Annotated in this window: 49 protein-coding genes and 1 tRNA gene (1 of these 50 only partly in view); 33 read left to right on the top strand and 17 right to left on the bottom strand. The window is 58.0% G+C overall.

The features are described 5' to 3' along the window. On the top strand, positions 1–351 hold a 351-nt coding region (gene tnpB, locus IEN85_RS17905), incomplete at its 5' end, for an IS66 family insertion sequence element accessory protein TnpB (RefSeq protein ID WP_191616993.1). 45 nt (positions 352–396) lie between these two features. Continuing rightward, positions 397–1866: an IS66 family transposase gene (gene tnpC / locus IEN85_RS17900; RefSeq protein WP_191616992.1), complete on the top strand. Its 1470-nt coding sequence runs from the start codon at positions 397–399 to the stop codon at positions 1864–1866. Between the two features lie 64 nt (positions 1867–1930). Here tnpC and IEN85_RS17895 read toward each other — a convergent pair whose 3' ends face one another. The 3 genes from IEN85_RS17895 to IEN85_RS17885 form a co-directional block, all read right to left on the bottom strand. Beyond that, entirely contained in the window at positions 1931–2809 is an 879-nt protein-coding gene (locus IEN85_RS17895) for a class I SAM-dependent methyltransferase (RefSeq protein ID WP_191618475.1), read from the bottom strand. Positions 2810–2833: 24 nt separating this feature from the next. Then, on the bottom strand, positions 2834–4111 hold the full coding sequence (locus IEN85_RS17890) for a serine hydrolase domain-containing protein (protein ID WP_191618474.1): 1278 nt from the start codon (positions 4109–4111) through the stop codon (positions 2834–2836). Positions 4112–4276: 165 nt separating this feature from the next. After that, positions 4277–4353, bottom strand: a tRNA-Pro gene (locus IEN85_RS17885). Between the two features lie 187 nt (positions 4354–4540). On the opposite strand from IEN85_RS17885, the gene IEN85_RS24495 reads away from it, so the two are divergent. Both IEN85_RS24495 and IEN85_RS17875 read left to right on the top strand, forming a co-directional pair. Next, on the top strand, positions 4541–5158 hold the full coding sequence (locus IEN85_RS24495) for a LysM peptidoglycan-binding domain-containing protein (RefSeq protein WP_224772706.1): 618 nt from the start codon (positions 4541–4543) through the stop codon (positions 5156–5158). Positions 5159–5205: 47 nt separating this feature from the next. Further along, entirely contained in the window at positions 5206–5808 is a 603-nt protein-coding gene (locus tag IEN85_RS17875) for an NUDIX hydrolase (RefSeq protein ID WP_224772705.1), read from the top strand. Positions 5809–5960: 152 nt separating this feature from the next. On the opposite strand, the gene IEN85_RS17870 is transcribed toward IEN85_RS17875, so the two are convergent. The 3 genes from IEN85_RS17870 to IEN85_RS17860 are packed head-to-tail and all read right to left on the bottom strand — an operon-like array spanning position 5961 to position 9209. Further along, on the bottom strand, positions 5961–7121 hold the full coding sequence (locus tag IEN85_RS17870; protein WP_191618473.1) for a hybrid sensor histidine kinase/response regulator: 1161 nt from the start codon (positions 7119–7121) through the stop codon (positions 5961–5963). Beyond that, a complete protein-coding gene (locus IEN85_RS17865) occupies positions 7114–7509 on the bottom strand; it encodes a response regulator (RefSeq protein WP_191618472.1) in 396 nt (131 codons plus the stop codon). The genes IEN85_RS17870 and IEN85_RS17865 overlap by 8 nt, the downstream gene beginning before the upstream one ends. After that, positions 7506–9209, bottom strand: coding sequence for a PAS domain-containing sensor histidine kinase (locus IEN85_RS17860; protein WP_191618471.1), 1704 nt, complete (start codon positions 9207–9209; stop codon positions 7506–7508). The genes IEN85_RS17865 and IEN85_RS17860 overlap by 4 nt, the downstream gene beginning before the upstream one ends. A gap of 325 nt (positions 9210–9534) precedes the next feature. Here IEN85_RS17860 and IEN85_RS17855 point away from each other — a divergent pair, with 325 nt between their 5' ends. The 4 genes from IEN85_RS17855 to IEN85_RS17840 all read left to right on the top strand — a co-directional run bounded on the left by IEN85_RS17855 (position 9535) and on the right by IEN85_RS17840 (position 13873). After that, entirely contained in the window at positions 9535–10314 is a 780-nt protein-coding gene (locus IEN85_RS17855) for a succinate dehydrogenase cytochrome b subunit (RefSeq protein WP_191618470.1), read from the top strand. 12 nt (positions 10315–10326) lie between these two features. After that, positions 10327–12243, top strand: coding sequence for a fumarate reductase/succinate dehydrogenase flavoprotein subunit (locus tag IEN85_RS17850; RefSeq protein WP_191618469.1), 1917 nt, complete (start codon positions 10327–10329; stop codon positions 12241–12243). Between the two features lie 31 nt (positions 12244–12274). After that, a complete protein-coding gene (locus IEN85_RS17845) occupies positions 12275–13039 on the top strand; it encodes a succinate dehydrogenase/fumarate reductase iron-sulfur subunit (RefSeq protein WP_191618468.1) in 765 nt (254 codons plus the stop codon). A gap of 399 nt (positions 13040–13438) precedes the next feature. Next, positions 13439–13873, top strand: coding sequence for a hypothetical protein (locus IEN85_RS17840; RefSeq protein WP_191618467.1), 435 nt, complete (start codon positions 13439–13441; stop codon positions 13871–13873). Positions 13874–13893: 20 nt separating this feature from the next. Here the strand turns inward: IEN85_RS17840 and IEN85_RS17835 are convergent, their stop codons facing one another. Continuing rightward, entirely contained in the window at positions 13894–14172 is a 279-nt protein-coding gene (locus tag IEN85_RS17835; protein ID WP_191618466.1) for a hypothetical protein, read from the bottom strand. A 169-nt stretch (positions 14173–14341) separates the two neighbouring features. Here IEN85_RS17835 and IEN85_RS17830 point away from each other — a divergent pair, with 169 nt between their 5' ends. The 4 genes from IEN85_RS17830 to IEN85_RS17815 all read left to right on the top strand — a co-directional run bounded on the left by IEN85_RS17830 (position 14342) and on the right by IEN85_RS17815 (position 17947). Further along, the gene (locus IEN85_RS17830) at positions 14342–15358 is read left to right on the top strand and encodes an NAD(P)H-dependent glycerol-3-phosphate dehydrogenase (RefSeq protein WP_191618465.1); all 1017 of its coding nucleotides are present in this window, start codon (positions 14342–14344) and stop codon (positions 15356–15358) included. Positions 15359–15467: 109 nt separating this feature from the next. Then, the gene (locus tag IEN85_RS17825; RefSeq protein ID WP_191618464.1) at positions 15468–15935 is read left to right on the top strand and encodes a hypothetical protein; all 468 of its coding nucleotides are present in this window, start codon (positions 15468–15470) and stop codon (positions 15933–15935) included. A gap of 51 nt (positions 15936–15986) precedes the next feature. Beyond that, positions 15987–17273, top strand: a complete 1287-nt coding sequence (locus IEN85_RS17820) for an MFS transporter (protein WP_191618463.1) — start codon at positions 15987–15989, stop codon at positions 17271–17273. An 8-nt stretch (positions 17274–17281) separates the two neighbouring features. Then, positions 17282–17947, top strand: coding sequence for a DUF998 domain-containing protein (locus IEN85_RS17815; protein WP_191618462.1), 666 nt, complete (start codon positions 17282–17284; stop codon positions 17945–17947). 9 nt (positions 17948–17956) lie between these two features. Here IEN85_RS17815 and IEN85_RS17810 read toward each other — a convergent pair whose 3' ends face one another. Beyond that, the gene (locus IEN85_RS17810; RefSeq protein ID WP_343222552.1) at positions 17957–19000 is read right to left on the bottom strand and encodes a CNNM domain-containing protein; all 1044 of its coding nucleotides are present in this window, start codon (positions 18998–19000) and stop codon (positions 17957–17959) included. Positions 19001–19139: 139 nt separating this feature from the next. Here IEN85_RS17810 and creB point away from each other — a divergent pair, with 139 nt between their 5' ends. Then, complete coding sequence (gene creB / locus IEN85_RS17805; RefSeq protein WP_318186632.1) at positions 19140–19850, top strand: two-component system response regulator CreB; 711 nt, start codon at positions 19140–19142, stop codon at positions 19848–19850. A gap of 132 nt (positions 19851–19982) precedes the next feature. Further along, positions 19983–21473: a two-component system sensor histidine kinase CreC gene (gene creC, locus IEN85_RS17800; protein ID WP_191618459.1), complete on the top strand. Its 1491-nt coding sequence runs from the start codon at positions 19983–19985 to the stop codon at positions 21471–21473. A 12-nt stretch (positions 21474–21485) separates the two neighbouring features. On the opposite strand, the gene IEN85_RS17795 is transcribed toward creC, so the two are convergent. After that, entirely contained in the window at positions 21486–21863 is a 378-nt protein-coding gene (locus IEN85_RS17795) for a type II toxin-antitoxin system death-on-curing family toxin (RefSeq protein WP_191618458.1), read from the bottom strand. After that, entirely contained in the window at positions 21860–22090 is a 231-nt protein-coding gene (locus IEN85_RS17790) for an AbrB/MazE/SpoVT family DNA-binding domain-containing protein (RefSeq protein WP_191618457.1), read from the bottom strand. The genes IEN85_RS17795 and IEN85_RS17790 overlap by 4 nt, the downstream gene beginning before the upstream one ends. 152 nt (positions 22091–22242) lie before the next feature. On the opposite strand from IEN85_RS17790, the gene IEN85_RS17785 reads away from it, so the two are divergent. Both IEN85_RS17785 and IEN85_RS17780 read left to right on the top strand, forming a co-directional pair. Further along, entirely contained in the window at positions 22243–24237 is a 1995-nt protein-coding gene (locus IEN85_RS17785; protein WP_224772704.1) for a VIT domain-containing protein, read from the top strand. Beyond that, positions 24227–25651, top strand: a complete 1425-nt coding sequence (locus IEN85_RS17780; protein ID WP_318186631.1) for an archaeosortase/exosortase family protein — start codon at positions 24227–24229, stop codon at positions 25649–25651. Before IEN85_RS17785 ends, IEN85_RS17780 begins: the two co-directional genes overlap by 11 nt. Positions 25652–25673: 22 nt before the next feature. Here the strand turns inward: IEN85_RS17780 and IEN85_RS17775 are convergent, their stop codons facing one another. Continuing rightward, the gene (locus tag IEN85_RS17775) at positions 25674–26366 is read right to left on the bottom strand and encodes a hypothetical protein (RefSeq protein ID WP_191618454.1); all 693 of its coding nucleotides are present in this window, start codon (positions 26364–26366) and stop codon (positions 25674–25676) included. 176 nt (positions 26367–26542) lie between these two features. On the opposite strand from IEN85_RS17775, the gene IEN85_RS17770 reads away from it, so the two are divergent. The 4 genes from IEN85_RS17770 (at position 26543) to IEN85_RS17755 (ending at position 29987) form a co-directional block, all read left to right on the top strand. Further along, positions 26543–27160, top strand: a complete 618-nt coding sequence (locus IEN85_RS17770; protein WP_191618453.1) for a paraquat-inducible protein A — start codon at positions 26543–26545, stop codon at positions 27158–27160. 139 nt (positions 27161–27299) lie between these two features. Beyond that, positions 27300–27806, top strand: a complete 507-nt coding sequence (locus tag IEN85_RS17765) for a paraquat-inducible protein A (RefSeq protein ID WP_224772702.1) — start codon at positions 27300–27302, stop codon at positions 27804–27806. Beyond that, positions 27799–29436 carry an intermembrane transport protein PqiB gene (pqiB, locus tag IEN85_RS17760; protein WP_191618451.1) on the top strand — a complete coding sequence of 546 codons (1638 nt, stop codon included), beginning with the start codon at positions 27799–27801 and terminating at the stop codon, positions 29434–29436. Before IEN85_RS17765 ends, pqiB begins: the two co-directional genes overlap by 8 nt. Next, positions 29433–29987, top strand: coding sequence for a PqiC family protein (locus tag IEN85_RS17755; RefSeq protein WP_191618450.1), 555 nt, complete (start codon positions 29433–29435; stop codon positions 29985–29987). The genes pqiB and IEN85_RS17755 overlap by 4 nt, the downstream gene beginning before the upstream one ends. A 28-nt stretch (positions 29988–30015) precedes the next feature. Here IEN85_RS17755 and IEN85_RS17750 read toward each other — a convergent pair whose 3' ends face one another. From IEN85_RS17750 to cmoB, 3 genes are all read right to left on the bottom strand, one after another. Further along, complete coding sequence (locus tag IEN85_RS17750; protein WP_191618449.1) at positions 30016–32331, bottom strand: cation:proton antiporter domain-containing protein; 2316 nt, start codon at positions 32329–32331, stop codon at positions 30016–30018. Positions 32332–32406: 75 nt separating this feature from the next. Then, positions 32407–32697 (bottom strand): hypothetical protein, encoded by a 291-nt coding sequence (locus IEN85_RS17745; protein WP_191618448.1) that lies wholly within the window; start codon positions 32695–32697, stop codon positions 32407–32409. A gap of 2 nt (positions 32698–32699) precedes the next feature. After that, positions 32700–33692, bottom strand: coding sequence for a tRNA 5-methoxyuridine(34)/uridine 5-oxyacetic acid(34) synthase CmoB (gene cmoB / locus IEN85_RS17740; RefSeq protein WP_191618447.1), 993 nt, complete (start codon positions 33690–33692; stop codon positions 32700–32702). Between the two features lie 170 nt (positions 33693–33862). Here cmoB and IEN85_RS17735 point away from each other — a divergent pair, with 170 nt between their 5' ends. From IEN85_RS17735 to IEN85_RS17720, 4 genes are read left to right on the top strand one after another with little or no spacing between them, the layout of a single operon-like run. Next, positions 33863–35509: an acetolactate synthase large subunit gene (locus tag IEN85_RS17735; protein ID WP_191618446.1), complete on the top strand. Its 1647-nt coding sequence runs from the start codon at positions 33863–33865 to the stop codon at positions 35507–35509. 34 nt (positions 35510–35543) lie between these two features. Next, on the top strand, positions 35544–36986 hold the full coding sequence (locus IEN85_RS17730) for an aldehyde dehydrogenase family protein (RefSeq protein WP_191618445.1): 1443 nt from the start codon (positions 35544–35546) through the stop codon (positions 36984–36986). A gap of 24 nt (positions 36987–37010) precedes the next feature. After that, positions 37011–38579: an FMN-binding glutamate synthase family protein gene (locus IEN85_RS17725; RefSeq protein WP_191618444.1), complete on the top strand. Its 1569-nt coding sequence runs from the start codon at positions 37011–37013 to the stop codon at positions 38577–38579. Positions 38580–38590: 11 nt separating this feature from the next. Next, on the top strand, positions 38591–39007 hold the full coding sequence (locus IEN85_RS17720; RefSeq protein WP_191618443.1) for a DoxX family protein: 417 nt from the start codon (positions 38591–38593) through the stop codon (positions 39005–39007). Positions 39008–39043: 36 nt separating this feature from the next. Here IEN85_RS17720 and cmoA read toward each other — a convergent pair whose 3' ends face one another. Then, complete coding sequence (gene cmoA, locus IEN85_RS17715) at positions 39044–39784, bottom strand: carboxy-S-adenosyl-L-methionine synthase CmoA (protein WP_191618442.1); 741 nt, start codon at positions 39782–39784, stop codon at positions 39044–39046. Between the two features lie 100 nt (positions 39785–39884). Continuing rightward, positions 39885–41624: an ABC transporter ATP-binding protein gene (locus tag IEN85_RS17710; RefSeq protein ID WP_191618441.1), complete on the bottom strand. Its 1740-nt coding sequence runs from the start codon at positions 41622–41624 to the stop codon at positions 39885–39887. Between the two features lie 333 nt (positions 41625–41957). Between IEN85_RS17710 and IEN85_RS17705 the strand changes: the two genes are divergently transcribed. From IEN85_RS17705 to IEN85_RS17665, 9 genes are all read left to right on the top strand, one after another. After that, a complete protein-coding gene (locus tag IEN85_RS17705; protein WP_191618440.1) occupies positions 41958–43031 on the top strand; it encodes a hybrid sensor histidine kinase/response regulator in 1074 nt (357 codons plus the stop codon). Further along, complete coding sequence (locus tag IEN85_RS17700; RefSeq protein ID WP_191618439.1) at positions 43031–44461, top strand: methyltransferase; 1431 nt, start codon at positions 43031–43033, stop codon at positions 44459–44461. Before IEN85_RS17705 ends, IEN85_RS17700 begins: the two co-directional genes overlap by 1 nt. Beyond that, positions 44454–47141, top strand: a complete 2688-nt coding sequence (locus IEN85_RS17695; protein ID WP_191618438.1) for an ATP-binding response regulator — start codon at positions 44454–44456, stop codon at positions 47139–47141. The genes IEN85_RS17700 and IEN85_RS17695 overlap by 8 nt, the downstream gene beginning before the upstream one ends. Next, positions 47138–48397 (top strand): hybrid sensor histidine kinase/response regulator, encoded by a 1260-nt coding sequence (locus IEN85_RS17690; RefSeq protein WP_191618437.1) that lies wholly within the window; start codon positions 47138–47140, stop codon positions 48395–48397. The genes IEN85_RS17695 and IEN85_RS17690 overlap by 4 nt, the downstream gene beginning before the upstream one ends. Positions 48398–48434: 37 nt before the next feature. Next, positions 48435–48773: a response regulator gene (locus tag IEN85_RS17685; protein ID WP_191618436.1), complete on the top strand. Its 339-nt coding sequence runs from the start codon at positions 48435–48437 to the stop codon at positions 48771–48773. Positions 48774–49006: 233 nt separating this feature from the next. Beyond that, positions 49007–49390 (top strand): hypothetical protein, encoded by a 384-nt coding sequence (locus IEN85_RS17680; RefSeq protein WP_191618435.1) that lies wholly within the window; start codon positions 49007–49009, stop codon positions 49388–49390. A gap of 54 nt (positions 49391–49444) precedes the next feature. After that, entirely contained in the window at positions 49445–50536 is a 1092-nt protein-coding gene (locus tag IEN85_RS17675) for a hypothetical protein (RefSeq protein ID WP_191618434.1), read from the top strand. Between the two features lie 14 nt (positions 50537–50550). After that, positions 50551–52053, top strand: coding sequence for an outer membrane protein assembly factor BamB family protein (locus IEN85_RS17670; RefSeq protein WP_191618433.1), 1503 nt, complete (start codon positions 50551–50553; stop codon positions 52051–52053). 345 nt (positions 52054–52398) lie between these two features. Next, positions 52399–52569: a hypothetical protein gene (locus tag IEN85_RS17665; protein ID WP_191618432.1), complete on the top strand. Its 171-nt coding sequence runs from the start codon at positions 52399–52401 to the stop codon at positions 52567–52569. Between the two features lie 51 nt (positions 52570–52620). On the opposite strand, the gene IEN85_RS17660 is transcribed toward IEN85_RS17665, so the two are convergent. Beyond that, on the bottom strand, positions 52621–53558 hold the 3' portion of the coding sequence (locus tag IEN85_RS17660) for an acetylxylan esterase (RefSeq protein WP_191618431.1). The gene runs 358 nt beyond the window's last position; the window shows 938 of its 1296 coding nt (coding positions 359–1296); its start codon lies beyond the right edge, outside the window — the gene reads right to left on this strand; the stop codon is at positions 52621–52623.

Raw genomic sequence — 53558 nt, 5'->3', positions numbered from 1 at the left:
ATGCTGAGCTTTTCCTCCGCGGTTCGCATCTTCCTGGCGGTCGAGCCGGTGGACATGCGAAAGAGCTTCGACGGGCTCTACGCCGTCGCCGCCAACCAGCTCAAGGAAAACCCGCTGCAGGGCGGGATGTTCGTCTTCTCCAACAGGAGGCGCAACCGCCTGAAGATACTCTTCTTCGACGGCACCGGGCTTTGGGTGCTGGCCAAGCGTCTGGAGAAGGGCGGCTTCACCTGGCCCAGGCCCAGCGACGCCGCCAGCGGAAAGCTGCGGCTCAAGAGCGAGGCCTTGTCGATGCTGCTCGGCGGCATAGACCTCAAGGACGGGATGGCCAAGGCCTGGTACGAACGCTGAAGAAAATCGTTGATCCGGACCGCGTATCCTCTATCCAGATACGCGATGCCGCCGATAGAGGAAGTCCTAGCCGAGAACGCGACGCTTAAAGGCCGCGTAGCCGAGCTGGAGGCCCAGATCGCGTGGTTCCGCCGCCAGGTCTTCGCCGGAGGCAAGTCCGAGAAGGTCGACCTCAACCAACTCGACCTCCTGCTGGGCAAGCTCGAGGAAGCCAAGGCGGCCGAGCCGCCGCAGAAGGTGTCCTACGAGCGCAAGGCAAAGCCCTCGCGCAAGACTCGCGACGAGCTCTACGGCCACCTTCCGGTCCTCGAGGAGACGGTAGTCGAGCCCGATGAGGTGAAGGCGGAGCCTTCCAGCTACGAACGCATCGGCGAGGAGGAGACCTACGAGGTGAAGGTCGATCCGCCGAAGTTCTACCGCCGCCGCATCGTCCGCCCCAAGTATCGGAAAGTTGGAGACAAGTCCAAGGCGCCAGTCGTGGCCCCGGCCCCGCTTCGCGTTGTGGAAGGCCTGGCCTCGGCGGAGCTGCTCGCCTACGTCGTCGTCTCGAAGTTCCTCGACCACTTGCCGCTGTTCCGCCAATGCTCCATCTACAAGCGCCACGGCTTCGCCGTCAGCCGCCAGAACCTGGTCCGCTGGGTCGAGAAGGTCGCCGAATGGCTCAAGCCGATCTACAACCATATGCGCCTCGACCTTCTCGAGGGCGGATACGTCCAGGTGGACGAGACGCCGATAAAGTATCAGGATCCCGACTACGGGGAGAAGAGCACGAAAACCGGCTACCTTTGCGGCATGACCCGGCCGCTTGGCGACGTTTGGTACAAGTGGAGCGGCGGGCGCTGCCACGCCTCGGTCACCTCGCACCTGGAAGGCTTCGAGGGCGTGGTCCAGGCCGACATGTACGAGGCGTACCCGAAGCTGCAGAAGTCCAGCGAGGCGATCGAGCTGGCCGCTTGCTGGGCGCACGCCCGGCGCAAGTTCTTCGATGCCAAGGAGAGCTTCCCGCGCGAGTGCGGCGTCTACCTCAAGCTCGTCGCCAAGCTCTACGAGGTCGAAAGCGAGATCCGCGAGAACGGCCTCGACGCGGAAGCAGCCTTGGCCCTTCGCCTCAAGAGGTCCGCCAACGCTCACGCCCGCATCCGCCGCGTATTGGGAATCCTCAGACGTGGAGGCCTTCCGTCAAGCGGCTTGTCCAAGGCCTGCGACTACTCGCTCTCGCACTGGGGCTACCTCTCGACCTACCTGCGTCACGGCCACGTCGCGATCGACAACAACTGGATGGAGAACGCCATCCGGCCGACCGCGGTCGGCAAGAAGAACTGGCTCTTCGTAGGTCATCCCCAAGCCGGCGATCGCGCGGCGATCCTTTACTCGATCCTGATCTCCTGCCAACGCCTGGACATCCAGCCGCTTGAATATCTGCAAGACGTCCTGAGCCGGAACACCGGCATCATGCAGGAGCAAGAGCTCAGGGCTCTGACCCCGGCAAACTGGAAGAAGTCAAGACCAGCCTAAGGGGCAGATTTTGTACCGCTTACCTTCCTACGGATGGGTGACGAGTTTCATTTACACCACGCTACTAGCGTTTGCGGACGATGAAGGTTCTGCTTTCGAAATCGCTGCCGGCCGCTCCGTCTTCGACCGAGAGCAGGAGAGTCCCGCCATGGGCATTGATCGTTTTGGAAAGCGAGCGGAGCGAGATGGGGTTCATCTGCATGATTGGCGCGCCGGATCGTTTTTTCAGATAACAAGCGAGCCGGTGGCTGACGATTTTCCGTGGGATCCAACGGGCGAATCGACAGGTAGCCCGGTAAATGAGCTTGGGAAGGGAGGGCGAATCCCAGTTGAGCGGCTTGCCTTCCCAGAAGCTTTGCTGGGTCGACTTTTTCAAGCCGGTTACTTTCGTAATCGCTTGGAAGACGATGATTCCTCCCGGCTTGGTTACCCTGAGGAATTCTCCAATGTAGGCCTTGGCGATGCGCGTTGGTATGTGTTGCAGGACGATGAGGCTCAGGACGAAGTCCTGGGAATTCTCCTCGATAAATCGAAGGTCATTCCTCTCGGATTGGATGAGCTTGAGGTTCTCGGGGTTGAGGGGGCTCGAAGTCGCTCGCTTGATCATCTCCTTGGAGATGTCGATGCCGGTTACGGATTCGAAACGTTTACACAAGGCGAAGGACAAGCGACCGAGGCCGCAACCGAAGTCGAGAGCCGCGTTCGTGGCCAAGCTGATGCCTTGGGACTCGAGCAGCTTGAGAATCACTTCGACTTGCCGTTCTCCGGATGCGTAGAACTCGGATTCGTTCCACTCTTTGCCGGTGAGCACGGCTCCCATGGCGTCGCTTTGGGCGAGGCTGTCCCAGGAGGAGGAGACGTTTCTCAAGTCTTTCATATCAGGCGTCAGTGGATGCAAGCTCAGCGACTCGGAGTCACGCTTCAGCGGAATCTTGGCATCCATGAATTGAGGTTCTAGGCAAACGCGTCACTCGACAATAGCTTGGTAGACGAGGGCGCGGAGCTTGTCGTGGTCGTCGAGGCCGGTGGCGGGTCGCACTTGTGTGAAGTAAACCACTACAAGCTCTTCCTCCGGGTCGACCCAATAGGTTGAGTGGTAAGCGCCGCCCCAGCTGAACTCTCCGACGGATGCGGGAGCTCCGAAGCGGCCGACGTCTTCCATTATGCGGAAGCCGAGCCCGAATCCGACGCCTTTGGCCCAGGGAAATTCCACGCCTTCGGCGAGGTGGTTGACGGTCATCAGCTCGACGGACTTGGGAGAAAGGATGCGGGCGCCTTCGTATTCGCCGCCGTTGAGCAGCATTTGCAGGAAGATGGCGTAGTCGTTGGCGGTGGAGAGCAGGCCGGCTCCGCCGGAGAAGCTGACGCGAGGGCCGTTGAGGTAATGCCCTTGCGCGTTCATGGTGCCTTCTTCGGGTGAGCGTTGCACGCCGTTGTCAGGAGAATATGAATACACAGTGGAGAGGCGTTGAGCCTTATTGCGTGGCAAGTAGAAATGGGTGTCGTGCATCTCCAGCGGGTCGAGGATCTTTTGCTTAAGCAAGGCGTCCAGCGGCATGCCGGAGGCGACTTCGATGACGGCCCCGAGGATGTCGGTGTTGTAGCCGTAGACGTATTTTTCGCCCGGGTGGGAGTTGAAGGGGAGGGAGGCGAGTCGGCGCACGGTCTCGCGGATGGGCTCGTCGCGGTCGGCGAAGTACCAGCCGTCGATACCCGCTTCCTGCCAGAGCGGGTCGCTCTTTCGCCCGTATCCGATTCCTGAGGTGTGGGTGAGCAGGTCGCGAATGGTGATTTGGCGTTTGGCGGGAACGTTCACTTGCTCGCCGGCTTCGTTGGTTTCGGCCACGAGGGTGTTGGCGAATTCGGGCAAGTAGTCCGAAACGGGGTCGCCGATGAGCAGCTTGCCTTCCTCCTGCAGCATTAGGGTGGCGACGCTCACAATGGCCTTGGTTTGGGAGGCGATGCGGAAGATTGAGTTTTCGCTCATGGCTAGCTCGCTTGCCATATCCTGCTCGCCGTAGACGCCGAGGTGAGCCCGTTTGCCGTGTCGCGCCACGAGCACGACGGCTCCGGGCAGCTCTCCGTCGGCGACCATTTGCTCGAAGGCCGTATCCAATCTTTCAAGTCGCTCGCTCGACATGCCGAGGCGTTCCGGCTTGGCCGGGGCCAGGCGCTCGGCAGAGGCGAGGGAGAGGCTCAGGAAAAGGCCGAGGACGGCTAGGAGGGGCAAGGATCTCTGGGTCATGGCCATCCTTTTTGTGGCCTGGGAAACTGGCGGCAAGAGGATTGTTCGCTCTGTGAGCTGTCTCGCTGCCCTTCCGTCGAACTCTTCTTCGAAGGTTTAATTCCTTGGCGTTTGAGTACAAAAAAACCGCAGTTGCGATACTGCGGTTCTTTTCCCATTTATAAATGGTCGGGGTGAAAGGATTCGAACCTTCGACCTCCTGGTCCCAAACCAGGCGCTCTACCAGGCTAAGCTACACCCCGTAAAAAGGACGGCCAAAAGATTGCGAATCGAGGGTCCTGTCAAGAACAAGTTCTCTTTCTTTCGCCAAGTTTGTCGTTTCTGGGGGGAATGTCCCGAAATAGGCGTTGCGCCGCTCTGAGAATGCGCTTCTTGTTTGGGGGAAACCTGCCTTTCTTTGGGCCCTTTGATCCGGAAATAATGGAAAACATGTCTTCTTCTGAACTAGATTCGCCCTCTAAAACGCCGCTTTTCATCGGCATCGCTGCCGTGATCGTGGCTCTCGTAGGCCTCGGCGTTGGCTGGATGGGATTGTCCCGGGCTGCCGAACTGGAAAAGCAGATCACTCGTCTCGAGGAAGCGGCCAGCCAGGGTACGGGGCTCGAGGAGTCGTTGCAGGAAACCGCGGATCGCGTGGAAAGCCTCTCCACCGGCATGAACAATTTTTCCAAGAGCGTGAACGACGCGATTTCGGGGATTCGCTCGGACATGACCAAAGTACGCAGCGACATCCGCAAAAACTCGATGGATGCGTTGACGGCCCTTAAGATGGTCAAGGACCTTGAGGAGAAGGGCGTGCAAGTCGCGGTGGTTCCTACTGCTTCTAGCAGCAGTTCGAGCAGCTCGACCGATGCTGCGGCGAAGAAGACTCCGGACACGGCTCCGGGGACCTCGGGCGTCTACACGATCAAGAGCGGCGACACGCTGGGCAAGATCGCGGCGGCCTATAAGATTTCCTTGAGCCAATTGCAGGCGGCGAATCCGGGCATCGACCCGCGCCGCTTGCGCATCGGCCAGCAGGTTGCGATTCCCGCTCCGTCGAACTAGGGACGGCGTGGACCGTTGGGTTCGTCATTAGCGGTTTCAGCTTAGCGATGGCTACATCAGATGGGAAGGGTTCGTCGGAAGGCGAATCGCGGGTGCACGCTTGGGAGGTCCTAGGCGAAAAGGACTTGGTGAACTGTCCGATCTTCGACTTGGTTTCGCGTCGCTTGCGTCATCCGGCGCGAGGCTCGGAGGGCGAATTCTACGTTCTCAAAACGCGTGACTGGGTGAACGTGATTCCGGTGACGCCAGACTGCCAGATGGTTTTGGTGCGCCAGTACCGCTTCGGCATCGAGGAGCCTTCCTGGGAGATTCCGGGCGGGATCATGGATGATGGGGAAGATCCGGTGGTGGCGGCTGAGCGCGAGTTGCAGGAGGAGACGGGCTACGTGCCGCAGAGGAGTCGGGTCATCGGCAAGGTGGCGGCGAATCCGGCGATCTTGAACAACTACTGCCATTTCGTTTGGGCGGAGGCGGCGACCTTGCAGGGCGAGGTGGCTTGGGACGAGCACGAGGAGATCGAGACGCGGCTTTTTCCGGTGGACGAGGTCTATGCCATGGCCCATCGGGGCGAGATCAAGCACTCGCTGGTGGTTGCGGCCTTGTTCCAGTTCTATCCGGAGTGGCTCAAGATCAAGGCGCGGCGGCGGTGAGGCGTTTTCGTTTGGCGGATGCGAATGATCGCGTGACGAGCACGCTTCCGCAATCGTTTGTTTTGGGGAGGTAGGCGCTTTGGGCGTCTTCGGAGAAGCCGCGCCACCTTAAGGGGGCTGGGCTTTAGACGGCCGCGGAGCGGACGTCCCACCTATGCTTTGCTGGTCTCGGTCGGAACGGGGGCGTGCTTGAGGGTGAGTTTGACGGTGGCTCCGCCGCTGGGGTTGTTGAAGGCTTCTGCCGCTCCGCCGTGCAGGTCCATTACGAGCTTGGTGAGGGCGAGGTTTAGGCCGAGGGCTTGGTCTTGGCCGAGGTCCTCGCGTATGAAGATCTTGAAGAGGTTGCGCAGGACGGGTTCGGGGAAGCCGCCTCCTTGGTCCGAGACTTCGATGGAGAGTTGGTCGTCGCGGAAAGAGGTGCGGATCGTGATCTCCGAGCCTTGTGGCGAGTGGCGGGCGGCGTTGTGCAGGATTTCTCGCACGCAGATGCCGAGCAGTTGGGAGTCGGCGAGGGTATGGGTTTCGGCGCAGAGGTCGTAGACGATGCGTTGCTGGTTTCGCTCGAGCTCGGGCTCGATCTGCGCGACGGCCTGTTTGACGAGGTCGACGATTTGCGTTTCCTGGAGCTCGAGGGTGTAGCGTTTGGCCTTGAGGCTGGTGATCCGTTCCGCGAGGAGAAGGAATTGCTCGAGGCGGTTGGTGGAGGACTCGAGCACGTTGACGAGCTCCTTGTTTTGGGAGCTGGGGTCTCTTTCGGAGTTGATTTTGAGGAGCTGGGTGGCGCCTCTCAGCCCATTGAGCGGGGTGCGCATCTCGTGGCTGATGATCTTGAGGAAGTCGTACTTGAGCTGGTCGCTCTCGCGCAGGGAGACGTTGGCTTGCTCCAGGGCTTTGTTTTTCTCGGAGAGTTCGTCGTGCAGGGCCTGGTTCATCTTGCGCAGGCCGTAGACGTCGAGGGCTTGCTCGATGGTCTTCGCGAGCTTTTCGGTATCCCAGGGTTTGCGGACGTACTTGAAGATATTGGCTCGATTGACGGCGTTTTGGATGGCGTCGATATCGGAGTAGGCGGTGACGAGTATGCGGCAGGGGCCGGGGTTGATCTCGCAGACCCGTTCGAGGAATTCGACCCCGCTCATGCCGGGCATGCGCTGGTCGGAGAGCACGAGATCGACGTCTTCCGCTTCGAACAGCCGCAAGCCCTCCTCCGCGTTTTCAGCGAGGAGTATGTTGTAGTCGCGGCGGAAGGTGATGCGGAAGGCGTTGAGGTTTCCTTGTTCGTCGTCGACGTAGAGAATGGTGAATCGTTTATCCATGCCCGGCCTGGATGGCTTCTATGATGAGGGCCTTTAGATCGGCTTCCTCCCAAGGCTTCGAGATAAATTTGTAGAGTTTGTATTCGTCGAAGGCGAGGTCGATGTCCTTGGGTTGGGTGTATCCGGATAACATGACACGGCTGGGAGGAACCTCCGGATAGAGCTTTATGATGGCTTTCAGGAGCTCGACTCCGGACATGTCGGGCATCATCTGGTCGGTGATGAGCAGGTCGACCTTGTTGTCTTTGAGCAGCGCGACGGCCTCGTCGGAGTTGTTGGCGAGCAGGATGTTGAATTCGCGTCGGAAGGTGCTCTTGAAGACGCTGAGGTTGGCTTGCTCGTCGTCTACGTAGAGGATGGTGTAGCGTTGGTTGGCGGTTGCGTTCATGCTTTCGTTTGGGAGGCTCCCATGCGGGGGCGATGTTGCTCTTGTTCGATGGGAAGGGTGATGGTGAAGGCGCTGCCTTTTCCGGGCGCGGATTCGACTTCCAAGCTGCCGCGGTGGTCTTGGACAATAGAGTAAGTAATGGAGAGCCCGAGCCCGGTTCCTTTTCCGATTCCTTTCGTAGTGAAAAAGGGGTCGAAGACTTTCTCGCTAATGGTTTCGCTCATGCCGATGCCGTCGTCCGCGATGCGTATGGAGACGGTTTCCTGCTGCGCGCGGGTGACGATGCGTATGGTGCCTTTGTCGCCCCTGGCCTCGATGGCGTCGACGGCGTTGGCTATGAGGTTCATGAAGGCTTGGTTGAGCTTGCCGGGAATGCAGACGATGGCGGGAAGTTCGGGGGTGAAATCTCGGTGGATGGTGACGTGCGTTTTGTATTTGTTCTTCAGCAGCACGAGCACGCTTTCGATGTCTTCGTGCAGGTTGGTAGGGAGCCAGTCTTCCTTGCCGAGGCGGGAGAATTTGCTGAGTCCGGCTACGATTTCGGTGATGCGGGTGGCTCCGAGTTTTATGTGGGATAGGGTTTCTTCGAGGGCTTCGAAGGCTTCGTCGAAGCAAACTTCCTCGCGCTTGCGCTGCAGGGCGGCGATGGCGGCCGCTGGGTCTTTGGCCTGGGAGAGTTGCTGGAGTTGGGCGACGACCGCTTTCACGTCCTCGAAGTCCTTGCTCATGCTGTTGACTCCTGCGTAGACGAAGTTGATGGGGTTGTTGATCTCGTGGGCAATTCCAGCGGTGAGGACGCCGAGCGAGGCCATCTTCTCGGAGTGGACCAGTTGGGTCTGGGTTTGCTGTAGCAGGCTAAGGGCTTCCGCAAGTTCTCGCTTTTGTCGCACCAGCCGCTCGTTCTTCCGCTTCAATTCGTCGTGAGCTTTTCGAAGTTCGGTTATGTCGCGGCTGATGCCGACCATGCCGACTGGCTCGTTGGTCTGGGGGTCGAGGATAGGCGTCTTGGTGCTGCGGATGACCAAGGGGTTTCCTTCGAAGTCTCTATCGTGCTCTTCCTTAGTAATGCTGCGCTTGTCGCGGAACATGGCGGCTTCGTCGTTGAAGCGGGTTTGGGCTGCGTCCGGCTCGTAGAAGTCGAAGTCGGACTTTCCGACGACTTCTTCGATGCAATTGGCGTTGCGGCGGCGGTAAAAGGCCTTGTTTCCGTTGAGGTAGCGACTGTTGGTGTCCTTGAAGTAGATGGGGTCGGGGATGTTGTCGATTACGGTTTGGAGCTGCTCGCGCTCGAGCTCGACGAGTCTCTTCTGCTGTTGGATTTCGGAAAGGTCGCGACCGATTCCAGCGAGTCCGACGATGGCTCCTGACGGATCGTAAATAGGGGTCTTGGTGACCATGTAGGTGAAAGGCTCGCCTCGGGAGTCGACTCCGGTTTCCTCTTTGGAGGAGAGGGGGCAGCCCGTTTCGAAGAGTCGCCGTTCGTCGCCATGGTAGACCTCCGCCATTTCTTTGGGAAAATAGTCGGAGTCGGTTTTGCCGATAAGGTTTTCCGGAGATTCCTCTCCAAGCAGTTGGGCGGCGGCTTTGTTGGCGGCCACGAATCGATGTTGCAGGTCCTTGACGTAGACGACGTCGGGGAGGTGGTCGATAAGGCTGCGAAGCAAGATGCGCTCGTTTCGGTCGGCTCCGGGGATTGGCATTTCTGTGAGGGGCTGGCTTGAGGGGGTGTGGGCTTGTGAGCTGAATGCCGACGGCTATCCACAGGTTAGTGCAATTGTCCGTTCTCGCAAGGGCCAAGCCAAACTTGGCGAACTAGCCCAGAAGGAGAGTGAGGTCAGCTTATAACAGCAGTGTCTAGCAGTTCCGCTAATACTTAGAATGGCATTAGCTTATCTTTGTAGGTACGAAGAGCTTAGGAGGCATTCCTAATTGACCCAATAATGATAAGACATTACTCGTTGCGGCCTTCGCTAAGGGCGGTCCGTGCTCGGATTGTTCGTCACCGAAGTTTTGACTAGTTTACCGATGAATATCCTCAACGCCCTCTTCAAAACCTCGCTGGGCAAGAAAGTGATCATGGCGATCACTGGCTTGGTCCTTGTCGGGTTCGTAATTGGCCACCTGGTCGGCAATTTGCAGATCTTTTCTCCGCCGGAGAAGATCAATGCCTACGCGCATTTTTTGCAGTCTCTGGGTCCAGCCCTATGGGCGATCCGAGCGTTTTTGCTGCTGATGGTTGTCCTTCACATCTGGTCCGCCATTTCTCTCGTGTTGGAGAACAAGGCGGCTCGCGGAGCCAAGGGATACGCCTCGCAAAAGACGCTGCGGGCCTCTTTCGCTTCCCGGACGATGAAGTGGAGCGGCTTGATCGTTCTCGCTTTTATCATCTACCATATCCTGCACTTCACGGTGAAGAACACGCACGGCGAGGATTTCTACCCGATGACGACTTTGCATGGAGAGCAGGTGCCCGACGTGCATTCGATGATGGTCTACGGCTTTCAACAGCCGCTAGTGGCGATCTTCTACTTGATCGCTATCGCTTTGCTTAGCCTGCACCTTAGCCACGGTCTCTCCAGCATGTTCCAGTCAGTCGGTTTGCGCACGCGGACTTGGTCGGGATGTCTGAACAAGATTTCGATTGTCGTTTGCATCCTCTACTTCCTCGGAAACGCGGCCATCGTGGGAGCCTGTTACACTGGCATGGTGAAGATCCAGAACCCCGAACTGCAGCAGCTTGCGATGGGCCAGGCTTGTCGAACGGACTGCGATGTCTGCGAAACCCGTCTCGCCTCCAACAACTAGATTTTCCCTCCGATGAAATTAGACTCAAAGATACCATCCGGCCCGCTCGAAGGAAAGTGGGAGAAACACATAATGGAGGGCAAGCTCGTCAACCCTGCCAACAAGCGGAAGTACGACATTATCATCGTCGGCTCCGGTTTGGCAGGTTCCTCGGCTGCAGCGACGCTCGGCGAACTTGGCTACAAGGTGAAGTGCTTCACTTTCCACGACAGCCCGCGCCGCGCTCACTCCATCGCCGCCCAAGGTGGCATCAACGCTGCCAAGAACTATCAGAACGATGGCGACAGCGTGTATCGACTTTTCTATGACACGATCAAGGGGGGAGACTTCCGTTCCCGCGAGGCCAACGTGTACCGTCTGGCCCAAGTCAGCGCCAACATCATTGACCAGTGCGCTGCTCAGGGCGTGCCTTTCGCTCGCGAGTACGGCGGTTTGCTCGCCAACCGCTCCTTTGGTGGAGCTCAGGTGTCTCGTACCTTCTACGCTCGCGGCCAAACCGGCCAGCAGCTCTTGCTCGGCGCCTACTCGGCCCTGAGCCGCCAAGTTGGACTCGGTACGGTCGAGTTGTGCGCCAACGAGGAAATGTTGGAGCTAGTAGTTGTCGATGGACACGCTAAGGGCATCATCACCCGTAATTTGAACACCGGTGAGATCTCCCGCCACTCCGCTCATGCGGTGGTGCTCGGAACGGGCGGATACGGAAACGTATTCAACCTCTCCACCTACGCTCGCCAGTCGAACGTCACGGCTGCATGGCGCGCTCACCGCAAGGGAGCCGCCTTTGCGAATCCCTGTTACACGCAGATTCACCCGACCTGTATTCCGGTGTCCGGCGACTATCAGTCCAAGCTCACGCTCATGTCGGAGTCGCTTCGCAACGATGGTCGTATTTGGGCTCCCAAGAAGAAGGGCGACAAGCGTCCGCCGAGTCAGATTCCAGAAGACGAACGCGACTACTATCTCGAGCGCAAGTATCCAAGTTTTGGTAACTTGGCTCCGCGCGACATCTCCTCGCGTGCTGCTAAGGAAGCGTGCGACGACGGTCGCGGCGTAGGCGAAACGGGACTTGGGGTGTATCTAGATTTCAGTGACGCCATCAAGCGTCTAGGAGCTGATACGATCAAAGAGCGCTACGGAAACCTTTTCGACATCTACAAGGAGATCACCGACGAGAGTGCGTACGAGGTGCCGATGCGTATCTACCCTGCGGTCCACTACACCATGGGCGGACTCTGGGTTGACTACAATTTGATGAGCAACCTCGAAGGCCTCTTCGTGATGGGTGAAGCAAACTTCTCCGATCACGGCGCAAATCGTCTTGGAGCTTCCGCTCTCATGCAGGGACTTGCGGACGGGTACTTCGTTCTCCCGTATACGATTCCTCACTACCTCGCAAACTTGACAGCCTCCTCGGCTCCATCGACGGATGATCAGGAGTTCGTCAAGGCTGAGGAAGCGGTGAAGGAACGTACTGAGAAGTTGCTGGCCAACAACGGCAAGCAATCGGTTAAGAGCTTCCACAAGCGCCTCGGCAACATCATGTGGGATCACTGCGGCATGGCCCGCACCAAGGAAAAGCTCGAAGAAGCGATCAAGCTCATTCCCGAACTCCGCAAGGAATTCTGGGCAGACGTGCGCGTTCCGGGCGAAGGCAAGGAGCTCAACCAGTCGCTAGAAAGCGCAGGCCGGGTAGGCGACTTCCTCGAGCTCGGCGAGCTGATGTGTCGCGACGCTCTCACTCGCGAAGAGTCGTGCGGTGGTCATTTCCGAGAGGAGCACCAGTACGAGGACGGCGAGGCCAAGCGTGACGACGAAAATTTCGCTCACGTGGCTGCTTGGGAATACAAGGGAGAGGACCAGGAGCCGGTCCGCCACACCGAGCAGCTCGTGTACGAGTCGGTCAAGTTCGCTACTCGCAGCTATAAGTAAGAAGCCAGCTAACAAAAAAGGAATTACTACCATGAACGTTAAACTACGCGTCTGGCGTCAGAAAAATAGCGAGACTGAAGGTCGCTTCGAAACTTACGAAGCCAAGAACCTCAACCCCAACATGTCCTTCTTGGAGATGATGGACGTGGTGAACGAGGACCTCACCGATGCGGGCGACGAGCCGATCGCATTCGCCCACGACTGCCGCGAAGGCATTTGCGGTACCTGTTCGTGCATGATCGACGGCAAGCCGCATGGCCCCGAAAGTGGGGTGGCGACCTGCCAAACCTACATGCGTACCTTCAAGGATGGGGATACCATAACGGTCGAGCCTTTCCGAGCGAAGGCGTTTCCCATCGTCAAGGACTTGGTCACCGACAGAGCGGCCTTCGACAAGATCCAGCAAGCGGGAGGATTCATCACCGTTCGTACCGGCGCGGCTCCTGATGCGAATTCCATTCCAATCGGCAAGGAAATCGCGGATCTCGCCATGGACGCGGCGGCCTGTATTGGCTGTGGCGCGTGCGTTGCCGCATGTAAGAATGCCTCCGCTATGCTCTTTGTATCCGCAAAAGCAGGACAGCTCAATCTCCTTCCGCAAGGTCAGCCTGAGAAGGACACCCGTGTCCTTAAGATGGTTGCAGCGATGGACGAGGCAGGTTTCGGAAACTGCACCAATCAGTACGAATGTTCCGCGGCTTGCCCGAAGCTTATTTCGGAGGAATTCATCTCCAAGCTGAATCGCGACTTCGTGGGGGCGACTCTGAGAAGCGCTGTCAAGGCGAAGCCACTCTGATCGAATCTCCGTATTCGGAAAACACTTTCAAGGCCGCGACTTTCCAGTCGCGGCCTTTTTTTTATCAACAATAGCGGGAGAAGGCTTCAGGTTAGGTGTTTGTCTTCACCATGGGAAGCGGACTTGTGCCGCTAGGGGATCGCTTGCTCTTTGCCAGCGTGCATGGGCGGAAGCGCGCCCCGCAAAGCGAACCGGATTAACCCCGTCCCTCTCGGGTCAGCGAGTGGCGATGTCCTACGGAATTGCCGTCGTCGCTTTTCGCTGAGCCAGCAGTGGTCAGACCACTGGGCGGAGTGGTCAGACCACTGGCCCCGCGGCATTGAGGGGAAATTGTGGGAAGGGGTGGGCTGTTTTTTGGTGTAACAGCTTTTTGGACACTGCAACACCTACCCCTTCCTGATGAGCCCGAATACGTATGCCCGCTTCTTCCAATTCGCTGCTTTGGCGGCGACTTCAATCTTGTTGGTCGCCTGCGAAACGACTGGCGCTGCCGGAGGGAGGGCGCTTGCGGAGCCGGTCGAACTGCGCAAGGGCATGGCGGCGGTAGATCTTTTGGCGGCCTTGGGAGAGCCTGACGAAATTCGTCCGGCGACTCCGCCGGTGGAGGGGACCGAGATTTGGGTTTACCGGAAAGTGAACGAAAACGTTTCTCTCGTGGTGAGCGGTACCGTTGAAACGCCGGGTATGGAAGTGGGTGGGGTTCAGATGGCGATCACCGACAACGTCTATACGCCGGCCACGGAACGGTCGGTGGAGGAAACCCTGTTCCTTATCGTAGATGGCGTGATGACCGCTTGGAAGGTCAGGCGTGAAAACATGGAGCGCCTGAATTAGGGGCGGATGGGTAGGGACGCCTAGAACAATTCGAGCGCTTCGGCGCTTTCGTAGGCGATCCAGCCGCAGGCGATGAGGAAGCTCCAGATCGCGGCGATGGCGACCAGCTTCTTGAAGCGCTTGGTCTTGTCGTGCCGAGCAAGCGCCCGTTTGCGGAAACCGCTTTGCTGGAGGAAGCTTACGAACTGCGCGTTTTTGACGCCTTCCTTCTCCTCGTGCCGACGCAGCATAGCGTCCACCCGAACGGGAGAACGTCTAAGTCGAGTCTTGAGGTATTGCAGCATTTCGTGGATTTCCAATTTTACGTATGCTTTAAAAGACGACGGAGGAGAACAAGCGTTCAACAGAAATCAGCAAATAGGCGCTAATACATGGATGTTTCTGCAGTTTTTTACGAGCGGGGCCCAATTGCTTATCGCTCAACTCGTTGTTGCTATGAGGCCCGACTCGGGTAGAACGCGATTGAGTATGTGCGAATCCCTCAAAATTACAGTCTGTGGAGCGGGAGCGTGGGGCACGGCCATGGCTTTGCACTGCGAGCGCCAAGGCTTGGATACCACCTTGTTGGCCCGCAGGACGGAGCAAGCTCGGTCCATGGCGGCCGAACGCGAAAACAAGGACTACCTGCCCGGTTACGCTTTTGGTCCAGGGCTGAAGGTGAGCGACGACTTGGCTGCAGCTCTGAGTGGCGCGGATGTTATTTTCATGGGCGTTCCCTCCTACGCGCTGCGAGACTGGTGTCGGCGTATCGCTCGGCTCGATACGGGGGTGCTCAAGCCGTCGGCGCTTTTCGTGAGCCTTGCCAAAGGCTTGGAGCTGGAGACGCAGAAGACGCCTTGCGAGATCATCAAGGACGAGCTGCCGACTGCGATTGTGGGGAGCTTGTCGGGGCCGACCTTCGCCGGCGAAGTTGCAGCGGGCAAGCCGACGGCGATGACCCTGGCTTTCGGTGACTGCCTCGAAGGGCAGATCGAGAGCTTGCAGAATGCCGTCAGCGGTCCGAACCTCCGCGTTTACGCCAGCCGTGACCTGAGAGGGGTAGAGCTGGGCGGTTGCCTCAAGAATGTCTACGCGGTGGCCGCAGGCTGCTGCCAAGGCTTGCGGCTGGGCGACAACGCCTTGGCCTCCTTGCTTACTCGGGCTGTTGCGGAGATGGTGCGAGTGGGGCAGGCTCTCGGGGCGAGCCTGGAAACGTTCTATGGGTTGAGCGGATTTGGTGATCTCGTCGCGACTTGCCATGGAGATTGGAGTCGTAACAGGACCTTCGGAGAGGAGTTGGCGAGCGGTCGGACTGCGGCGGAAATCATCGAGTCGCAGAAGACGGCGGTGGAGGGCTACCGTACGGCGAGCGCTTTCCATTCCATTTGCCGTCGGGATGGCATCGACGCCCCTATCCTGGACCAGGTTTACCAGATATGTTACGAGGCCAAGCCTCCGATGAAGGCGTTGGCCGATTTGATGAGTCGAGATCTAAAGAAAGAGTAACGCATTCCTAGCTCAGAGAGGCAGAGCTGTCCTAAGTTGAAGGGGTGGCAGCATCCTCGGTTTAGCTTTTTGGAAGAATGCTTCAGATTGCTGCCTTAGAGAGACCGTCATGAAACAAAACAGATCGCCCCTAAACCTTCCTATCTCGAACCTGCTGCTCGCAGGCGCACTGGCTTTGGCCGCCCTCATGTTGGCGGGCTGCGAAACGACGGGAGCCGACTCCACGGAGGTCGCTGTTCCGCAGACCGTTACCAAAGGGATGACGAAGTCGGAGGTTGTTGCCATCCTCGGCGAGCCGCTGGCGGTTGAGGAAGTGGTGCAGCAAGGAGTTACGGCCGAGATATGGCGCTATGAAAAGGAGGTTTTGCTCAGCTCTACCATCGAATCTGACGGTGAGGAGGAACGCTCTTACATTGACCACAAAACGGGCGAGGTCGTCATCGTCAGGGAGCCGATCTATCGCAACGAGCGGGTCAAAGGGACCGTGTCCGCAGAGATTCTCATCATCGACGGGAAGGTGGTCGCCTTCAAGGAAACCCAAGGCGGCCCTGAGTTTGAGGTGGGCGCGGGGCGTTGAAGTCGGCGGTGTTGGCTCGCTATTTCGGAATGAGCCGCTAGGCCATTCTTCGTGCCTGAATCCTCTCCTAAGCGTATTTGGTCCTGGGCTTGTTTCGACTTCGCCAACTCGGCTTTCGGAACGCTGGTCCTGACTTTTGTATTCAATACCTACTTCACTACGGTCATCGCTCCGGACAAAAACGTGGGCACGACCTTGTGGGGGAACACGGTGGCGATCGCCTCGGTGGTGATCGCTCTCTTGTCGCCTATGCTGGGAGCGGCCGCGGACGCCTTTGGCTGGAAGAAGCGTTTCCTGGCGGTATCGACGATCCTGGCCTGTGTCGCGATTGGGGCTCTCTATTTCCCCATGAAGGGAGACGTCATGCTGGGCTTGGCGCTCTTTGCCGTGGCCTTGATCGCGACCGAGCTTTCTATCGTTTTCAACAACGCCTTCCTGCCGGAGATCGCCCCCAAGGAGAAGCACGGGAAAGTGTCGGGGCAAGCGTTCGCTCTTGGCTACGCGGGCGGTTTGATTTGCTTGTTCATCGCCTTGGCGGGCTTCTTGTCGGAGAGCTCCGATCCTTGGTTTGGCCTGAGCAAGGAAGGGCAGCAAAACGTGCGGGCGACCAACGTGCTGGTCGCGATTTGGTTCGCCGTGTTTAGTATTCCAATACTGCTTTGGGTTAAGGAGAAAAAGGCGCCGCAGCATTCCGAGGGGTTCTTTAAGGTCGCTCGTTTGTCGTTCAGTCGACTGGTGGATACCTTTCACCACATTCGCCAGTATCGGCAGCTCTTTTGGATGCTGGTGGCCCGTCTCTTCTACAATGACGGCCTTGTCGCCATCTTCTCGTTCGGAGGCATCTACGCGACCATCGTATTTGGATTCACCTTCCAGGATCTGATGGTCTTCGGGATCGCCTTGAACGTTTGCTCGGGACTGGGCTCTTTGGTTTTCAGTTTCGTCGAAGACAAGATCGGCAGCAGGGCGACGATTGTGATCTCGCTGATTGGCCTGGTGCTGCCGACAACTGCAGCGCTTTTCATTTCAACCAAGACTGAGTTTTGGGTGTGCGCTGTGGTGATCGGGCTCTTTCTGGGGCCTAACCAATCCGCGAGCCGCGCCTACCTGAGTCGCTTGACGCCGGAGGACAAGGCGAACGAGTTTTTTGGATTCTTTGCCTTCTCTGGCAAGGCGACGGCGTTTTTGGGACCTTTGCTCTATGGTCAATTGGTGGGGATTTTCGAGTCGCAGCGCGCGGGCATGGCCGTGATTCCTGCTCTGATGATTATCGGCATGCTCATCTTCTTGGCCAAGACGCGCAAGATTCCGGCTAAGCAAGGCGGTCCAAAGGATTAGATCCAGAGATGGGCCTCGCTTGGAAATGTTACGGCTTGTCCGTCCTGTCGGTGGTGGCGGGCTCTCTCTTGGCAGCGCGGGTGTATCCAGAGGGATTTGATTGGGCCTACCAAGTGATGTCGGCCTTGGCCTCCCAGAAGCACAATCCCGAGGGGGGCGCTTGGTTTGCGGGAGGCTTGGCGTTGGGAATGGCGCTGTTGTTTCCCTTGGCGTATCGATTTTTCAACGACGCTGCGGGGAGGTCGAAACGGGAACGCCTGGGGGCGGTCTTGGTTTTCGTCGGCTTGCTCTTTGGTGTAGGCGTGGGGGTGGAGCGTCTTTTGTTTTTTCATCTGTCAGACGTGATCGACAAAGCGCACGAGTTGCTCGCCTTGCTTTCGTTCTTGTCCTTGTTCGTCGGCTTGCTGCTGCTGGCCACTTCCCGCGGGCGTCGAGCGGGGGCGCGTATTTGGCCCTCGCTAGTGGTGGTTTTGCCTTTGCTGGCGATAGGCGCTAGCCAGCTTGCGGTTTACTTGGACCAGAGAGACCTTGGTTGGGTGGGGACGGACTGGCGCGAAATGGGCGTACCCTTGTGGTACAGCTTCGCTTTTTGGCAATGGCTGGCCGCTGGGTCGCTTTGGGCTAGCATGGGCTTGCTGCTTGGCTGTCGGACTCGAGTCGGCGAGTCGGCCTGAGTGGAGCTCTTAGCTTTGTGAATCGGGATCGTCGGTGAGGATTCCCATCTCGCGAGCTCGCTTCTCCCAGCGTTCGCGGGCAAGTACGCGCATGTCGGTTTCCGAGTCGGATTCGTCTACGATCTCCAAGCCGATCAAGGTTTCTATGAGGTCTTCCATGGTGACCAAGCCGCTCGTGCCGCCATACTCGTCGACAACGATGGCGATGTGCTCGTGGCTGCGCAGCAGCTCGTCGAAGAGCTTGGCCAAGGTGTCGAATTCCGAAACGAGGCGAATGGGACGCTTCAGTTCGCCGGCGGTTACCTTGGGCTTGTCGTTGGCGACGGAGCGCAGGAGGTCCGTCTTGATGACGTAGCCGGTTATGTTGTCCTTATTCTCCGAATACACGGGGATGCGGGTGAAGCGCATGACGTCGGCCATCGAGACGGCAGTGCCGGAGGTGGTATCCTCGGCGAGGCTGCCCAGAACGGTACGCGGGGTCATGATGTTTTCGACCCTCAGGTCGCGGAAGCGGATGAGGTTGCGGATCATCTTCGATTCTCGTTCGGCGAGAACACCTTCCGACTTGCCGATTTGGGCGAGCGATACGATCTCGTCGCGGCTCACGCTGGCGTGCGGCTTGCCTTTTGACTGGAGCAAGGAGGTGATGCGCTTGGAGATTGCGACAATGGGGTAGGTTCCGATGACGATGGCGTGGCAAGCGTAGGTGGTTGCCGGCGCGAGCGCTCTCCAGTTCTGGGCGCCGAGCGTTTTGGGGATGATTTCGGAGAGGAGAAGGATCAGCAGGGTGAGGACTGCGGAGATGATGCCGAAGTAGGCTTCCCCGAAGACGGCGACGGCTTGGGAGCCGACGCCGGCGGCGCCGACGGTGTGGGCGATGGTGTTGAGGGTGAGAATGGCAGCGAGCGACTGGTCGATGTCCTTCTTGAGCAGGGCGAGGCGCTTGCCGAAGCGGGCTCCACTTTTCTCGGCTTGCCGCACGAAGGACGGCGGCATGGAGAGGATTGCCGCTTCGAGGATGGAGCAGAGAAAGGAGACGCCGAGGGCGAGCAGGAGATAGGCGATGAGCGCGATAACAATGGATTCGGTAGCTTGAGGGCTCTCGCTCGAGTCGCAATGTAAAGCGTAGCGGAAGGGAGGGGGCTCAATTCTAGCGTTGCTGCTTGTCGTTTGTGCCGAGTAGCTTACGTCCGTGTTGAAAGTGGATTCGAATTGGAGCCGGCCCTGCGTCCTGATCGTCGAGGACGAGCCAAGCATTGCGGATAACATTCGCTTTGGCTTGGGCAAGGAGGGCTTTGAGAGCGAGTGGGTGACTACGGGGGGCGAGGGCTTGCAGAAGATTTCCGAGAAGGAGTACGCACTTGTCGTTTTGGACGTGGGCCTGCCGGATACGACGGGCTTCGAGGTGTGCAAGCAGATCCGAGCCGTGTCGCAGGTCCCCATTGTCTTTTTGACGGCTCGCAACGAGGAAATCGACCGTATCCTCGGCTTGGAGATCGGTGGGGACGACTATGTGTGCAAGCCGTTCAGCGTGCGGGAGCTCGTGGCGCGGGTGCGGGTGATCTTGAAGCGCGGTCGTCTTGAGGAGCGGGGCGAGGAAGGTAGCGAAAGCGTTTTTGGGCCTTTCTCGCTCGATGGAGAGCGTTATCAGATCTCGTTGGCGGAACGTTTGCTGAGCTTGACGCGGTATGAGTTCCGCATGCTCAAGGTTTTTCTGGAGCGACCGGGACGAGTGCTCACGCGCGAGCAGCTAATGTATCAGGTTTGGGAGGAGCCGGAGGCAAGCGGCGAGCGAACGGTGGACGCCCACGTCAAGTCGATCCGAGCCAAGTTGCGCGAGGTGTCGCCAGGTGTTGAATACATCCAAACGCATCGGGGGATCGGCTACTCGATGCAGTATTAAGCGAGGATCGGGTATGAGGGTGAAACGCGTGTATGGTTCTGTATATGTGGGAGCGTGCTTGTCACGCGAATCGAGGGAATCGTTGTTGGGTATTCGCGTGACAAGCACACTTCCACGATTTCGAGTTACCAGATGAAATCGCTTTGGCAGGTATTGACGAATCCGGATATGCGGGGGCCGCGTTGGCTGCGGCTGCCCAAGCGGCTGATTTCGATTCGAGCCAGTATATTGCTGGTCTACTTGCTGGTGGTCGGAGGCGGTTTCTATGCGATCATGTCGACGATGACCCAAGAGATCCAGCCGCGTTACCTGGAGTCGATGGAGGAGTCGCTGGTGGATACGGCGAATATTCTGGCTGCCCAATTGGAATACTCGGCGGAGCGCGAAGGCTACTCTTCGGATACCATCGAGCAAATTTTTCGGCGTGCCTATGAGCGGAGGTTTGAGGCTCAGATCTACTCCTTGCAAAAAGAGTCGGTGGATCTGGAGGTGTACCTGACGGATGCCAAGGGAATCGTATTGTTCGATTCGTCGGACCGGTCCAACGAGGGGCAGGACTTCTCGAAGTGGATTGACGTTTCCCGCACCTTGAAGGGCCAGTATGGGGCGCGGGCGACATGGACGTCTCGCGATGGAGAGAAAGCCCTTATTCTCTATGTTGCGGCTCCGGTTCGGATTGACGGACGTATTCAAGGTGTGGTGACAGTCGGGAAGCCAACTTCTTACGTGAACGAGCTGATCGCGAGAGCGGAGAATCGATTCGAGTTGTACGTAGTCGTTGCGGGAGTGGCGGTTTTGCTCTTAGGCGCCTTGCTTTCGCTTTGGTTGACCCAACCGATCAAGCGGCTCATCGCTTATGCGAATGCCTTGCGGGATGGGCGGAACGCGAGCTATCCGCGTCTCTTTGGCATAGAGGCGAACGAGCTGGGGCGAGCGTTCGAGGAAATGCGCTTGGCCTTGGAGGGCAAGCAGTACGTTGAACGCTACGTGCAGAGCTTGACGCATCAGTTGAAGTCGCCGATTTCGGGCATCAGCGGAGCTGCGGAGCTGCTGGAAGGCGACATGGAGGAAGCGGAGCGGCGCAAGTTTTTGGCGAACGTTCGCAAGGAGTCGGAGCGTTTGCGCAGGATCGTGGACCGGATGTTGGAACTGGCCTCCGTCGAGTCGCGCCGCGCTTTGCAGAACGTGGAAACGATCGACTTGTCAGCGCTGCTGAGTGAGATCGTCGAGGCATGGGAGGCGAGCGCCCGAGCCGAAGGGATAGAAATTCGGATCGATGGAGCGAAGGCGGAGCCGATTCGGGGCGAGCGCTTTTTGGTGCGGCAGGCGATCCAGAATTTGTTGCAGAACGCGGTCGACTTCGCTCCGCGGGGATCGGTGGTGCTTGTTACGACCGAAGGGCGCGAGCTTAGGGTAGAGGACGAGGGGCCGGGGATTCCGGACTACGCCTTGGACAAGGTGACCGAACGTTTCTATTCTTTGGTGCGTCCCAAAACGGGGGAGAAGAGCAGCGGAGTCGGGCTGAGCTTCGTGAAGGAGATCATGGCCTTGCACGGTGGTGAACTGGAAGTGGGAAATCGCGAGGGCGGTGGCGCCTGCGCGATCTTGCGGTTCGGCAAGTGAATGGGGCCGGGCCTAGGAGTTTTCCTGCAACCAAGTGGCATAGCCGGCTTCGTCCAGTTCGCCCGCCGCGCGGGCGAGGGTACGGATGACGGACTCGGCTTCGGAGGCGCGGAAAGGAATGCCGTTGCGCTCTAGGAAAGCGACTGCAAGAACGAACCCAGCGCGTTTGTTGCCGTCGACGAAGGGGTGGTTTTTGATGACGCCGGAGGCGTAAGTTGCTGCCAGTTCCTGATGCCTAGGCTTTCCGTACGCGTACAACTGCTTTGGTTTTGCCAAGGCCGAATCCAGCATGTTTTCGTCTCTAATGCCTGAGCCACCACCGTAATCGGCGAGCAGCATTTCGTGTAGCGCTAGCACTTCTTCTCGGCTGAACCAATAGGGTTCCTTCACTTGGCTAGCTCTTTGAGGGTGTTGCGATAACGCCTACTGATGTCTTTGAAGAGCTCCATCGATTTGGCTAAATCTGGATCGCTGGCAACCACGCGGTAGCTGTCCTCCGGTCCCTCGGTGAGGTATAGCGACTGGCCTTCCTCTACCTTCAAGTGTTGCAGGGCTTCTTTCGGTAGGACAACGCCGTAGGAGTTGCCGATCTTGCGGATTTTGAGTTCGATAGGCATGTTGTCTGTAATAACGAATGTTATTACAGTGGATCAAGCGGGATGTTCACGTTTGGGATAGCGGTAGTGGTTCATTCCTCTTGTGAGATTTCACAAAGAGATCGTTTTCACTTCATGAAGAACGCGCAGAAGGCGGGTAGCTTCGGCGTCCAATGAACTGTTTTTCCACATTCTACCTGACGTCTCGCTTTCCTGTCCTTCATGGCTGTTTTGTAATTTGTTGTTTGCTGCTCTCGCTCGGTCGAGGCTTGAGCGCGGAGGAGACGGAGGTCCCGTACTTCTTGGTGAACGGCCAGTCGGCGTCCGTCGATCAACTGCCGCTCAAAAGCGTGGATGCGAGTATTGATATTGTGGGTACGATTGCTCAAGTCGAGCTGGTGCAGACCTATGCGAATGTAGGGTCTGAGGCAATTGAAGCGGTGTATGTTTTTCCCGGTTCTACCCGTTCGGCGGTTCACGCTCTGAGCATGCGGGTGGGTGACAGAGTGGTGGAGGCGGAAATTCAGGAGAAGGCCCAAGCTCGGAGAACTTACGAGGCCGCTAAGCAGGAGGGCAGGACGACGAGTTTGCTCGAGCAGCAACGTCCGAATGTTTTTAAGATGAATTTGGCCAACATCTTTCCAGGCGACGTGGTGGAGGTGAGCTTGAAGTACACGGAGTGGGTTCGCCGTGAGAAGAGCGAGTATTCGTTTGAGTTACCTCTGGTGGTGGGACCTCGCTTCGAGGAAGGGGACGCGGCGGAAGCGTGGGTTGAGAATCCTCATTTGCTCGATCGGGAAGCGGAGAAAGTGAGTTACGGAGTGCGCGCTCGCATTCTTTCTTCGGTTTCGATTGAAAAGGCGTTCTGCCCGTCCCACGAAGTGGAAATGTCATTTCTCGATTCGCGCACTGCGGAGCTCCGACTCGAGGGCGATGCGAGTACAGTTGGAAATCGAGATCTACGGCTTCAGTATCAAGTATCTGGCGACGCGGTCAAGTCGGGTGTTTGGGTGAGCGAAAGCGGTGGGGAAAGGTACTTCATGGCCAGCCTGGAGCCGCCCACAGGTGTAAAGCGGGAGCGGATTCCTCGGGAATACTTTTTCGTGATCGACGTATCTGGGTCGATGCATGGTTTTCCGCTCGATACTGCCAAGAAAATGATGGAGGCCTTGGTGGCGAGGCTAGATGACACGGATCGTTTCAATGTGCTCTTGTTTTCAGGGGAGTCGAAGGTTTATTCGCCGACTTCCGTTCCGGCAACGGTGGAGAATTTATTGGACGCGATTTCGTTTATCTATGAAACGCGAGGCAGCGGAGGGACGCGTTTGCTGCAAGCTCTGAACCGGGTTTACGAAACGCCGCGAGATCCAGCGTTTAGCCGGAACATAGTCGTATTGACGGATGGATACGTGACCGTCGAGGATCGGGTGTTTGACTTGATCCGATCACGTTTGGACGAGGCCAACGTTTTTGCATGCGGGATCGGTTCGGCTCCTAATCGGTTTCTGATCGAGGGGATGGCGAAGGTTGGACAAGGAATGCCGTTTTTCGTGGGAGAGCCAAGGGAATCGAGTCGGGTAGCGGATCGATTTTCTGAATACGTGAGCGAACCTGTGCTGACGCGCTTGGATGTCGTCTTCAGCGATATGGAAGTTTCTGAGGTCGAGCCGCTGGCCTTGCCGGATTTATTGGCTGAGCGACCGGTGTTGATCTTTGGCAAGTATACGGGTCATCTTGCAGGTGAAGTTGTGCTTTCAGGCCGGTCGGGTGATTCTGAATACGTGGCGGCTACACGTTTGTCCGAGGCGGTGAACCTGGCTGGGTCCCGTTCGCTGGAGTATGTGTGGGCTCGGGAACGCATCCGTCGCCTCTCGGACTACAACGGATTGTGGCCGAGCGAGGACAGGAGGACGGAAATCACTCGGCTGGGCCTGAAGCACTCATTGCTCACCAAGTATACTTCCTTCGTGGCGGTGGACAAGGTGGTGCGAAACGTGGAGACTGGAGGGCGCCTGCAGCAAGTGAAGCAGCCGATTCCAAGCCCGAAGGGGATGCATCCGACCATGGGCGGCGGATCTGTGCCGGTGACTCCAGAGCCTGAGATGTGGGCTTTGATGGGACTCGTTCTTGTCGCGATAACCTGGATACTGATACGTCGTGGATGCTAGGGGTGCGTTAGGTGGCAGTCCTTGGCTGCGATGTATCGGGAGGTTTCTTTCGTGGCGCGGACGAGGCGATGTTCGTTCCTTCAGGTTTTTGTGCAGCCTTGCCTTGCTTGTGGTTTGTTGGCCGACGGTGCGTTGGTATGCGGCTCGTATGGTGGACGGTTCGGACGAGCCTTGGGGCGTTTTAGCTTTGGGGGCGGCTGTCGGCTTTGCGTTCCTTGGACGTCGTCGCCCGGTGCCTTCGTGTCGATACGTGATGGCGGCTGGGTTCTTGCTCGTGCCGCTCGCGGCTCCGTTTTTAATGACTCCCTTGGTTTATGCTCTTTTTGTGTTCCTGGCAGTGGCGGCGCTTTGGGCGGATTCACGGATCTGGATCGGGCACGCAGGGTTGTTTGTGCTGGCATTGCCCTTGATCTCCTCGCTGCAGTTCTATGGCGGCTTTCCCTTACGTTGGCTAATTGGGAAGATGAGCGCTGCCGTATTGAGCTTTCTCGGTTGGGGAGTGGAGGCGCGAGGAACCGTGATGCATTGGCGCGGCGAGATGGTCGTGATCGATGCACCGTGTAGCGGGGTCCAGATGCTGTGGGGTTCCGCTTTTCTCGCTTGCGTGATGATTTGTATCCAGAAACCGAATCTGCGTGGCTCCGTTCTTTTGCTACAAGTGGCCAGTTTCAGCGCGTTTATCGGAAATGTTTTGAGGAACGTTTTGCTCTTTTTCGTGGAGTCGAAGCTTTGGGACCTTCCCGATTGGGGGCATGATGGGGTGGGGATGATTGTCTTTGCCCTGGTGCTGGCGGTAATTGTGGCTGCGGGAAGCCAGCTTCGGGCGAAAGTAGCATCGCCTCCTCGGGCGGTAGATCCGAGGCGCTCCGCAGTTTCCGCTTCTTGTCCTCTGTTCTTGTTTCTTGTCTTGGCCTTGCTGGTAGTGACCCGGCCGGATACTGTATCTGCTTTGCCGGAAGGTCGGGTTGTGCGCACGGATATTATGGATACGATTCGAAGCGAGTTGTTCGAGGAGGGCTGGGTTGCGTTTCCTCTCGACGAGCACTCCGCGGCGTACGCGAAAGGGTTTCCGGGGGCGATTGAATTGTTTGGCAAGGATGAGCGTCGCTTGGTGGTCAGGGTGATCGAGCGAGCGACGCGGAGGTATCACCTGTCGGCTGACTGTTATCGAGCGATTGGCTATGCGACGGAGCCAATGCCGCTTTTTCGCGAGGTGGATGGATCGATGTGGGGAAGGGTTTTGGCAAGCCGCGACGGAGAAAAAGTGGAGGTCAGGGAGCGAGTCGTCTCCTTGGATGGGCAGAGCTGGACGGATCCGTCCTCCTGGTTCTGGTCCGCGATGCTGGGACGATCGGAGGGGCCTTGGGTAGGGTACGCGGAGTCGGTACCCGTGGAAGGCTCTCAGGTTTTTTAGATGGTCCGCTGCAGGCGAGCTTCTAAAAAAGGATCGAATTGGTAGGGCCGTTGAGGGATTCTATTTGGCTTCCGATCTTGTCCTCACGCAGCGTGAGGGGGATCAGGTGGGGAAATTTCATGTAGGCGTGGGACTTGTCCTCGGACTGGTGGTCGCTCCAAGACAAGGTGAGACCGGAGGGGTGAATGAGGTTTGTCCAATCGGTTTCAAGATTTTCGAATTTGTGCTGGCACTCGATCCGTCCCAGGTAGCTGTATTGATTTTCTGATACGGTAAAGGGGATGCTTGCTTGGGCCTGTGGGTAGATGGCTGTCTTCTTCATCAAGGTTTGCAGGGTGACCTCGTAGCTGAAGAGTTCGTATTCGCCAGCTGGCAGGGGTTCCGCGAAAACGAAGCCCATGCCTTGTCTCACGTCGAAGTCTCGGTAGTAGCCGCCTTGGCTGGTGGAGACGAGGCCGACCTCGTAGGTTGTGAACGGGTCCCCGAGGGGACGGATTTTGAAGGTGTAGCTGTCGAAGCGCGGCACTACTTTTTCGCTGCCCGGCGGTTCAATTTCGCCAGCGAAGGTGAAGCTGAAAAGGACGTAGCCCTCGCCCGGTTTTGCGACTTTGGAAAGGGTGCGGGTTGAGATTCCGGAACTGGAGGTGGATTCGCAGCCGACGAGGCAAAAGATTGCGAGGGCGTAGAGGACGACTGTTATAGGTCTTCTTTTCATGACAGAGTTGGTGGGGTTATGGATTCGCCAGTCAGATTAGCTCATTTCTGTGGGGGTGAAATCTTAAAATTTCTGCGAGGCGATCGGTTCGGTGGCGTTGTAGGTTTGCTTTGAGCAGCGGCGCTTGACCTCTCGAGCTCAGCGGGGCAGTTTGTGGCTCCTGTCCTCCTCGATTGATGCCTGACGACTTCCCCCAACGCCTCATTGCTTGCTCGCATTGCGATTTGCCGATGGAGGTTCCAGCCTTAGAGCAAAGGCAGGCTGCTTGCTGCCCTCGCTGCGGAGCCGTGGTTGCCAAGCGCTTCCGTGGCGGATGGCGCCGAGTGGCTGCGTTTGCTACCATTTCCTTGGTGGCCTTGTTTATTGCCCTTGGATTCAGCTACCTGTCCCTAAGCGGTGGGGCTGGGGATTCTTCCGCATCGGTGGTGGGAGTGGCGTGGGCGATGATATTGGAGCGTCCGCTGCTGGGCAGTCTGGTGGGCTTGTTTTTCGTGGGAGTCCCAGCTTTGCAGTGCGTGGCTATCTTCGGACTATCAGTTGCCTTTCTGCGAGGCCAGCCGAGTTTGCGGTGGAGGCACGTGGCGGCTTTGATCGAGCGACTGGGACCTTGGTGCATGGCCGACGTCTTTTTGGTCGGCACTCTGGTCAGCCTGATCAAGATCGCCTCGCTGGCTGAGGTGACCTTTGGCGCCTCGTTCTGGGGATTCGTGTTTTTTGTCGTTTACCTTGTCGCCGCGTATTCGAGTTTGGATACGAAGCGAGTAATCTCTGATCTTCATCGCAATGCCGATTAGGAGCGTGGAAAAGGTGGTTTACCGAGCGGCGGACAGCGGGAGGTGTTTATGCGAGCGATGTGGCAGCTTGAACGAAGCAGGTGCGGGGAAATCGTGTGCGGTGTGCGCGTCTCCGCTCGCCGCTCGAAGACCTCACAGCTTGCAGCGCACGGTCGCTTGGTTGCTCACCGCAGTCGTGCTTTACGTGCCGGCCAACACGTTACCGATCATGACCACTCGATATCTGGGAGCTCCTACCGAGAGCACGATTGTCGGCGGCGTAATCCAGCTTTGGCATCACGAGTCGTATTTCCCAGCCAGTATCATCTTCTTGGCAAGCGTGGTGGTCCCGGTGGCAAAGATTCTTTCGCTCGCGTGGCTCTGTTGGATCAGCTCGTTTGGGTATCGTCAGAGCCGAGAGCAACACAGCAAGCTTTACGAATGGACTGAATTGCTCGGGCGTTGGTCGATGGTGGATGTTTGCGTCGTTGCGGTATTGGTTTCTTTGGTACAGTTCGGTTCGCTCTTAAGGATCGAATCGGGTGCAGCGGGGCTTGCGTTCGCGGGGGTGGTCATCAGTACCATGCTTGCGGCTCATGCGTTTGATCCGCGCTTGATTTGGGATGCGATCGCCAAGAGAAAATGCGAGGAGTCTAGAGATGGATAAGGCTGTAGTTACAAATCAACGACGAATCTCGTCGGTCTGGATCATCCCGGGGCTGGCGCTCTTGCTGGGGGCTTGGATGCTTTTCAATTCCATCGTCAATGCGGATCCCACGGTTACCATCCAGTTTGAAACGGCGGATGGGATCGAGGCGGGAAAGACGAAGATCAGGACGCGAAACATCGAGATCGGGCTTGTGGAGAGCGTGCAGCTCAGCGACGGGTTCGAGTCGGTCACGGTGACGGCTCGCATCAAGCGGAGTTCCGCGGCCTTGCTGACGGATGAAACGCAGTTTTGGGTTGCCCGTCCCCGTATTGGCCTAGGTGGGGTTTCCGGGGTGGGGACTCTGTTGTCGGGAGCGTACATTGTGCTGGAGCCGGGAAAGAGCGGGCGGCGGCGGATCGATTTCGTGGGCTTGGAGGCCCCTCCCATGACGCCACCGACGGCGGAGGGAGTGCGCTTGAGGCTCTACAGCGAGGATTCGGGAGCGATCAACTTGGGGGATCCCATTCTCTACCGCGGACGCAGGGTAGGGCAGGTCGATGCGGCGGAGTTCGAGATTGAGCGCAACCGGTTTCGCTACGACGTGTTTGTTGAGTCACCTTACGATTCTCTGATCACGGAGCCAACCCGCTTTTGGAAGGCGAGCGCGATCGAGATGAAGGCGGATGCCGATGGCTTTTCGATCAACGCAGATTCGCTGGAGTCGATCTTGGCGGGGGGTATCGCCTTTGACCTGCCGTCGGGAGCAGTGCCAGGCAAAAGCGTGGAGGATGGTGCGAGCTTCCTCCTCTACAGCAACCAGGAGGACATCGACCGTTTTCCTTACCATCACTACGCGGAGTACCTGCTTTTCTTCCATGACTCGGTGCGAGGACTGAAAACGGGGGCTCCGGTTGAGTATCGCGGCATTCAGGTAGGGCATGTGGTGGACGTGTCGTTCTCCTACTTTCGCGATCGGGATTTCTTCGGGGTGGACGAGGTTCCGGTGCCCGCCCTGATCCGCATTTATCCGGGGCACTTCCAGTTGGACGACTCGGAGGAAGGTTTGGCTAAGATGAAGGGCTTAGTGGAGCTGCACACGGCTTCTGGCCTGCGAGCTGCGTTGCATCGTGGAAGCCTGCTCACGGGCAACTTGTTTGTCAGCATCGATTTCTACCAGCAAAGCGACGAGCCGCTGGCGGAAGCTGCCCTGGATTGGGGCTATGACGTTTTTCCCACCCAATCTGTCGGATTGGAGCAAATCGAGCGGCGTGTCGTGGACATTTTGAATACAGTGGATGGCTTGCCCTTGGCTGCGTTGACGACGGAGGTGAGGGATGCGATTGCCCATGCCCGCAGCATGTTCGACAACTCCTCTGCCATGATCGAAGGCTTGGGTAGCCTCTTTTCCAGCGAGCAAACGCAGGGCCTTCCGGCTCGTTTCGAGACGACCTTGGAAGCGGTCGAAGCGGCAATGCGCGGAGTGGCTCCCGATTCGCCGGTTTACGAGGAGCTGGAGTCGAGCGTTCGCAAGCTGAACGCGGCGCTCTCGGACTTGCAGCGGCTCGCCCAGAAGTTGGAGCGACAGCCCAACGCGATTCTCTTCTCCAAACCTGCAAAAGCGGATCCAGAACCGAAGGCTAGCAAATGAAGTACCTTGAGAATACAGTCGGTTGCCGAAGCGTCATCGCGGGGCTCCTCGTTTTTGTCGGCATCGCTTTGAGTGCGTGCCAGTCTCGGCCGTCACCAGAGACTCACTACTACTTGCTGCAAGCATCAAACCACGAGGTGGGGCGGGGAATCGTGGAGATTGCAGAGGTGAAGATGCCGGCCTACCTGCAGGCTGCGAACCTCATGATGGCGGTATCCGATCTAGAGATACGTCCGGCCCAATATCATTTGTGGAGCGAGCCTTTGCAGGAGGGCGTACGTCGGGTCTTGGAAGCGGAACTCGTCGGCCAGCTGAAGTACGTGGACAAGGATGTATTGCCCATTCGCATCGATTTGGAAGTGGAGCTCTTTCACGTCACGCAATCGGGCGACGTGCTTCTGAAGGGCGGTTGGCGATTGCAAGGCGAGGATGGGCAGGGCCACCTCTTTTCCATCAAGACAGGGTTGGAGGGCAACGGTTACGCTGAAGCGGCCCGAGGACATGTGCGGGCGTTGGAGCTTTTGGCTAAGGCGATCGCTGCGGATCTGTAGTTGTTTCTTGGATTCTTTCGATTGGCATTTAGCCGCGCTCGGGCGGCTCCTCGGGCTCGGGAGAGCTCGTTTGGAGTTTCGTGTCTCCGATCGATTTCGAGGTGCCCACCAGTAGCAGGTGATCGCCGACTTTGAGAGGCTCTTCGGGAGAGGGGGGCACAGGGGCTTGCCCGTCGCGGCGCACGGCGACGACTTGGATGCCGAGGAGGCGAGGCCAGTTGAGTTTTCGGAGGGTGGAGCCTTCGGCGGCTGAGCCAGGTTCGACGATCACGGAGCCGAGGATGGCGTCGTTGAAGTCGATGCCGTCGTCCTCCAAGGCAGGAGATTCGGATAGGAACTGGCGGAGCCTTTGCAGTTCCTCTTGCGAGCCGGTGGCAAATATATGGTCGCCGGGAAAGAGGTGCGTATTTGGACCGATGGTAGGCAGATAATAGCCGTGGCGCTCGATGCTGACGATGGTGGCGCCGCAGCGTTTGCGGAGGCCAAGCTCGCCGATGCTCTTGCCGGATTGGGCCGACGCGCCGATGACCCAGTCTTCCAATCGCACGCCCCAATCTGAACCGACTTCCTGCAAGGATCGGGCTCCGCGTTCGGTGGGCGTTTCTTGGCTAACGGTGGTGTGCAGGGCGAATTCCGCGTCGCTTTGCAGGCGGACAAGCAGGCGCCAGCCGAAAAAGAGGGCAAGCATGACGGTGAGAGCGGTGCCGCCCAGCAGGTATGGCGTATCGAGGGAGAGGGGGAGGAAGTTGGCGATCCAGAGGGCAAGGCCGGTCAGTCCGAGGGCTCGAACCAGAACGATCACGGTTTGGCGGAAGGTCTTGCGGTTGCGTAGGCCGTGCGAGACGGATTCGCCGATGAGGGCGGCGATCGCGTTTACGTTGCGGAAGAGGGCTAGGGTCGGAGCCAAGATGAGCAGGGAGGCGGCGCTCCAATAGATCCAGCTGTGGTGGTTTTTCCATGCGGGGTTGTTTTGCTGGAGAGTGTTGGAGACGGGCTCGCTGAAAACGAGTAGTGCTGTAACGAATACAAGCCAGCCGCCGATTTGCCAGAGGCGCGGGCCTACGATACGCCAGAGTAGGCTTTGGTTTTGGCGTTGCCCAATCTTTTGCCAGAGTCGGCGATAGGCGGGGAGGAGGGGGAGCTTTCCGATGGGAATCAAGCGACTGATCTGGGAGCGCTTGGAAATCATGATAGGAGAGAGCACGGTGGTTGCGAAGGAGATGCCGACCGCTGCGATCTGGAAGTTTTCGCCGATGGCTCCGGCAGCGACACCCATGCCGGCGATGACGAAGGAGAATTCGCCCACGGGGGTGAGGGAGAGACCGGCTTTGAGCGCTTCTTCCGGCTCTTCCGCAACCAGGAGCAGGGAAAGGGTAGCCGCGAGCCAACGCAGCAGCAGGGCGAGTCCGAGGCCGAGGGCGATGAGTCCCAGGGCGGAGGGGAATTTGGTAATGTCGACCGCCATGCCGATCGCTACGAAGAAGACGGCAACGAACATGTCGCGAAGTCCGGAAAAGCTCTCGTTGAAGAGCCTGACCTTTGGCGTTTCGGCGATGATCATGCCGCAGAGAAAGGCGCCGAGCGCGAGCGAGTAGCCAGCGTAGAGGGTGAGGAAGGCCATGCTGAAGAGCAGGCCTAGGGCGACCAAGCTTTCTAGCTCGCGATTGGCTTCGCCTCCTTGGCTGAGGCGCCGCAAGAGCTTTGGCACGAGGATGAGGCCGGGAATGAGGATAAGGCTCGCGAAGCCCAACAGCATGCCGACTTTTCCCAGCATGGATCCCCAGTCGCTGCTAGCGGACGCGTCCAGGGAGGTGTAGGCTCCGAGGAATGCGAGCAAGACGATTGCCACCATGTCCTCGCAGAGGGTCATGCCGAGCGCCAGTTGACCGAAGCGGCGGTGAGTCAGGCCGTTCTCTTGTAGTGTCTTTCCAATGACAGCGGAGCTGCTAACCATGAGCATCGCCGCGAGAAACAGGCATTCCGCAGCGCTGAATCCGAGGCGCCCCCCTAGGAAGCGGGTGAGGGTGAGAACGAGGATGGCGGTGGAGAACGTAGCGAAGAGCACTCCGAGCCCCAGTTGCTTGAAGCGTTGCAAGCGGAATCCCAAGCCGATTGAAAACATGATGAAGACCAGACCGACTTGGGAGAGCAGTTGGATGCGTAGTCCGTCCGTGACGTAGGGGAAGGTAATTTGCGGGGTGCCTACGATGATGCCGGCGAGCAGGTAGCCGACGATGGAGGAAAGCCCGATCTTGCGGCAGACCCAACTCGCGAAGGCGGCGGACACGAGGACGACTGCGAAGTCTTGGATGAGGTAGATTGGGAGTTGGTTCGTCGTTTCCATGCGGAGGGTCTGTATCGGTACTTTGCTTTCGCTTCAACGAGCGTCAACGCATGAAGCGCTGCAAGCCGTGTCGTTTTACTGTTGGGGCTCGCTGCTTCCGCTGCCGTTTAGCTTTTGGTCGAGAAAGTCGACGATAGCGGGGGCCAAGCCCACTAGGCTGAAGGCGAGCCAGAGGGCGAAGCCAATGAGGAACCAAATGATAATGGCGCGGAAGTAGTTCTTCCGAGTGGGGTTGTCGCCGGCGAAGGCCCAGTAAAGGACCATGACCACGTTCACGATGGGGATCCATGTGATGAAGATGGCGAACAGCCAAAAGAGGGTGGAGGAGTGGCTTGAGGAATTGGCGGTGTTGGTCTTGCGGGCCATGTTTAGGGAGCTTTGGCGGTGATGACGGCTCGTTTGGGGGCGGGGTAGCCTTCGATGGTTTTTGTGGGATCCTTGGGGTCGAGGAAGTCGCTGAGCGATTCGAAGACCATCCATTCGGTCCCTCGTTGCTCTTCGGTAGTTGTGGTGGAAACGTCGATCACTTGGATGTCGCGATAGCGGCAGCGGGTGACCCATTGGACGAGGGTTTCGACCGTGGGAATAAACCAGACGTTTTTCATTTTGGCGTAGTACTGGTCCGGCACAAGGGAATGTCCCTTGGGTCCGTCCACCACGATGGTTTCGAGCACGAGTTCGCCCCCGGGCCGGAGGAAGTTGCGCAGTTCGTAGAGGTGGTCGAAAGGGGAGCGGCGATGGTAGAGTATCCCCATGCTGAATACGGTGTCGAAGGCGGGAAGCGCTGGAGGAAGGCCTTCGATGCCGAAGGGGAGAACCCAAACAGGGGGCTCTTGCAGGTACTTTCTCGCCGCGAGGTACTGCATGACGTAGAGCAGGAAGGGATCGGTCCCGAGCGCGAGCTTGGCGCCGGCTCCGGCCATGCGCCAGCAGTGGTAGCCGCTGCCGCATCCGATATCGAGAACGAGGCGGTCCGTAAGGTCGGAGATGCCTCCGATCAGGCGATCCCACTTCAGGTCGGAGCGCCATTCGGTGTCGACATGGGTGCCGAAGAAGTCGAAGGGACCTTTGCGCCAAGGACGGAAGTTGTGGAGGGTGTCGGGGAGGGCGGCTCGTTGAGCTGTATCGAGGTCTTGGGGACGGCCGATTTGGATGGCGGGTGAGGAGGCGAGATCGCGTGACGAGCACGCTCCTACATCGGGAAGCGAGTCGATGGCGTTGAGCCATTTGTCGAGGTGGCCGTTGTTGGACTGGAGGATTGCGGGTTCGACGGTTTGGCGAAGCGGCTCGATCCAGGGTTCCAGGTCCGTGTCAGCTAGGAGCTTGTAGAGATCTTCGTAGGTGGAAAGTGGCGGCTGCATCGTCGATTCAAAAACGCAATTGATGAAATGGAGGCGGGCCTCGCTTGAGGGTTTAGGGACGGCTTGTAGTGGCAGAAATCGAGTAAGGGCAATCCTTTGTTACCGATTTCGCCGCAACAGCTGCTTGGGCTCAGTCGTAAGCCTTGAGGAACCCTCCTACCTTCCTTCTTATGAAAGCTTCCGATCTGTTTGTCGCCTGCCTCGAATCCGAGGGAGTTGAGTATGTATTTGGAGTCCCGGGGGAGGAAAACATCGATTTTCTGGATTCCCTATCGCGCTCGCGAATCAAGTTCGTGCTCACCAGGCACGAGCAGTCGGCCGGCTTCATGGCGTCGACCTACGGACGGTTGACGGGGAAAACTGGGGTCTGTCTTTCCACGCTGGGGCCAGGTGCCACCAATCTGGTCACCGCCGGAGCGTATGCCCAGTTGGGGGCGATGCCTTTGCTGATGATCACCGGCCAAAAACCGATCAACAGCAGCAAGCAAGGCCAATTTCAGATTATCGACGTGGTGGACATGATGGCTCCCATCACTAAGCGAGCGAAACAGGTGGTGAGTGGCTCAGCCATACCCTCTCTTGTTCGCAACGCGTTCAGCTTGGCGGAAGAGGAGCGTCCAGGGGCGGTGCATCTGGAATTGCCGGAGGACGTGGCGCGCGAGGAGGTTGGCGAGGGGAAGCCGATCAAGGCGAGCGCCCGGCGTCGTCCGGTCGCGGAAGAGAAATCGATCCTTCAGGCGTGCGAGCTCCTGCGAAGCAGCCGTCGGCCCATCCTCCTTGTCGGTGCGGGGGCGAATCGGAAGCGAACCTCCAAGATGCTTCGAGCCTTCGCCGAAAAGCAAGGTATCCCATTTGTCACTACGCAGATGGGCAAGGGAGTGATAGACGAGCGGAGCGAGTTGTTTCTTGGGAATGCGGCGCTCTCGGACAACGACTTCCCGCACAGGGCTCTGGCGTGCTCGGATCTGATATTGAATGTGGGACACGATGTGGTGGAGAAGCCTCCTTTCTTCATGAACTCAGGGGAGCGGACAGTGATTCACGTCAATTTCGTGCCGGCCGAAACAGATCCCGTCTATTTCCCGCAAGCGGAGGTGATCGGGGACATCGCCAACAGTGTTTGGCAGATCAACGAGCGATTGGAGCCTCAATCGCACTGGGACTTCGACTTCGCGTTGCGGACCCGCGAGGCTGCGCGGCGGTACCGCGAACCGCTTGAGGCGGACGATCGGTTTCCAATGCTGCCGCAGCGCCTGGTCGCCCTGCTGCGGGAGGCAATGCCGCACGACGGTGTTTTGGCCTTGGACAACGGAGTCTACAAACTCTGGTTCGCTCGCGATTATCCGGCCGTGATGCCGAACACGGTGCTGCTCGACAACGCTTTGGCGAGCATGGGGGCGGGGTTGCCCTCTGCGATTGCGGCCAAGTTGGTTGACCCTGGCAAAAAGGTTGTCGCGGTGTGCGGGGACGGAGGGTTCATGATGAACTCTCAAGACTTGGAGACGGCGGTACGCCTCGAGCTGGATCTGGTGGTTTTGATATTGAACGACTCGGCCTACGGCATGATTCGCTGGAAGCAGGAAGACATGGGCTTCAAGGATTTCGGGCTGACTTTCGGCAATCCGGATTTTGTCTCCTACGCGGAGAGCTATGGGGCAAAGGGGCATCGGATCGAGGCAAGCGAGGATTTGCTGCCGCGATTGGAACGCTGTTTTGAAGAGGGCGGCGTTCACGTGGTGGACCTGCCGGTGGATTATTCGCTCAACGTGAAAACCCTCTTCGAGGAAATTCCCGAAGCGAGCAGGGAGGTCGGCTGAATACAGGTCGTTCAACATGTAAACGTATCCAAATATGAAACACGAACGGTTGAAGCAAAACTATCCTTTCTACCTAGCGAACGAGGCGAAGTCGCCCAATCAGGACTTGGAGGTGACCGACAAGTACTCTGGAAAGGTCGTCACGCGGGTAGCGATGGCGGGCGTGGACACTATCGAGTCTGCTATCGCGGCCGCAACGGACGCGGCCAAGCCGATGGCGCGGCTTGCCCCTTACCAGCGAAAGGCGATCCTCGAACACTGTGTCCGACGCTTCGAAGAGCGGGCGGAAGAACTCGCCGCCGTGCTTCGCATCGAGGCAGGCAAGCCCATCAAGGATAGTCGCGGCGAGGTGACGCGACTGATCGAGACTTTCCAAATAGCGGCGCATGAAGCGGTACGCGACCCCCAAGGCGAGGTTCTGAACCTCGAGCTGGGCGAGAGGACGAAGGGCTATCGCGGTATGTTTAAGCGGGTCCCTATAGGTCCTTGCTCCTTCATCTCTCCCTTCAACTTTCCGCTCAACTTGACGGCCCACAAGGTGGCTCCCGCAATCGCCGCGGGCTGCCCCTTCGTCCTGAAGCCGGCAAGTAGGACTCCCTTGGGAGCTTTGATCATAGGAGAGGTCCTGGCGGAAACGGAATTGCCCGAAGGTGCGTTTTCGATTCTGCCTTGCAAGCGGGAAGGGGCGGACCTCTTCACGGAGGACGAGCGTCTGAAGCTGTTGAGCTTCACCGGTTCGCCGGATGTCGGCTGGAAGCTTAAGTCCAAGGCTGGCAAAAAGAAGGTGATTCTCGAGCTTGGCGGCAATGCGGTGTGTATCGTCGACGATGGAGCGGACCTTGAGGATGCCGTGTCGCGGGTCGTCACGGGTGCCTTTTACCAGTCGGGCCAGAGCTGTATATCCGTACAGCGGATACTTGTGCATGAGTCGGTCGCGGATGCGTTTACTAAGAAGCTCGTCGCCGAAACGGAGAAGCTAAAAGCAGGTGACCCGGCGGATGAGGATGTCTTCGTGGGTCCGATCATATCGAAATCCGAAGCGGAGCGTATTGAAGAATGGATACGGAGAGCGAAGGAGGCTGGTGGAAAAATTCTGTGCGGCGGGGGGCGCAAGGATGCGGTGGTTGAGCCCACCTTGATGAGTGGAGTGCCCAAGGACCAACCCTTGCAGAGCGAGGAGGTCTTTGGCCCCGTCGCGGTCATTGATCGCTTTTCGCATTTCGACGAAGCGCTGGAGATGGCCAACGATAGCCGCTACGGGATTCATGCAGGCGTTTTTACCCCGCGTATCGATCACGCGATGAAGGCTTGGGACGAGTTGGAGGTCGGCGGAGTGCTTATCAACGAGATGCCTTCGTGGCGGGTGGACAATCTGCCTTATGGTGGGGTCAAGGACAGTGGCTTGGGGCGCGAAGGACCGCGCTATGCGATCGAGGACATGACCGAAATTCGCAGCCTTGTGATTCGCTCGAACTAGATTCGGCTAGAAGCCCCGACGACCATGCCCAAAGCGCTCCGCACCGATCTGCACAAATTGGCTGCCACCACCAACGCGGTGGTCCTGGCCCTGCCGTTCGGTTTTTTTGCGGCGGGATACTTCGTGTCTTTCTATTTCCATTTTCTCACGGTGGCCGCTACCTTTTTGCTGATCGTGAACTTCTTTTACCGGCATGTGCAAAAGGAGCATACGATCTTGCGAAATTTTGGGGTCTTGGGGCAGGGGCGTTATCTAATCGAGAGCCTCGGTCCTGAGTTCCGCCAGTATTGGTTCATGGGAGACCGGGAAGAACGTCCCTTCAACCGCTTGGAAAGAGCTGAGGTTTACCGCAAGGCCAAGAATGTGGAGTCGGTCGATTCGTTTGGCACGCTCATGGAGTATGACTCCAACGAGATCAAGTTGCGTCACACCATGTTTCCAACCCGTGAGCCGGAGCGGAAACCCTATCGGCTGACGCTCGGGGACGTGCGGGGAGTGGAAAGGCCGTATACCTTGACCAAACCGTTCATGGTGAGCGCCATGAGCTATGGGGCTTTGGGGAGCCACGCGATACGGGCGATAGGGCGAGGAGCGGCTGAAGCTGGGATACCCATGAATTGCGGTGAAGGTGGGTATCCAAAATACCACTTCATGGAAGATGCCGACATCATCTTCCAATTGGGCACGGCCAAGTTTGGCGTACGGACCGAAGAGGGCGACCTTGACGAAGAGAAGCTCAAGGAGATCGCGGGGAATGAAAAGGTGAAGATGCTCGAGATCAAGTTTTCCCAAGGAGCGAAGCCGGGAAAGGGAGGGATGCTGCCCAAGGAGAAGATATCGAAGGAGATCGCGGAGATGCGCGGCATACCGCTGGGCGAAGACGCGATTTCCCCTCCGTACCACAAGGAGTGCGAGGATTTGGAGACTACGGTGCGTTTTATTCAGCGTATCCAAAAGTTGGTAGACATCCCAGTTGGGTGCAAAATGTGTATTGGTTCGCTTGATGAGTTTGAAGCCTTCGTAAAGGAGTGTGCTCGCCAAGAAACCTTTCCCGACTGGATCAGCGTGGATGGAGGCGAAGGGGGCACTGGTGCCGCGCCGAAAACCTTTCTCGACTACATGGGCATGCCGCTTTACCCAGCTCTTCACGGGGTGGTACAAACCCTGAAATCGTTGGGCGTGAGAGACCGGGTGAAGGTCTTTGCGGCTGGCAAGCTCATCAATGCGGCCCGGCAGAGCATCGCGTTCGCCCTAGGGGCAGACGCGATTTACAGCGCACGCGGCTTCATGCTCGCGCTCGGCTGTATTCAATCCCGAGAGTGTGGCAACAACACGTGTCCTGTGGGAATTACGACACAAAATCCCAAGCTGCAGGCAGGGCTTGTCGTGGAGGACAAGGCCCCACGGGTGAAACATTATATCGAAAATACTTTGCACGATTTAGAGGAGGTCACCGTGGCGATGGGCAAGGCTTGTCCGACGGAGCTGACGGTTGACGATTTGTTTATACCAACCGGCAGCAATCTGTATCGCATGGTGCAGGAAGACCCCAGCTTGAAGAAGACGCTGGAGGATCTGCGGGAAAAATCGTAAGCCTATTTGTTATGAAATCTTCCCTGGTTTGCAGTTGGATCTTTCAGGTAGTGGTGGCCCTCGTTTTGGGGCCGGCCGTCTATTTCAAGTTCGCTGGAGCGGAGGCGGCTATCCAAAATTTCACTACGCTTGGCATGGAGCCGACAGGACGCTACATTGTAGCGGGACTGGAACTGGTCGCGATCTTGCTGCTGCTGTTCCCGCAAGGAGTGGCGTGGGGAGCGATATTGGGCTGGGGATTGATGAGCGGTGCCCTGATCGCCCATGCAACGGAGCTGGGTTTCTCGGGTTCCGCTTTGTCATCCGCCATCATGGCGACGGCGGCTTGGACGTTGTGCGGGGCCATCGCTTATTTGCGACGCGAAAAGATCCTTTTTTTAAACGCTATGTTCGGCGGGAAGGCGCATCGATCGAAGCGCGGCACCTAGGGAGAGGAGACGATATCAACCTCCTCGCGGGGGCTTTCACTTGAAGGCGAGGAAGGAGGCGAAGTTGAAGCACTGCAGCCAGATCTCGTCGCGGGCGAAGCCGGCTGCAGAGAGGCGTGCCTCGTGGGCGTCGATGGTTTCTGGGACGAGCACGTTTTCGATTGCCGCTCGCTTTTGCGCGATCTCGAGGTCGCTGTAGCCTTGGGAGCGCTTGAAGTCGTGATGCAGGGTGGTGAGGTCGGCCTGGATTTGCGGGTCGTCGAAAAGGATTTTCTCGGAGAGCACGAGGATGCCGCCGGGGGCGAGGCCCTCGCGGATGCGGGTGAGAAGCTCCAGCCGTTCGTCCTTGGGAATGAACTGGAGGGTAAAGTTGAGGGCGACGATGGACGCGTTTTCGATGGGGGTTTTTTGAATGTCCTGGCAGAGTAGCTCGACGGTATGCTGTTTCTCGACTGTGGCGAGATTGGGACGGCAGCGGTCCAGCATGGCGGCGGAGTTGTCGACGCCGACGAAGCTGACGTCAGGGGTCGTGAGCTGGGCTCCCATGGATGCGATGCCGGCGCCGAGGGAGCAGCCGAGGTCGTAGATGCGGGTGCCGGGCTTGGCGTAGTGCTGGGCGATGATGCCGAGCAGGGAAAGCGTCATGCCGTAGCCAGGGACGGAGCGGCGGATCATGTCGTCGAACACGTCGGCGACACGCTCGTCGAATGCGAAGGCGGCGACTTGGGCGCGTGGGTCGGCGTAGACTTGGTCTTTGTTGGCTTTCGGCTCTGGCATGGTGAGGCCCTATCTTTGGCCGCTGGGCATTCGCGTGACAACAGTCTTTGCGCGGCAAACGAGCTTCGCCCGTTGAGAGCTCGCTTCCTCCAAGGGGCAATCAAACGCCGTTTTGGGCGGCGAGGAGGGTTTGGAACTTGGATCCCTCCTTTGCGGCCAACTCGTCGTAGCTTCCGCTTTCAGCGATTCGTCCTGACTCGACCACTACGATGCGGTCGGCGCTGCGGATGGTGCTGAGGCGGTGGGCGATGGTGATGGTGGTCCGTCCGTGGGCGAGGGTTTCGAGGGCTTTCTGTACGAGGCGTTCGCTCTCGTTGTCGAGAGCGGAAGTGGCCTCGTCGAGTACCAGGATAGCCGGGTCGCGCAGGATGGCGCGGGCGATGGCGATGCGTTGGCGTTGGCCGCCGGAGAGGCTGGCTCCGCGTTCTCCGACGCGGGTTTGCAGACCTTCCGGGAGCTGGGAGATGAACTCCCAGGCGTTGGCTTGGCGGGCGGCCTCGATGGCCTCCTCTTCGCTGGCTTCGGGGCGGCCGAAGCGAATGTTGTCGAGGATGGTGCCCGAAAGCAGAATGCTGTCTTGCATGACGATGGCGCACTGCCGACGCAGGTGGCGCATGTCGATGTCGGCTTGCTCTTGGCCGTCGATGAGGATGTGCCCTTCGAGGGGGGCGTAGAGGCCGAGCAGGAGGTTGACCAAGGTGCTCTTGCCCGAACCGGAGCCGCCGACGAAGGCGACGTTTTCGCCGGGGGCGATGCTCAGCTGGATATTGTCGAGGACCTTGGCCCCGTCCTTCTTGTAGGCGAAGGAGACGTTCTGGAACTCGATGGCGCCGCGCAGGCGCTCCGGACGTTCTTGGCCGCGCCATTGCTCGACGTAGTCTGAGTCGATGAGTTCCTTGATGCTGTTGTAGCTTTCGGCGGCCAGCAGGTACTGGATGCTGAACTGGGCGAATATGTTGATCGGGTTGAGGATGGTGGGAAGGGCTCCCACCAGGGCGATGAGGGCCCCGATGCTCATCTTGCCGACGATGACGAGGTAGGCGCCGAAGCAGACCGCCAGGATGTTGATGGCGGAGTGCATGGTGAAGACCGCCACGTTCATGCCTTGGTTGACCAGCATTTGGCTGACTCGGGTGGAGGAATAGGCGTCGCTGACGCCGTCGAGCTCGCCTTGGACTTGCGGTTCTTGGCCGTATCCGCGAACCAACTTCAGGGCTGATATGTATTCGCTGGCCTTGCCGGTGAGCCGTTCGCGGGCAAGGCGGACCTCGCGGTTTTTGCGCTCGATGCGACCGGTGTAGCGGAAGCGGATGAGGGCGAAGATGGGAACGGTGGTGAACACGAAGAGGGCGTTCCAGGGGTTGATCCAGACGAGGGCCCCGATGAGGGCGATGGACCGGATGATCTCGGGGATGATGTTGAGGAGGATGGGAATGATGGCGCCTTCGATGTTTTGCGTGTCGAAGGCGTACTTGCTGAGCAGGCGTCCGGTCTGGGTCTTGTCGAGGAAACCGAAGTGCATGAATTGCAGCTTGCGGAAGATGCGCGAGCGCAGGGTGACCATCACGACCTGCACTCGCTCGGAAAGGATGCGCAGGGCAAAGAACATGCCACCGTAGTGGATGAGGATGAGGAGGCCTCCGTAGCCGCAGAAGAGGAGCATCTCCACGAGGTCGCCGCGCGGGATCGAGTGGTCGACGATGTACTGGGTAATGAGGGGGAAGGGGACGACCGAGAGGATGCTGAAGATCCGCCAGAAATGGAACCAGGCGAAGGGGCCTTGCTGGGCGCTTAGGAAGCCGAAGAGTGTAGGTGCTTTGAGAGGATCGATTCGTTTCATCGGGGGGATTGAAAACGGATGGTGCTGCTTGTGTCGGATCAGTTCTGGTTCTGTCTGTCGTCTGCCTTATGATTTTCGCTCATCTGTGGAAATGTCGACAAGAGAGTGCGGCGAGGTCGGCGGGTGCTGAGTTTTGGCCTGCGTTTTTGCGCTTAGGGTATGTACTCCAGCGTTCGGTATATTACGCTAGATCAATTCCCCAAGTTTTTCTAGCAAAGGAAGTTAGTGAAGCTTGAATGTCTGGAAGATAGGCCCAATATAGGGGGCTTTGGCTCTTGTATGTTTGCCGCGCGCTCCTACAACTGTCCTTTTAAGAATTGGGAGAGTACCGTTTTGACGAATACGAAAAAGAAGATCCTGCTCATCGACGATGACCCTTCCGTGAGCGCCGCGCTTTCGATGCTGCTCAAGGACGATTACGAGCCCTACGCGGCTGAAACTGTGAGAGAAGGAATTCGGCTTTTTGATTCGCTGCAACCGAGCGTGGTCATCCTGGATTTGCACTTGCCGGACCAGCATGGCTTGGAGGCGTTGCGGTCGATCCGCAGCGTAGACCGATCGGCGCGTGTCATTATTCTAACCGGCTACGCAACCTTGGATGTAGTGGAAGAGTCGATGCGGCTGGGAGCCTCCGACTGCTTGCACAAGCCCTTCAATGCCGCTGTCCTTCGGTCGCGGCTGAAGGAGCTGATCGAGGAAGAGGAGGTGGAAGAGGCGGAGCTGAGCGTTGCCGAGGCTCAGACGAGCTACCCGCAAGAAGACGAACGCTTGGTTTCGTCCGCGTTCTTGCACGACGTCAGCAATCCGCTCACCAGCTTGCAGGCCCTGACGCTTTTGCTCAAGGAAGGGAGCGATGACGAAGAGACCCGTCGCAAGCTCACCCGCATGATCGAGCAGAACGTATCTTACCTCAGCTCCTTGATCGACCAGTGGAGGGCGTTTTCGGAGCCTCATGCTTTGGCCAAGGAGTATGCGAGCCTGTCGGAGATAGCCCACGATGCGGCGAGCTTCGTGAGCCTGCGAGCCGAGGCGAAAGGCATTGCCCTGGTGGTCGATGCCGAGCCGAGCGATTTGGCGCCGCAGCTGAATCGACATGCGACGGCTCGCATCCTGGTAAACTTGCTGCAGAACGCGATAGAGGCTTCGCCGCGTTCGTTGGGCAAGGTGACGATTCGCGCGTATCCAAAGAATGGATCGGTCGAGTTCACCATTCGCGACAACGGAGACGGAATACCGCCGAGCGAAACGCAACGCGTTTTTGAGCCCCGCTACACGACCAAGAAGAAGGGGACTGGCCTCGGTCTCTTCATCGCGCGCCACATCGTCGAGCGAGCCAAGGGTTCGATCACGATTTGTTCGCGACCCGGTCGCGGCACGACCTTCACTGTCCAGTTACCCGCTTGTTGATGAACAGCAGCCAAGACTTAGAGAACGAGAGCATCATCCTTTGCCGCAACAGCCAAGGGACTCAGCTGAGGGCGACCTTGATGCGGATGACCCGTTATTTGGTGACGTTCGAGGTGTACAATCCCTACAGCATTCTGCAGCTGTCGGAGGTCCTTGGCGAGTTCGAGATCATCATCAACTCCCGCAAGGTCTACAGTGGCCGGGCAATCGTGAGCAACATGGTGAACACGGGCTTGGTCCTGGTATGCGAAGCTACGCTAGACGAGGAGAGCTGGCTTGATGTGGAGATTCTCTCGCCGGCGCTTCAAGTGGAGCGGCTGGCGGTCGACTTCGATCGGCTGATCAAGGATTGGAGCAAGTTGGAAGCCGTATCTCCGGAGCTGAAGGTGATCGTATCGGATATCGAAACCTTGCTGACCGATTTGCAGCGCTGGACCGAGCAGCTCGAGATCGCGGTTCGTTCCTCGCCGCCGCCCGACCGAGCCCGCAACGAGGTCAAGGTGATCGAACGGGTGAACTCCATGGTCCTGCCCGTCGTGGCAGAGCAGTTCAAGAAGTTCGAAGTGGTGACGGATCGGGTTTCCGAGGAAGCTGCCTCCATACATCGCGCTTATTGCCGCCGCCAACTTCATCCGCTGGTCATGTGCGCTCCTTTCGTGCACCGCACTTACGAAAAGCCCTTGGGCTATGCGGGCGACTACGAGATGGTGAACATGATCCTGCGCGATCCCAAGGAGGGCGCGTCCATTTTCGCGAAGATCGTGAACAGCTTTTTCGTGGCCGCCCCGCCGGCGGAGGCGCACCGCAACCGCATCACCTACTTGATGGAGATGCTCTCTTCCGAGACGCGGCGGCGCATGAGAGCGGGCAAGGTGGCCCGTATCTTCAATCTCGGTTGCGGTCCGGCTCGCGAAGTGCAGGGCTTTTTGGCGGATGACGATCTATGCGAGCGAGCGGACTTCGCCCTGCTTGACTTCAACAAGGAAACCATCGACCGCACGTCGCAGATTCTTGGAGACATCAAGGCGAAGCATCGCCGCTCCACTCCTTTGCGGATGATCCAGCGCTCGGTGAACCAGATCCTGCGCGAGGGAGCGAAGATCGGTGACTCCGAAGAGGGCGTGCAGCGTTACGACGTCGTCTATTGCGCGGGCCTTTTCGACTACTTGTCAGACCGAGTCTGTCACCGCCTTTTGGAGACGTTCTACGAAATGCTGGCTCCCGGTGGCTTGTTGGTCGCCACCAATGTCGACTCCAGCAATCCGGTTCGCTATATGATGGAATACGTGATGGAGTGGCACTTGATCTATCGCAACGCCGACGAGCTGGCGAACCTTGCTCCTAAGGGCGCGGATCCGGAGGCGGTGAAGGTCCACAAAGACGCGACGGGGGTAAACATCTTCCTGGAAGTGCGTAAGCCGGATGAGTGAGGCGGCGCAATCCTTTGGCAGCGAAGACGAGCTTCGCGACCGGTTTGTCGCTTACAACAAGTCGTTTCGCATCGCCAACTCGAGAGTGGGCTGCCTGCTGGTCGTGCTATTGATGCCGTTCGGGGCATTGCTCGACTATTTCGTCTATCCGGAGGAGCTCGGCTTTTTCTTTCAGCTGCGGGTGCTTTGTTCGGCGATTGTATTCGGAATCTGGTGGGCGCTCGGGCAGTCCTTTGGCAAGCGGCACTATCGCTTCCTGGGGATTCTTTGGTATACGCAGCCGTCCCTATTCATCGCCTTGATGATCTACTATACGGAGGGCGTCTTCTCTCCGTATTACGCGGGTCTGAACTTGGTGTTGATCGGATTGGCCTGGGTGGCCCAGGTGGAGTTCGTCGAGAGTCTGGTATCCGTTTTTTTGACACTGATCATGTACGGGGCGGCTTGCTATTTTCATGGCGATTCATCGGTCTCGTTATTAATCAACAATCTTTACTTTATCGTTCTGACCGGAGTGATCGTGGTCACGGGCAGCTACTTTCTCAATCGAATGCGCTACCGCGAGTTCGGCTTGAGGCATGAATTGGACGCAAATCGGGCAGAGCTGGAAGCGTCGAACCTGAAGTTGGTGGAGATGGACAAGGCCAAGACCAACTTCTTCGCCAACATCAGCCACGAGTTGCGGACTCCGTTGACCTTGCTGATCGGGCCGCTAGACCGGATGCGTCGGCCCGACGAGGCCTTTACCGAAGAAGAGCGGGAGGAGCTCTTGGACATCATGCAGCAGAACGCGATGCGTCTGATGCGCTTGATCAACGACTTGCTGAATTTGGTTCGCCTCGATGCGGGCTCGCTAAAGCTGCGCATCGCCAAGGTGGAGCTGGTGCCTTACCTGGAGGGCGTGTGCCGGTCGTTTTTTCCCATGGCCCAGGAGCGAAACTTGGACTTCTCATGGGAGATCGAACCGGGAGAGGAAGCGACTGTGCACCTTGATCGGGAAAAGGTGGAGAAGATCTTGCTCAATCTGCTCTTCAACGCGATCAAGTTCACGCCTCCCGGTGGCAAGATCGTTTTGCGAGGGCGCCGTGACGGTAAACTGCTTCGTATCGAAGTCGCCGATACGGGAAAGGGAATCGCTCCCGAAGAGCTGAAAAGCGTTTTCGATCGCTTTTGGCAGTCCGAGACAGCGTCGAATCGTCGCTATCAAGGCGTGGGCATCGGTCTGGCTCTGGTGCGCGACCTTGCCCAATTGCACGGCGGTAGCGTGGCCGCGGAGAGCGTTCTTGGCGAAGGAACGTCCATGCACGTTAATTTGGATGTGACCTTGCCGGTTGACCCGGTTGCGATCGAGCCTGCAGGAGGTAAGGAAGGGGTGGATACGAAGTGGTTGGAGCAGCTTTATCGCCGGGCGGACTTCTTCCCATCGCCCAAGCAAGGCGTCGCTCCGGAAACGACCTCGGAGGAGCGAATCGATAGGGATGAAGTCAAGGCTCCGATGGAGGTGGACGAGGAACGTCCCTCCATTTTGATCGCCGACGACGAGCCGGAGATGATGCGTTTCCTCCGTTCCCAGCTGCGAGGTCGCTACCGGGTGGATGAGGCGCGAGACGGCGCCGAAGCTTTGGAGATCGCCGCCAAGCGGCGGCATCACCTGATCCTGCTCGACTTCATGATGCCGCGAGTGGACGGGATCGAAGCCACGCGTCGCTTGCGGGAGATGCCCAGCCACCGTGGGGTGCCTATCGTCATATTGACGGCGCGGGCCGACGAGGAGTCGAAGTTTCAAGCCCTGGACGCGGGGGCTACGGACTTCTTGACCAAACCCTTTTCTTCCACGGAGCTGTTGGCCCGCTGTCGCAACCTTGCTTCCGTCTACGAGATGCAGCAGCAGATCGAGGATCGCACCGCCCGCTTGGAAAAGGCCTTGGAGCTGATCAAGCAGACCGAGACGCAAATGGTGCAGCAGGCGAAGATGGCGTCGCTGGGCCAGCTCAGCGCCGGATTGTTGCACGAGGTCAACAACCCCTTGAATTTCGCTACCACGTCGATCCACCTCATCAAGAAACGCCTCTCGCGCTCGCCTCACCCCGATCCGGAGCTGTTGGAAAAGCCCTTGGGCGACTTGCACGACGGGATCCGTCGCGTTTCGGAAATTGTTTCCAGCCTGCGCGAGTTCACCCATCCCGACACCACGCGATTCGAGAAGGTCGACCTCTGTCAGGCCTTGGGGAATGCGATTCGCTTCGTGCAGATCCCAGCGGCGGAGATTACCTTGAAGAAGGATTTGGAGGGCGAGGCTCTCGTTCGGGGCAACCAAAACCAGCTGGTGCACCTTTTTATCAACCTTTTGCAGAACTCGGTGGACAGCTTGCGCGAGAAGGGCGGGGAAGGCTTGCAGATCCAGGTTCGTTGCCGCGTGGATGCGGAGCGCGTGCACTTGAGCTTCGAAGACAACGGGATGGGGATCGAGCAAGAGACCTTGAACCGCATTTTTGACGCCTTCTTTACCACCAAGAAGGTTGGACAAGGTGTGGGCTTGGGCTTAAGTATTTGTCATCGTATAATCCAACAACATCAGGGAACGGTCTCCGTCGAAAGCGAAGCAGGCAAGTGGTGCAGATTTTCGATGACTTTTCCTGTGTATTCCCAAATTATCAACTCTGTATCCAATTCTAAATGACAGGCCAATACGACTACCAAAAATACCGTGTCCTATTCGTGGACGACGAAGTGCAGACTACGGACCTCGTCTGTGAGTACCTCATGGATACGTTTGAAGTCGTGCCCGCGTACAATGCGGAGGAGGCTTGGACGAAGTTCGAGGAAGACCCGGACTCATTTGCAGTGGTGGTGACGGACCAGCGAATGCCCGGCGACCAGGGAACGGACCTGCTGGAGAAGATCCGCAGCCTGCGGCCGCGCACGATCCGCATCCTCTGCACAGCCTACGCGGATATCGACGCAGCCATCGACTCGGTCAACAAGGGCGCGATTTACAAGTACATCACCAAGCCGGTGGAAACGCCGGAGCTTGAGATGAACATCATGCGGGCTATGGAGTTCTACTTGATCCAGCGGGAGCGCGATTTGCTGATGCGGGAAAAGCTATCCGCCCTGCAGCGTCTCATGATGACGGACCGCTTGATCAGCTTGGGCGTGTTTGCCGCGGGCTTGAACCACCACATGCGCAACGGCCTGACGGCGGTGAAGACCTTTTTAGATTTGGCCCCGCTCAAGTTGCAGAGCGAAAACGTGAGCTTGGAGAGCTTGCGAAATCCCAACTACTGGAACGATTTTTACGCGACTGCCCAAGAGTCGATGCAGAAGGTCTTGGATTTGCTCAAGGAGGTTCAGGAGATTCCGGAACCGCCTCCGGTGCCGGACGACGACCAGGTGGACCTAAACGTAGTGATCCGCGATGCCCTGGAGCGAGTGAAGGGCGAGTTGGCGAATCGTTCCATTTCGGTAGACTTCAGCGCGGCGGAAGTGCCTGCTATCGCTGCCAGTCGGGGCATGATCGCCCGCTTGTTTGATCTGCTGCTGCGCGACGAGAGCGCCAACGCGAACGAAGGCGGGGCTTTGAGGATTTTCTTGGAGCCTCAGGCGTCGGTCGACGACAAGGCTGGGGTTCACGTGGTCTTGGAAGATGATGGCCCGGGGCTCACCACGGAGAACCTGCAGTGCCTATTCGATCCCTTCTTCACCCGTAGGGGACAGCCTGATCAGTACGGAATCAACTTGCTGGCGGCCTTTTTTCTGGTGCACCATCATTCCGGTACGATTAGCGCTGAAAAGTCTGAGCAAGGCGGTGTGCGTTTCGATATCTGGTTGCCTGTGGACCCCAGTTCGATGCCCTCCTTGCAAGGCGAAGAAGCCTTTCTGCAGCGTGTGATGGAAGCTGAGCGCGCTTGGGAGAAGAAGTTGATCGGAGAATAAAATGTTGGCGAAGAGTAAACAGGGCAGACGAAATCGGGTGTTGATCATTGACGACGACCCGATGGTTTTGGAGTCGCTGGACATGTTGTTTACTCACTACGGCTGGGATGTGCTTACCGCGGAAGATGGGGACACGGTTATCGATGCCTTGCGCCCAATCGACTACCAATTGGCGGTGGTCGACCAACGCATGGACGGTACCAACGGTATCGACGTGATTCGCGAGCTGAAGCTTCGTTCCTCGGCTCCGGTGTTCATGTTGACGGGATGCGTCGATCCAGGACTGCGGTATGCTGCCGAGCGAGTTGGGGTGGACCGTTTTTTCGACAAGCCGGTTCAGGCTTCGGAGATGATTCGGGCGCTCGACAGCTTGTAGGTGGATCGAGCGGCCGTGCAGTTTTCCCCAACGGGAGTCAGGGTAGCCGCGGATTGTTAGGAAATATTTCCCGATACGCCAGCGATGCAAAAGGAGACGGCTTCTTTGTAAATTTGTATATTGCTGATTGATAGTCGGTAATGAACTTAGAGCCACGCTGGCGCAAACCATGCAATCTGTTGGGGTACCCGGGCAAACTGGCTGGGAAATTTAAATTAGAAAGAGGAATAGCTATGAAAAAACTGATTACCCTGTTACTGACCGTTACCGTTTTTGCGTCTCTCGCGAACGCGGCTAGCACCTTCCGCGGCAAGCGCGGCTTGGACAAGCAACTCGAGCGCATCGAGGCTGCCTTGAACGACACGGAACGCGAAATCCCAGAGCAACGCCGCGCTTACTTGGAGCGCCGGGCGGAAGTTTTGGAACTTCAGCTGCAGGTTCGCCAAAGCTTGAAGACTGCGATCGAGGAGCTGGGAGAAGATGCGACCAAGGAGCAAATCCACGCCGCTCGCCAGGCGGTTCGTGAAGAGTACAAGGAGCAGTTCGAAGCGATGAAGGCTGAACGCCGCGCTGAACGCGAAGCCCGCCGTGCCGCTCGCGACACGGTAGAGAGCTAAACCCTGTTTTCGAGAGCCACGATGGACCAGCAACTGTCGTGGCTCTTTTCTCTGATGACTAGGATTTGTCTAGCTGCGGCCTTGGCCGTGATTCCCAGCGGGGGGACGCTGGGGAACGAGGATCCCTTCACCGAATTTTCCGGTGAAACCTCGTTGTCGTTAGGTTACGGATACGCGGAGAATGTTCTCTACAGCGAAATCGCCCCGGTCGACTCCGCTTTTTTGCTGGCGAGCCTGGAGGGGTACTTCGAAGGTACGATTTTCAGCGATTCGCTCGATTGGAACGCGATGGGGTTCGTGGAGCATCGGAGCTTCGAGTCCGACGAGCATGTTCCCAGTCAAACGATCGCCTTGCTGCAGTCGCAGGTTGAAGGCTACGCGGGCTTGTACAGCAAGTGGCGATTGGGCGGGCGTTATCTCGGCTTGGAACAGGCTTTCGACGCGACCTTCGATGTGTTGGATAGAAACACCTTCCTCGTGAAGGCGAAGGAGCCAGAGCTCTTCTTGGGGTGGAAGTCCTTGTTTTTGACCTTTGAGTACGACGCCGAAATTGGCCTCTCTCGCATGGAGTTCGATCAGGAGGGAAGCGACTACGATAGCTTCAATTGGGAGGTGGAGATTGACCAGCGAATCGTCGAGGGGCTGAACTGGAAGTCAGGGATTTTTGGATACGAAAGGAATTACCTCGATCGAGCCGCGAGAGATTTAGATGGTTCTACTTTGCCTGACACGCTGATGAACACGAGGCAGCTCGGCTTTGAAACGGGCTTGGAGTACGAGCGGCAGACTGAAGCGGCGGATCACAAACTGAGCCTGATGCTGGGGGAGCGTCGGCGTCGCGATCTCGCTTTTGGTTACTACGACCGCAGTCGGCGTTCCGTTTTGCTGCAATGGCAAATCGATTGGAAGGCTACGAGCTTGCGCTTGGAGTCTGACTTCGGAGCTTACCGCTACGATGCCCAGCTGGGTGAGGACGATCGTTTGCAGCGCACCGACTCCTGGTCCTGGACATTGGAGCTCGAGCGAAGGTTGAGCGAGCGTTGGGGCGTTTTTCTGTGGGCGACGATTGAGGACGAGGATTCGAACGCCAGCTTCTTTAGCTACGAAGCGAACAGTCTATCTTTGGGGCTGCGATGGTTGAAGTGAGCCTAGGCAAGCGAATGGCAAGGAGGGCGCGAGCGTCGCTGGCTTCCTTGCTGGTTGGGAGCGCTGCTGCTTTGGCGGTGGGCGAGGTGGAATTCGGCAAGGTCCTCTGGAGCTACGAAACGGGGGATTCCGTTGCGAGCTCGCCGACTTTGGATTCCCAAGGGAATTTGTATTTTGGTTCCGTAGACGGCTTCGTGTATTCGCTTAGTGGTGACGGGGATTTACGTTGGAGATATGACACGGGAGATTGGGTGGATTCCAGTCCAGCCCTGAGCCGGGACGAATCGGCCCTCTATGTTGGGAATTGGGGCGACCGTTTGCTGGCTTTGAATGCGGCGTCGGGGGCGTTGTTGTGGAGCTTCGATACTGACAGTCTGATCTACGCATCTCCTGCGGTGGCCTTGGATGGTACCGTTTATTTTGGAAGCAGCGATGGCTACCTGTATGCCTTGCGGCCGGACGGTAGTCTTAAGTGGGAGTTCGAGGTTGGCGGTGAATTGGATTCCTCGCCAGCGATCGATGCGGCGGGCAACGTCTACGTGGGGTCGAGTTCGGGGCTGGTTACCAGCGTATCGTCGGCGGGCGTAGAGCGCTGGACCTGGGAGGTTCCCTTCGAAATAGGTTCCTTGGGTCGAGAGTTTGGGGTTACCAGCAGTCCGATGCTTACCTCCGAAGGGCATGTCGTGTTCGGCTGCCAGAACTATTTCTTGTACGCGCTCGACGCCGCGAATGGCGAATTGCGTTGGAAGTACGAAACGGAGGGTATTTTGGAAGGTTCGGCAGTGGAGGGGATGGGCCGCTCTTGTGTGGTCGTTGGAAGAGACGGCTATTTGTATTCGCTTTCTTGGGACGGCGTTCTCAATTGGAAGACCTTTGTGGGGGCGAACTATTATTCCACTCCTTGCGTCGACGGCATGGGACGCATTTATGCCGGTGTGCTGAACGGAGAAACGGCGGGCAGCGTATTGGCGCTTTCCGCTGACGGGCTTGCGCTTTGGCGAACCGACTTTGGAAGCTTCGTGGATTCCTCGCCGCTGCTCGCTCCGGACGGAACGCTTTACGTTGGAAACAACGACGGACGTTTGTACGCAGTGGAAGGCGGAGACAAGCTGGCTTCGCTCGGTTGGTCCAGTTTTCGTGGCGGAGACAGCCAGCGAGGGAGCCTGCAAGGCTACGTGGATATGACGGGTGTTCCGAGCGAATTGCGGGTCAAGGCCAAGTCGATCGAAGGGACGGACCGCTTGACGGTGGATTACGAAGTGTCAGGTGGAGGTCCTTTGAAGGTGGAGATTCGAGCATTGGGAACGAATTTTCAGGAAGCCACTGAGCTGTCACGGTATGCCTTGAGCGTTTCCGGTGGGTCGGGAGTCATGGCCTTTGTCGAGGCATCGCTGCCTTTGCAGGAAAGGGAAGAAGGAAGGATCGTCGGTTGGTTGGAGCCCGGCGTTTACGAGATCGAATCCGTTAACGAGTCGACAGATCGGGCCGCGTTTTTCCAGGAAGTGCAGGTTCGTTGAGGTCGCCTCGCTAGCCGCGGCGCGGCGGAATGGCCGTTCCTAGGGTGATGCATTAAGGGGACTAGTTTTCTAACGGAAACTTTACTTGAGCCCTTTATCTTTCGGGCAAGCTGACTACTTTAGTGTCACAAGCGATCAGAAGCTGGCGTCTCCATCTCGGCAATTAGAGTGCATCTGGAGGCGGGCTCGATCCGAAACGACCGGGATTCCCATGGAATTCCGGTTTTTGCGCCTCTCGAGGCGCTTTGCCAAAGCAATGCGATCGGCTCGAATCGATAAGCGAGCGTTCGGCTACCTGTACCCGTCCTCCGAGGACGTTTCCTCCAATAACCACCTGTCACCGTCATGAATTACCAAACTTACAGCACCCGCAGAGAATTCGAAACCAAGCAACCGGAAGAAGAAAAGCAAGCGGAGCGCCCGCAGCTGACCGAGTCTCAGAAGAGACGAGCTGAGCTGATCAAGCGCGCTCTCAACCGAACGGCTCGGGAGCGGCGCATGGCCTTGCACCGCTAAGCGTGGGCCGCGGCGCTAACGAAACGCTGGCGAGTGCATCGCCGCTTTTTGCTACTTGAGGTAGTCGTCTATGAAGGCGTTCTTGGCGGCGTGGGTGGTCGCGTCCCAGTGAGCGCGATCGTCGCCTGCGGGCCAGCCGTGCGTGCGGTAGGTGACGGGGTAAGCGATCACCTTTCCATCCGCTTGGTTGAGAGCGGCGTAGATGGAAGTGGACGGGCAGGTTTGGTCGATGTGGCCGATTTCCGCGACGAGGGTCGCCTGCGAGCCTTTGAGCAAGTGGGCGGCGTCGAAGTAGGGAGCGGTTTCGATGACGGCTGGCTTGTCCCGGTTCCAGTCGATGGGTTGGGGCCATCCGCCTTTGCGTCCTGCGAGCGGTCCGCCCCAATCGCACATGGCCGGTACGGTAACGACTGCGGCGCTCACGCGTGGATCGAGTCCGACTGCTGCGAGGGCTTGGCCTCCGCCTTGGCTCTCGCCGATGACGAGAATGCGTTTTCCGTCCCACTCGGGCAGCCGGGTCATGTACTCGATGCTGCGTAGCATTCGCAGGTACATGAAGCGAAAGTAGAAGAAGTCGCGGTCGGTATTGCCCTGTTCCCAGTAGTTCTTGAGAGGCCCGTTTTCCAGTTCCTCGTAGTAGGCTTCGTCCTCGTGGTTGAGCATGCCGTGGGCGTTGGTGTCGAGAGCGAGAGCGCCGTTCCCGCGTTTCGCGAGAGCGAGGGCTTCGTGGGTTTTGGCGCGGCACCATTCGCCTTTTACGCCGGCGGCCCGGTATTGGATGACGATGGGAAGGGAGCCGGGGGCGGCTGCGGCGGGTTTGGCGAGAATGGCTCGGAGCGGGCGTGGTCCAGGGCTATTTACCTCCACGTTGAAGGCTTCGTAGCCGGATTCGCTAGCGTCGAGCTCGATGGGAGATTGGGTGACTTTGAGGCGGAGCTTTTGCGCTTTCGCCTTTTGCTTGCTCCAGTAGGCGTCGAAGTCTGCGGGGC

It is taken from the genome of Pelagicoccus enzymogenes (assembly GCF_014803405.1).
Classification (GTDB): Bacteria; Verrucomicrobiota; Verrucomicrobiia; order Opitutales; family Opitutaceae; genus Pelagicoccus; species Pelagicoccus enzymogenes.
This window is presented reverse-complemented; position numbering and strand designations above follow the sequence as displayed.

What these genes read in the sequence shown, in the direction of transcription:
- tnpC (WP_191616992.1), top strand. Translation starts at nt 397, where the DNA reads ATGCCGCCGATAGAGGAAGTCCTAGCCGAGAACGCGACGCTTAAAGGC.
- IEN85_RS17895 (WP_191618475.1), bottom strand. Translation starts at nt 2,809, where the DNA reads ATGGATGCCAAGATTCCGCTGAAGCGTGACTCCGAGTCGCTGAGCTTG.
- IEN85_RS17890 (WP_191618474.1), bottom strand. Translation starts at nt 4,111, where the DNA reads ATGACCCAGAGATCCTTGCCCCTCCTAGCCGTCCTCGGCCTTTTCCTG.
- IEN85_RS24495 (WP_224772706.1), top strand. Translation starts at nt 4,541, where the DNA reads ATGTCTTCTTCTGAACTAGATTCGCCCTCTAAAACGCCGCTTTTCATC.
- IEN85_RS17875 (WP_224772705.1), top strand. Translation starts at nt 5,206, where the DNA reads ATGGCTACATCAGATGGGAAGGGTTCGTCGGAAGGCGAATCGCGGGTG.
- IEN85_RS17870 (WP_191618473.1), bottom strand. Translation starts at nt 7,121, where the DNA reads ATGGATAAACGATTCACCATTCTCTACGTCGACGACGAACAAGGAAAC.
- IEN85_RS17865 (WP_191618472.1), bottom strand. Translation starts at nt 7,509, where the DNA reads ATGAACGCAACCGCCAACCAACGCTACACCATCCTCTACGTAGACGAC.
- IEN85_RS17860 (WP_191618471.1), bottom strand. Translation starts at nt 9,209, where the DNA reads ATGCCAATCCCCGGAGCCGACCGAAACGAGCGCATCTTGCTTCGCAGC.
- IEN85_RS17855 (WP_191618470.1), top strand. Translation starts at nt 9,535, where the DNA reads ATGAATATCCTCAACGCCCTCTTCAAAACCTCGCTGGGCAAGAAAGTG.
- IEN85_RS17850 (WP_191618469.1), top strand. Translation starts at nt 10,327, where the DNA reads ATGAAATTAGACTCAAAGATACCATCCGGCCCGCTCGAAGGAAAGTGG.
- IEN85_RS17845 (WP_191618468.1), top strand. Translation starts at nt 12,275, where the DNA reads ATGAACGTTAAACTACGCGTCTGGCGTCAGAAAAATAGCGAGACTGAA.
- IEN85_RS17840 (WP_191618467.1), top strand. Translation starts at nt 13,439, where the DNA reads ATGAGCCCGAATACGTATGCCCGCTTCTTCCAATTCGCTGCTTTGGCG.
- IEN85_RS17830 (WP_191618465.1), top strand. Translation starts at nt 14,342, where the DNA reads ATGTGCGAATCCCTCAAAATTACAGTCTGTGGAGCGGGAGCGTGGGGC.
- IEN85_RS17825 (WP_191618464.1), top strand. Translation starts at nt 15,468, where the DNA reads ATGAAACAAAACAGATCGCCCCTAAACCTTCCTATCTCGAACCTGCTG.
- IEN85_RS17815 (WP_191618462.1), top strand. Translation starts at nt 17,282, where the DNA reads ATGGGCCTCGCTTGGAAATGTTACGGCTTGTCCGTCCTGTCGGTGGTG.
- creC (WP_191618459.1), top strand. Translation starts at nt 19,983, where the DNA reads ATGAAATCGCTTTGGCAGGTATTGACGAATCCGGATATGCGGGGGCCG.
- IEN85_RS17790 (WP_191618457.1), bottom strand. Translation starts at nt 22,090, where the DNA reads ATGCCTATCGAACTCAAAATCCGCAAGATCGGCAACTCCTACGGCGTT.
- IEN85_RS17785 (WP_224772704.1), top strand. Translation starts at nt 22,243, where the DNA reads ATGAACTGTTTTTCCACATTCTACCTGACGTCTCGCTTTCCTGTCCTT.
- IEN85_RS17775 (WP_191618454.1), bottom strand. Translation starts at nt 26,366, where the DNA reads ATGAAAAGAAGACCTATAACAGTCGTCCTCTACGCCCTCGCAATCTTT.
- IEN85_RS17770 (WP_191618453.1), top strand. Translation starts at nt 26,543, where the DNA reads ATGCCTGACGACTTCCCCCAACGCCTCATTGCTTGCTCGCATTGCGAT.
- pqiB (WP_191618451.1), top strand. Translation starts at nt 27,799, where the DNA reads ATGGATAAGGCTGTAGTTACAAATCAACGACGAATCTCGTCGGTCTGG.
- IEN85_RS17755 (WP_191618450.1), top strand. Translation starts at nt 29,433, where the DNA reads ATGAAGTACCTTGAGAATACAGTCGGTTGCCGAAGCGTCATCGCGGGG.
- IEN85_RS17750 (WP_191618449.1), bottom strand. Translation starts at nt 32,331, where the DNA reads ATGGAAACGACGAACCAACTCCCAATCTACCTCATCCAAGACTTCGCA.
- IEN85_RS17745 (WP_191618448.1), bottom strand. Translation starts at nt 32,697, where the DNA reads ATGGCCCGCAAGACCAACACCGCCAATTCCTCAAGCCACTCCTCCACC.
- cmoB (WP_191618447.1), bottom strand. Translation starts at nt 33,692, where the DNA reads ATGCAGCCGCCACTTTCCACCTACGAAGATCTCTACAAGCTCCTAGCT.
- IEN85_RS17735 (WP_191618446.1), top strand. Translation starts at nt 33,863, where the DNA reads ATGAAAGCTTCCGATCTGTTTGTCGCCTGCCTCGAATCCGAGGGAGTT.
- IEN85_RS17730 (WP_191618445.1), top strand. Translation starts at nt 35,544, where the DNA reads ATGAAACACGAACGGTTGAAGCAAAACTATCCTTTCTACCTAGCGAAC.
- IEN85_RS17725 (WP_191618444.1), top strand. Translation starts at nt 37,011, where the DNA reads ATGCCCAAAGCGCTCCGCACCGATCTGCACAAATTGGCTGCCACCACC.
- IEN85_RS17720 (WP_191618443.1), top strand. Translation starts at nt 38,591, where the DNA reads ATGAAATCTTCCCTGGTTTGCAGTTGGATCTTTCAGGTAGTGGTGGCC.
- cmoA (WP_191618442.1), bottom strand. Translation starts at nt 39,784, where the DNA reads ATGCCAGAGCCGAAAGCCAACAAAGACCAAGTCTACGCCGACCCACGC.
- IEN85_RS17710 (WP_191618441.1), bottom strand. Translation starts at nt 41,624, where the DNA reads ATGAAACGAATCGATCCTCTCAAAGCACCTACACTCTTCGGCTTCCTA.
- IEN85_RS17700 (WP_191618439.1), top strand. Translation starts at nt 43,031, where the DNA reads ATGAACAGCAGCCAAGACTTAGAGAACGAGAGCATCATCCTTTGCCGC.
- IEN85_RS17695 (WP_191618438.1), top strand. Translation starts at nt 44,454, where the DNA reads ATGAGTGAGGCGGCGCAATCCTTTGGCAGCGAAGACGAGCTTCGCGAC.
- IEN85_RS17690 (WP_191618437.1), top strand. Translation starts at nt 47,138, where the DNA reads ATGACAGGCCAATACGACTACCAAAAATACCGTGTCCTATTCGTGGAC.
- IEN85_RS17680 (WP_191618435.1), top strand. Translation starts at nt 49,007, where the DNA reads ATGAAAAAACTGATTACCCTGTTACTGACCGTTACCGTTTTTGCGTCT.
- IEN85_RS17675 (WP_191618434.1), top strand. Translation starts at nt 49,445, where the DNA reads ATGACTAGGATTTGTCTAGCTGCGGCCTTGGCCGTGATTCCCAGCGGG.
- IEN85_RS17670 (WP_191618433.1), top strand. Translation starts at nt 50,551, where the DNA reads ATGGCAAGGAGGGCGCGAGCGTCGCTGGCTTCCTTGCTGGTTGGGAGC.
- IEN85_RS17665 (WP_191618432.1), top strand. Translation starts at nt 52,399, where the DNA reads ATGAATTACCAAACTTACAGCACCCGCAGAGAATTCGAAACCAAGCAA.